The organism is Streptosporangium sp. CA-115845 (genome assembly GCF_050943795.1).
In the GTDB taxonomy this organism is placed as follows: domain Bacteria; phylum Actinomycetota; class Actinomycetes; order Streptosporangiales; family Streptosporangiaceae; genus Streptosporangium.
Genome location: NZ_CP191988.1, coordinates 9,639,094 through 9,694,787, shown reverse-complemented (window position 1 = coordinate 9,694,787; position 55,694 = coordinate 9,639,094). Strand labels below are relative to the sequence as shown.

The 55,694-nt window shown below is 69.4% G+C and carries 57 protein-coding genes (1 of these 57 running past the window's edge); 27 read left to right on the top strand and 30 right to left on the bottom strand.

Going from position 1 to position 55,694, the window contains the following annotated elements; genetic code table 11:
• Positions 1-76 precede the first annotated feature (76 nt).
• Entirely contained in the window at positions 77-700 is a 624-nt protein-coding gene (locus ACQP0P_RS46030; RefSeq protein WP_433369050.1) for a TetR/AcrR family transcriptional regulator, read from the top strand.
• Between the two features lie 29 nt (positions 701-729).
• Here the strand turns inward: ACQP0P_RS46030 and ACQP0P_RS46025 are convergent, their stop codons facing one another.
• Both ACQP0P_RS46025 and ACQP0P_RS46020 read right to left on the bottom strand, forming a co-directional pair.
• The gene (locus tag ACQP0P_RS46025) at positions 730-1,920 is read right to left on the bottom strand and encodes a globin domain-containing protein (protein WP_433369047.1); all 1,191 of its coding nucleotides are present in this window, start codon (positions 1,918-1,920) and stop codon (positions 730-732) included.
• A gap of 66 nt (positions 1,921-1,986) precedes the next feature.
• Entirely contained in the window at positions 1,987-2,415 is a 429-nt protein-coding gene (locus ACQP0P_RS46020; RefSeq protein ID WP_433369044.1) for an RrF2 family transcriptional regulator, read from the bottom strand.
• Between the two features lie 329 nt (positions 2,416-2,744).
• Between ACQP0P_RS46020 and ACQP0P_RS46015 the strand changes: the two genes are divergently transcribed.
• A complete protein-coding gene (locus tag ACQP0P_RS46015) occupies positions 2,745-5,108 on the top strand; it encodes a protein kinase domain-containing protein (protein WP_433369041.1) in 2,364 nt (787 codons plus the stop codon).
• 268 nt (positions 5,109-5,376) lie between these two features.
• Here the strand turns inward: ACQP0P_RS46015 and ACQP0P_RS46010 are convergent, their stop codons facing one another.
• On the bottom strand, positions 5,377-6,621 hold the full coding sequence (locus ACQP0P_RS46010; RefSeq protein WP_433369038.1) for a TolB family protein: 1,245 nt from the start codon (positions 6,619-6,621) through the stop codon (positions 5,377-5,379).
• The gene (locus ACQP0P_RS46005; RefSeq protein ID WP_433369035.1) at positions 6,618-7,118 is read right to left on the bottom strand and encodes a SigE family RNA polymerase sigma factor; all 501 of its coding nucleotides are present in this window, start codon (positions 7,116-7,118) and stop codon (positions 6,618-6,620) included. The genes ACQP0P_RS46010 and ACQP0P_RS46005 overlap by 4 nt, the downstream gene beginning before the upstream one ends.
• Positions 7,119-7,240: 122 nt before the next feature.
• On the opposite strand from ACQP0P_RS46005, the gene ACQP0P_RS46000 reads away from it, so the two are divergent.
• From ACQP0P_RS46000 to ACQP0P_RS45990, 3 genes are all read left to right on the top strand, one after another.
• The gene (locus ACQP0P_RS46000) at positions 7,241-7,927 is read left to right on the top strand and encodes a nucleoside/nucleotide kinase family protein (RefSeq protein WP_433369032.1); all 687 of its coding nucleotides are present in this window, start codon (positions 7,241-7,243) and stop codon (positions 7,925-7,927) included.
• A 244-nt stretch (positions 7,928-8,171) separates the two neighbouring features.
• Positions 8,172-8,417 carry a hypothetical protein gene (locus tag ACQP0P_RS45995; RefSeq protein ID WP_433369029.1) on the top strand — a complete coding sequence of 82 codons (246 nt, stop codon included), beginning with the start codon at positions 8,172-8,174 and terminating at the stop codon, positions 8,415-8,417.
• 188 nt (positions 8,418-8,605) lie between these two features.
• The gene (locus ACQP0P_RS45990; RefSeq protein ID WP_433369026.1) at positions 8,606-9,364 is read left to right on the top strand and encodes an SAM-dependent methyltransferase; all 759 of its coding nucleotides are present in this window, start codon (positions 8,606-8,608) and stop codon (positions 9,362-9,364) included.
• 93 nt (positions 9,365-9,457) lie between these two features.
• Here ACQP0P_RS45990 and ACQP0P_RS45985 read toward each other — a convergent pair whose 3' ends face one another.
• Positions 9,458-10,228, bottom strand: a complete 771-nt coding sequence (locus ACQP0P_RS45985) for a (2Fe-2S)-binding protein (protein WP_433369023.1) — start codon at positions 10,226-10,228, stop codon at positions 9,458-9,460.
• 110 nt (positions 10,229-10,338) lie between these two features.
• Here ACQP0P_RS45985 and ACQP0P_RS45980 point away from each other — a divergent pair, with 110 nt between their 5' ends.
• Complete coding sequence (locus ACQP0P_RS45980) at positions 10,339-11,283, top strand: leucine-rich repeat domain-containing protein (RefSeq protein ID WP_433369020.1); 945 nt, start codon at positions 10,339-10,341, stop codon at positions 11,281-11,283.
• Positions 11,284-11,464: 181 nt separating this feature from the next.
• Here ACQP0P_RS45980 and ACQP0P_RS45975 read toward each other — a convergent pair whose 3' ends face one another.
• Entirely contained in the window at positions 11,465-12,001 is a 537-nt protein-coding gene (locus ACQP0P_RS45975; RefSeq protein ID WP_433369017.1) for an NUDIX hydrolase family protein, read from the bottom strand.
• Between the two features lie 205 nt (positions 12,002-12,206).
• On the opposite strand from ACQP0P_RS45975, the gene ACQP0P_RS45970 reads away from it, so the two are divergent.
• The gene (locus ACQP0P_RS45970) at positions 12,207-12,896 is read left to right on the top strand and encodes a PadR family transcriptional regulator (protein ID WP_433369014.1); all 690 of its coding nucleotides are present in this window, start codon (positions 12,207-12,209) and stop codon (positions 12,894-12,896) included.
• Between the two features lie 144 nt (positions 12,897-13,040).
• Here ACQP0P_RS45970 and ACQP0P_RS45965 read toward each other — a convergent pair whose 3' ends face one another.
• The 7 genes from ACQP0P_RS45965 to ACQP0P_RS45935 all read right to left on the bottom strand — a co-directional run bounded on the left by ACQP0P_RS45965 (position 13,041) and on the right by ACQP0P_RS45935 (position 20,626).
• Complete coding sequence (locus tag ACQP0P_RS45965; RefSeq protein WP_433369011.1) at positions 13,041-13,367, bottom strand: hypothetical protein; 327 nt, start codon at positions 13,365-13,367, stop codon at positions 13,041-13,043.
• The gene (locus ACQP0P_RS45960) at positions 13,367-14,305 is read right to left on the bottom strand and encodes an alpha/beta fold hydrolase (protein WP_433369009.1); all 939 of its coding nucleotides are present in this window, start codon (positions 14,303-14,305) and stop codon (positions 13,367-13,369) included. The genes ACQP0P_RS45965 and ACQP0P_RS45960 overlap by 1 nt, the downstream gene beginning before the upstream one ends.
• Before the next feature lie 44 nt (positions 14,306-14,349).
• Positions 14,350-16,725, bottom strand: coding sequence for a CoA transferase (locus tag ACQP0P_RS45955; RefSeq protein ID WP_433369006.1), 2,376 nt, complete (start codon positions 16,723-16,725; stop codon positions 14,350-14,352).
• A 76-nt stretch (positions 16,726-16,801) separates the two neighbouring features.
• The gene (locus ACQP0P_RS45950; protein ID WP_433369003.1) at positions 16,802-18,100 is read right to left on the bottom strand and encodes an amidohydrolase family protein; all 1,299 of its coding nucleotides are present in this window, start codon (positions 18,098-18,100) and stop codon (positions 16,802-16,804) included.
• Between the two features lie 88 nt (positions 18,101-18,188).
• A complete protein-coding gene (locus ACQP0P_RS45945; RefSeq protein WP_433369000.1) occupies positions 18,189-18,695 on the bottom strand; it encodes a DoxX family protein in 507 nt (168 codons plus the stop codon).
• Positions 18,695-19,021 carry a hypothetical protein gene (locus tag ACQP0P_RS45940; protein ID WP_433368997.1) on the bottom strand — a complete coding sequence of 109 codons (327 nt, stop codon included), beginning with the start codon at positions 19,019-19,021 and terminating at the stop codon, positions 18,695-18,697. The genes ACQP0P_RS45945 and ACQP0P_RS45940 overlap by 1 nt, the downstream gene beginning before the upstream one ends.
• A 105-nt stretch (positions 19,022-19,126) precedes the next feature.
• Positions 19,127-20,626 carry an AMP-binding protein gene (locus ACQP0P_RS45935; protein WP_433368994.1) on the bottom strand — a complete coding sequence of 500 codons (1,500 nt, stop codon included), beginning with the start codon at positions 20,624-20,626 and terminating at the stop codon, positions 19,127-19,129.
• Positions 20,627-20,955: 329 nt separating this feature from the next.
• On the opposite strand from ACQP0P_RS45935, the gene ACQP0P_RS45930 reads away from it, so the two are divergent.
• The 6 genes from ACQP0P_RS45930 (at position 20,956) to ACQP0P_RS45905 (ending at position 25,940) form a co-directional block, all read left to right on the top strand.
• Entirely contained in the window at positions 20,956-22,113 is a 1,158-nt protein-coding gene (locus ACQP0P_RS45930) for a thiolase family protein (RefSeq protein WP_433368991.1), read from the top strand.
• Entirely contained in the window at positions 22,110-22,535 is a 426-nt protein-coding gene (locus ACQP0P_RS45925) for a Zn-ribbon domain-containing OB-fold protein (protein WP_433368988.1), read from the top strand. Before ACQP0P_RS45930 ends, ACQP0P_RS45925 begins: the two co-directional genes overlap by 4 nt.
• 403 nt (positions 22,536-22,938) lie before the next feature.
• Complete coding sequence (locus ACQP0P_RS45920; protein ID WP_433368985.1) at positions 22,939-24,402, top strand: MFS transporter; 1,464 nt, start codon at positions 22,939-22,941, stop codon at positions 24,400-24,402.
• Positions 24,403-24,539: 137 nt separating this feature from the next.
• Positions 24,540-25,010: a GNAT family N-acetyltransferase gene (locus ACQP0P_RS45915; protein WP_433368982.1), complete on the top strand. Its 471-nt coding sequence runs from the start codon at positions 24,540-24,542 to the stop codon at positions 25,008-25,010.
• A 119-nt stretch (positions 25,011-25,129) separates the two neighbouring features.
• A complete protein-coding gene (locus ACQP0P_RS45910; protein ID WP_433368979.1) occupies positions 25,130-25,432 on the top strand; it encodes an ArsR/SmtB family transcription factor in 303 nt (100 codons plus the stop codon).
• Between the two features lie 70 nt (positions 25,433-25,502).
• Complete coding sequence (locus tag ACQP0P_RS45905; protein ID WP_433368976.1) at positions 25,503-25,940, top strand: SRPBCC domain-containing protein; 438 nt, start codon at positions 25,503-25,505, stop codon at positions 25,938-25,940.
• Position 25,941: 1 nt separating this feature from the next.
• On the opposite strand, the gene ACQP0P_RS45900 is transcribed toward ACQP0P_RS45905, so the two are convergent.
• Both ACQP0P_RS45900 and ACQP0P_RS45895 read right to left on the bottom strand, forming a co-directional pair.
• Entirely contained in the window at positions 25,942-26,565 is a 624-nt protein-coding gene (locus ACQP0P_RS45900; RefSeq protein WP_433368973.1) for a hypothetical protein, read from the bottom strand.
• Between the two features lie 5 nt (positions 26,566-26,570).
• On the bottom strand, positions 26,571-26,948 hold the full coding sequence (locus ACQP0P_RS45895; protein ID WP_433368971.1) for a DUF4267 domain-containing protein: 378 nt from the start codon (positions 26,946-26,948) through the stop codon (positions 26,571-26,573).
• Positions 26,949-27,051: 103 nt separating this feature from the next.
• Here ACQP0P_RS45895 and ACQP0P_RS45890 point away from each other — a divergent pair, with 103 nt between their 5' ends.
• Positions 27,052-27,645 carry a TetR/AcrR family transcriptional regulator gene (locus ACQP0P_RS45890; RefSeq protein WP_433368968.1) on the top strand — a complete coding sequence of 198 codons (594 nt, stop codon included), beginning with the start codon at positions 27,052-27,054 and terminating at the stop codon, positions 27,643-27,645.
• Positions 27,646-27,847: 202 nt separating this feature from the next.
• Here ACQP0P_RS45890 and ACQP0P_RS45885 read toward each other — a convergent pair whose 3' ends face one another.
• A complete protein-coding gene (locus tag ACQP0P_RS45885; protein WP_433368965.1) occupies positions 27,848-29,590 on the bottom strand; it encodes a hypothetical protein in 1,743 nt (580 codons plus the stop codon).
• A gap of 354 nt (positions 29,591-29,944) precedes the next feature.
• On the opposite strand from ACQP0P_RS45885, the gene ACQP0P_RS45880 reads away from it, so the two are divergent.
• Positions 29,945-30,424, top strand: coding sequence for a hypothetical protein (locus ACQP0P_RS45880; RefSeq protein ID WP_433368963.1), 480 nt, complete (start codon positions 29,945-29,947; stop codon positions 30,422-30,424).
• 283 nt (positions 30,425-30,707) lie between these two features.
• On the opposite strand, the gene ACQP0P_RS45875 is transcribed toward ACQP0P_RS45880, so the two are convergent.
• The 5 genes from ACQP0P_RS45875 to ACQP0P_RS45855 form a co-directional block, all read right to left on the bottom strand.
• Positions 30,708-31,319 carry a fascin domain-containing protein gene (locus ACQP0P_RS45875; protein WP_433368960.1) on the bottom strand — a complete coding sequence of 204 codons (612 nt, stop codon included), beginning with the start codon at positions 31,317-31,319 and terminating at the stop codon, positions 30,708-30,710.
• A 168-nt stretch (positions 31,320-31,487) separates the two neighbouring features.
• Positions 31,488-32,288 carry a hypothetical protein gene (locus ACQP0P_RS45870; RefSeq protein WP_433368958.1) on the bottom strand — a complete coding sequence of 267 codons (801 nt, stop codon included), beginning with the start codon at positions 32,286-32,288 and terminating at the stop codon, positions 31,488-31,490.
• Between the two features lie 622 nt (positions 32,289-32,910).
• The gene (locus ACQP0P_RS45865) at positions 32,911-33,111 is read right to left on the bottom strand and encodes a DUF397 domain-containing protein (protein ID WP_433368955.1); all 201 of its coding nucleotides are present in this window, start codon (positions 33,109-33,111) and stop codon (positions 32,911-32,913) included.
• 11 nt (positions 33,112-33,122) lie between these two features.
• Positions 33,123-33,686: a DUF5753 domain-containing protein gene (locus ACQP0P_RS45860; protein ID WP_433368953.1), complete on the bottom strand. Its 564-nt coding sequence runs from the start codon at positions 33,684-33,686 to the stop codon at positions 33,123-33,125.
• Between the two features lie 589 nt (positions 33,687-34,275).
• Positions 34,276-34,470 carry a hypothetical protein gene (locus tag ACQP0P_RS45855; RefSeq protein WP_433368950.1) on the bottom strand — a complete coding sequence of 65 codons (195 nt, stop codon included), beginning with the start codon at positions 34,468-34,470 and terminating at the stop codon, positions 34,276-34,278.
• A 127-nt stretch (positions 34,471-34,597) separates the two neighbouring features.
• Between ACQP0P_RS45855 and ACQP0P_RS45850 the strand changes: the two genes are divergently transcribed.
• Positions 34,598-35,185, top strand: coding sequence for a hypothetical protein (locus ACQP0P_RS45850; protein ID WP_433368948.1), 588 nt, complete (start codon positions 34,598-34,600; stop codon positions 35,183-35,185).
• Entirely contained in the window at positions 35,182-35,505 is a 324-nt protein-coding gene (locus ACQP0P_RS45845) for a hypothetical protein (protein ID WP_433368946.1), read from the top strand. The genes ACQP0P_RS45850 and ACQP0P_RS45845 overlap by 4 nt, the downstream gene beginning before the upstream one ends.
• A 211-nt stretch (positions 35,506-35,716) precedes the next feature.
• Here ACQP0P_RS45845 and ACQP0P_RS45840 read toward each other — a convergent pair whose 3' ends face one another.
• On the bottom strand, positions 35,717-37,423 hold the full coding sequence (locus ACQP0P_RS45840) for an ATP-binding protein (protein WP_433368944.1): 1,707 nt from the start codon (positions 37,421-37,423) through the stop codon (positions 35,717-35,719).
• Positions 37,424-37,674: 251 nt separating this feature from the next.
• Complete coding sequence (locus ACQP0P_RS45835) at positions 37,675-37,833, bottom strand: hypothetical protein (protein WP_433382524.1); 159 nt, start codon at positions 37,831-37,833, stop codon at positions 37,675-37,677.
• On the opposite strand from ACQP0P_RS45835, the gene ACQP0P_RS45830 reads away from it, so the two are divergent.
• From ACQP0P_RS45830 to rfbB, 4 genes are all read left to right on the top strand, one after another.
• On the top strand, positions 37,759-38,271 hold the full coding sequence (locus tag ACQP0P_RS45830; RefSeq protein WP_433382434.1) for a LuxR C-terminal-related transcriptional regulator: 513 nt from the start codon (positions 37,759-37,761) through the stop codon (positions 38,269-38,271). The two genes, ACQP0P_RS45835 and ACQP0P_RS45830, sit on opposite strands and share 75 nt — an antisense overlap.
• A gap of 89 nt (positions 38,272-38,360) precedes the next feature.
• Positions 38,361-39,059 (top strand): 4'-phosphopantetheinyl transferase family protein, encoded by a 699-nt coding sequence (locus tag ACQP0P_RS45825; RefSeq protein ID WP_433368941.1) that lies wholly within the window; start codon positions 38,361-38,363, stop codon positions 39,057-39,059.
• A gap of 45 nt (positions 39,060-39,104) precedes the next feature.
• Positions 39,105-40,847, top strand: coding sequence for an acetyl/propionyl/methylcrotonyl-CoA carboxylase subunit alpha (locus ACQP0P_RS45820; protein WP_433368938.1), 1,743 nt, complete (start codon positions 39,105-39,107; stop codon positions 40,845-40,847).
• Positions 40,848-41,179: 332 nt separating this feature from the next.
• Positions 41,180-42,118 (top strand): dTDP-glucose 4,6-dehydratase, encoded by a 939-nt coding sequence (gene rfbB / locus ACQP0P_RS45815; RefSeq protein WP_433368935.1) that lies wholly within the window; start codon positions 41,180-41,182, stop codon positions 42,116-42,118.
• A 1-nt stretch (position 42,119) separates the two neighbouring features.
• On the opposite strand, the gene ACQP0P_RS45810 is transcribed toward rfbB, so the two are convergent.
• The 4 genes from ACQP0P_RS45810 to ACQP0P_RS45795 all read right to left on the bottom strand — a co-directional run bounded on the left by ACQP0P_RS45810 (position 42,120) and on the right by ACQP0P_RS45795 (position 45,393).
• Positions 42,120-42,803: a response regulator gene (locus tag ACQP0P_RS45810; RefSeq protein WP_433368932.1), complete on the bottom strand. Its 684-nt coding sequence runs from the start codon at positions 42,801-42,803 to the stop codon at positions 42,120-42,122.
• Entirely contained in the window at positions 42,800-43,954 is a 1,155-nt protein-coding gene (locus ACQP0P_RS45805) for a histidine kinase (RefSeq protein WP_433368929.1), read from the bottom strand. Before ACQP0P_RS45805 ends, ACQP0P_RS45810 begins: the two co-directional genes overlap by 4 nt.
• Before the next feature lie 36 nt (positions 43,955-43,990).
• The gene (locus ACQP0P_RS45800; protein ID WP_433368926.1) at positions 43,991-44,875 is read right to left on the bottom strand and encodes a DUF4429 domain-containing protein; all 885 of its coding nucleotides are present in this window, start codon (positions 44,873-44,875) and stop codon (positions 43,991-43,993) included.
• 287 nt (positions 44,876-45,162) lie between these two features.
• Positions 45,163-45,393: a hypothetical protein gene (locus ACQP0P_RS45795; protein WP_433368923.1), complete on the bottom strand. Its 231-nt coding sequence runs from the start codon at positions 45,391-45,393 to the stop codon at positions 45,163-45,165.
• Positions 45,394-45,634: 241 nt separating this feature from the next.
• On the opposite strand from ACQP0P_RS45795, the gene ACQP0P_RS45790 reads away from it, so the two are divergent.
• The gene (locus ACQP0P_RS45790; protein ID WP_433368921.1) at positions 45,635-46,231 is read left to right on the top strand and encodes a dTDP-4-dehydrorhamnose 3,5-epimerase family protein; all 597 of its coding nucleotides are present in this window, start codon (positions 45,635-45,637) and stop codon (positions 46,229-46,231) included.
• An 83-nt stretch (positions 46,232-46,314) separates the two neighbouring features.
• On the opposite strand, the gene rfbD is transcribed toward ACQP0P_RS45790, so the two are convergent.
• Positions 46,315-47,175 (bottom strand): dTDP-4-dehydrorhamnose reductase, encoded by an 861-nt coding sequence (gene rfbD, locus ACQP0P_RS45785; RefSeq protein WP_433368918.1) that lies wholly within the window; start codon positions 47,173-47,175, stop codon positions 46,315-46,317.
• A 630-nt stretch (positions 47,176-47,805) separates the two neighbouring features.
• Between rfbD and ACQP0P_RS45780 the strand changes: the two genes are divergently transcribed.
• Positions 47,806-50,550 (top strand): AAA family ATPase, encoded by a 2,745-nt coding sequence (locus ACQP0P_RS45780; protein WP_433368916.1) that lies wholly within the window; start codon positions 47,806-47,808, stop codon positions 50,548-50,550.
• On the opposite strand, the gene ACQP0P_RS45775 is transcribed toward ACQP0P_RS45780, so the two are convergent.
• Positions 50,525-51,100 (bottom strand): ferritin-like domain-containing protein, encoded by a 576-nt coding sequence (locus ACQP0P_RS45775; protein WP_433368914.1) that lies wholly within the window; start codon positions 51,098-51,100, stop codon positions 50,525-50,527. The genes ACQP0P_RS45780 and ACQP0P_RS45775 overlap by 26 nt on opposite strands.
• Positions 51,101-51,340: 240 nt before the next feature.
• On the opposite strand from ACQP0P_RS45775, the gene ACQP0P_RS45770 reads away from it, so the two are divergent.
• The 4 genes from ACQP0P_RS45770 (at position 51,341) to ACQP0P_RS45755 (ending at position 55,639) form a co-directional block, all read left to right on the top strand.
• The gene (locus tag ACQP0P_RS45770; protein ID WP_433368911.1) at positions 51,341-51,646 is read left to right on the top strand and encodes a putative quinol monooxygenase; all 306 of its coding nucleotides are present in this window, start codon (positions 51,341-51,343) and stop codon (positions 51,644-51,646) included.
• A gap of 413 nt (positions 51,647-52,059) precedes the next feature.
• The gene (locus ACQP0P_RS45765; protein ID WP_433368908.1) at positions 52,060-52,602 is read left to right on the top strand and encodes a (2Fe-2S)-binding protein; all 543 of its coding nucleotides are present in this window, start codon (positions 52,060-52,062) and stop codon (positions 52,600-52,602) included.
• Positions 52,599-53,579 carry an FAD binding domain-containing protein gene (locus tag ACQP0P_RS45760; RefSeq protein WP_433368906.1) on the top strand — a complete coding sequence of 327 codons (981 nt, stop codon included), beginning with the start codon at positions 52,599-52,601 and terminating at the stop codon, positions 53,577-53,579. Before ACQP0P_RS45765 ends, ACQP0P_RS45760 begins: the two co-directional genes overlap by 4 nt.
• The gene (locus tag ACQP0P_RS45755) at positions 53,576-55,639 is read left to right on the top strand and encodes a xanthine dehydrogenase family protein molybdopterin-binding subunit (RefSeq protein ID WP_433368903.1); all 2,064 of its coding nucleotides are present in this window, start codon (positions 53,576-53,578) and stop codon (positions 55,637-55,639) included. The genes ACQP0P_RS45760 and ACQP0P_RS45755 overlap by 4 nt, the downstream gene beginning before the upstream one ends.
• 20 nt (positions 55,640-55,659) lie before the next feature.
• On the opposite strand, the gene ACQP0P_RS45750 is transcribed toward ACQP0P_RS45755, so the two are convergent.
• Positions 55,660-55,694, bottom strand: partial view of an AraC family transcriptional regulator N-terminal domain-containing protein gene (locus ACQP0P_RS45750; protein ID WP_433368900.1) — the final stretch only. Its footprint extends 862 nt past the window's final position; only the last 35 of its 897 coding nucleotides appear in the window; the start codon falls outside the window, past its right edge; it ends in the stop codon at positions 55,660-55,662.

The window sequence follows — 55,694 nt, the reverse complement described above, 5'->3', positions numbered from 1 at the left end:
TCTCCATTCAGAAAACTACATCAAATGCAAAATTACAATAGGTGCAGAGTATGGTGCTGTGCATTAAGATGTCCGCATGAGTGAGGTTCTGGGGCTGCGTGAGCGCAAGAAGCTGCGCACCCGGCACGCTCTCATCGCCGCGGCGATAGAGCTCTTCGTCGAGAAGGGCTACGAGCAGACGACCGTCTCGGAGATCGCCACGGCAGCCGACGTCTCGACCCGCACCTTCTTCAGCTACTTCGCGAGCAAGGAGGACGTGGTCTTCCACAACTCGCGAGACGGCGTCGACCGCGCCCTGCGGGTGATCGCCGAGCGCGGCCCCGGGGACCGGGCGGTCGACCTGCTGAGCCGCGCCATCACCTCGGGGGTCGCCGCGCTCGCCGTCGACAGCCGGCTCACCCGTGAGATAGCGCCCATCAACCACCTCATCATGACCGTCCCCTCGCTCAGGGCGCGCGGCCTGCTGCTTCTCTTCGACAGCCAGCAGGAGCTCGCCGAGGCCCTGCACCGGGCCTGTCCCGACGAGCTGAACCTGGCCGAGGCGTCGGCGGCCGTGGGCGCGGTGATCGGCGGGGCCAAGCTCGCCGCCTTCGTCAGCATGCGGCACGGCGCCTCCCCCGAGGAGATGCTGGAAGCCGGCCGCCAGGCCACCGAGTTCACCCTGAACGGCCTCCGCGCCGCCTCCCCACCCGTCTCCTGACGGCTCCCGCGGGCGGGGCCGGAGCGCGTTCAGTCCTGGCCGAGCCAGAGGTCGGGGCCGAAGACCTCGTAGTGCACGTCACGGGCGGGGACCCCGTGGCGGAGCAGGTCCGCGCGCACGCCGCGCATGAACGGCAGCGGGCCGCACAGGTAGGCCACCAGGCCGTCGGGCAGGTCGATCGCGCCGAGGTCGGCGTACCCGACGCGGGGCGCGGGGTCGCAGGAGCACGCGCCCGCCTCCTCGTACCAGCGGTGCAGGGTCGCGCCGGGCAGCTCCGCGACCAGCCGGACGAGCTCCTCGCGGTGCACGTGGTCGGCGGGGCTCCGGTCGGCGTGGACGACGATCACCTGGCGGGTGGAGCCGGTGGCCGCGAGGTGATCGAGCATCGACAGCATGGGGGTGATCCCGATCCCGGCGGAGGCGAGCAGCAGCGGGGCGTCGCCCGGGGCCAGGGTCAGGTCGCCGTACGGCGCCGAGATGGTGAGCTCGTCCCCGGCCTGGACGTTGGCGTGCAGCCACCCGGAGACCTCGCCGTCGGGTCCTGAGCCGCGGACCCACCTGACGGTGATCCGCCAGTCGCCGCGCTCGGGGGCGCACGACAGGCTGTACTGCCGGATCTGCCGTGCCCCGTCGGGCAGGGTGACCCCGACGCTGACGTACTGCCCGGGGGTGAAGGCGAGCGGGATCGACGGGGCGAGGGTGAAGGAGACGGTGTCCGGTGTCTGGCGTCGCCGCTCCAGGACCGTGGCGCGCAGCCAGGGATCGCCGGGCTCGCGCAGCAGTCGCGCCTCCAGTGCGATCAGCGCGTTGGCCATCAGCCAGTAGACCTCGTCCCAGGCCGCCGCGACCTCGGCGGTGACGGCGTCGCCGAGCACGTCGGCGATGGCGGCGAGGAGGTACTTGTGCACGATCTGGTACTGGTCGGGGGTGACCCCGAGCGAGGCGTGCTTGTGCGCGATGCGGGAGAGCATGCGGGCGAGCATCGCGTCGGGCCGCTCGTCCGGCCGGTCGAGCAGCAGGGTGGCGAAGGCGGCGATCGACCCGGCCAGTGCCTGGCGCTGTGCTCCGCTGGCCTGGTTGCCCCGGTTGAAGAGGTTCCTCAGCAGGTCCGGGTTGTCGGCGAACATCGTCGCGTAGAACCGCCCGGTGATCTCCTCCAGGGCCTGCTGGACGGTGGGCAGGGTGGCCCGGACCGTCGCCGCCGATTCAACAGAGAGCATGTCTTCTCCTTTAATTGGTAAGTGATCTTCATATTAAAATGCGTGACGAAAGGAGCGGGGCGGGTCTCAGGAGAGAGTGATCAGCATCGGGCCGCTCGGCGAGGTGACCAGATCGTCCACGGTGAGCGGGTCGAGTGCCGCGTAGAAGGCCCGCTGGGCCTCGCGCAGCGCGCCGCGCAGGCGGCAGGCCGCCCGCAGCGGACACGGCGTGTCGCCCTCACAGGTGACCACCTCCTCCTCGCCCTCCAGCTCGCGGACCAGCCATCCCAGCGAGGCCTTCCGGCCGAAGCCGGTCACCTCCAGCCCGCCGCCGCGCCCCCGGCGGGCGTCCACCACGCCCAGATACCGCAGGCGCGTGATGGCCTTGGCCGTGTGCGTGTAGGGGATGGCCATGGCGTCGGCCACCTGCCTGGTGGTGAGGACCGTGCCGGGTTCGGCGACCGCCAGCCGCATGGTCACCCGCAGTGCCAGATCCGTGAACTTCGTCAATCGCACGCCAGAACCGTAACAAATATGAATCTCGGTTACCGATTCAGGGGGCGTCTTGGAGGAAGAGGCGGGCACGGCCCGCGCTGGGGAAGGCGGGGGCCGGGTGGGAGGGAGAGGTCAGGGATCTCAGGAGTTGGGGACGGTGTCCGCCCAGGAGGTGGAGGCGGTCCGGTAGCCGTGCGGTCCGTGCCCTGCCGGTCGGCATTCCCCTCGTGGCCAGGTGTTCCCGCCGGCTTCCAAGTGAGACACAAGTGGGCCCTGTGATCCTGAACTTTTGGCGCTGAGCCCGTACGAGGTCTCACGTGGGTGCTCATGACGTGAAGGAGGATGTCGTCATGCCGGACCTTGCGCCTCTGCGGCCCGGGGACCCCGAGAAGGTGCGGGAGTACCGGCTCACCGCGCGCCTGGGCGAGGGCGGTCAGGGAACCGTGTATCTGGGCGTCGCCCCCACCGGGGCTCAGGTCGCGGTCAAGCTGCTGCGTGGTGATCTGGCCCAGGACAGGGAGGCACTGGAGCGTTTCGTGCGTGAGGTCGACACGGCCCGGCGGGTGGCGACGTTCTGTACCGCCGCGGTGATCGAGACCGGGATGGACGCGCGGCGGCCGTACATCGTCAGTGAGTACATCGAGGGGCCGACGCTCGGCCATATCGTCGGTGCCGAGGGTCCCCGCGAGGGTGCGGCCTTGCACCGGCTGGCGATCGGTACGGTGACCGCGCTGGTGGCGATCCATCAGGCCGAGATCGTGCATCGTGACTTCAAGCCGGCCAACGTGCTGCTGGCCGCCGACGGCCCCCGGGTGATCGACTTCGGCATCGCCAAGGCTCTGGATCGCACCTCGTCCCTGACCTCGACGGCGATCGGCACACCCGCCTACATGACTCCCGAGCAGCTCGCGGGGCAGGCCGCGGGTCCGGCCGCCGACATGTTCGCCTGGGCGGGCACGATGGTCTTCGCGGCCACCGGGCAGCCGCCGTTCGGTGCCGACAGCCTGCCCGCGATCTTCAACCGGATTCTCAACGCCGAGCCGGATCTGTCGGGGATCGCCGATCCGGCGCTGCGTGACCTGGTGGCGCGGTGTCTGGCCAAGGACGAGAGCCTGCGTCCGACGGCGGGTGAGGCGCTGATGCGCCTGCTGGGCCACGCCGGTCCGGGCGCGCAGGACGGTCCGGCCGCGCAGGACGGTCTGGGTGGTCAGGGCGCGTCGCCTTTCGCCTCGGCCCGGGGCATGCTCGCCGAGGGGGTGGCCGCCGCGGCCCAGCGGATCGATCCCGAGTATCACCCCTACCCGGGTGATCCACAGACCGGGGCGCCGTACCGGACAGGCCCCGAAGGACACCCGCCCCACCAGGCCGGACCGGGCGGGTACGCGCCGCACTGGACCAGTCCGGGTGGGTATCCGCATCAGGCCGGACCGGGCGGCTATCCGCCGCACCAGGCCGGGCCGGGCGGATACCCGCATCAGGCCGATCCGGGCGGCTATCCGCCGCACCAAACCGGGCCAGGAAGGTATGCGGCTCACCAAACCGGGCCGGGCGGATACCCGCCGCCGTACGGGGGCATGCCTCAGGGCGCGGTCTTTCCGGCCACGCCGGGGGCGCAGCCGCCCCCCGGCCGGAAAAGGCGCGTGCGCCGGGCCTGGGCCGTGGCCGGCGCCGGGCTCGCGCTCACGCTCGTCGCGGTGACGATCACAGTGGTGGTCCAGAACGGAACCATCCCCGGATCGGGCACCGGCTCGCGGGCGGCCACCACTCCCACCACCACTCCCAGCGCCACTCCCACCCAGGCCGTCTCCTCGATCCCGCCCGCGGACCAGGAAATCAAACTGCCGGCCACCTCCATCACGATCCACGAGAGCGACAAGGACCCGATCAAGCTCACCTCCTACAACGTGTGGAAGGGAGACGTCCGCCACTCCTACATCCGCAAGGCCGGTACCAACGGGTTCGTCAAGGACGAATCGCACGCCTACTACCGGCTGAACCCCGCCGGCACCCAGGCTCTCGCCGTGAACCGCTACTACGACTCGGACAACTACGAGGTCGTCTCGATCGTCGACCACAAGACGGGGACGAAGAGCGAAATAAAGATCGCCAAGAAGCCGACCGTCTCGCTCTACCCGCGTTGGTCGCCGGACGGCACCAAGGGGCTGGTCACCCTGTACGAGACGATCAAGGAGGACACCCGCGTCTACGGTTACGCGATCATCGACATCGCCACGGAGAAGGCCTCGGTCGTCCGGGTGAAGGAGAAGGACATCGGGGACTGGAGCTACTTCTGGCGGAATGACAGCCGGGCGGTCGGCGCCTGGGCGGTCACCAAGGACACCAAGCACATCCGCTTCTACGACCTTCGGGGCACCGTACTGCAGACCCTGCTGGACGTGGGCGATCCGATCTGGGTCGAGGGCGACCATGTCAGCCCGTCCGGCACGCTGATGGTCACGTACTGCGAGGAGACCGCGGAGATCTGCCTCCGGTCCACCGACGCCGACGCGAAGCTGAAGGTCCGGATCCCGTTCGCGACCGATCGGGTCCTCGGCTGGTACGACGACCGGCACATCGTGGCCTGGCGGAGGAAGAGCATCGGCCACGAGGCGTTGGTGGTCGACTTCAAGGGCAAGGTGAAGCGGGTGCTCGCCGCCAGTACCGACGACAAGGAGTATGAGGGCCAGATACTGAGCTACACCAGGGTCGGCTGAGCGGACGGACGCCGCGCCTCGACGCTCGCCGGGCGCGGCCGGTCGCCCGGTCCGAAGGTCCATGGAAGCGTCGGCATCTGGGAAAGAGAAAGGGGCACCACCCGCGACGTCGGCGGCCGGATCGTCGAGTTCACCCGCTCGATCTACCGGGGCGACCGCTACCGGGTGACCTCCGAACTCTCCTTCAACGCCGACTCCGGCTGACCTCGGCCTCCCCGAGGCGTGGCAGGAGCAGGTCCCGGGGCCGCCCCCGCGCGCCCCGGGACCGCTACTTGATCGCGGCCAGGTCCACGACGTACATCCTGTCCCCGATCCGGTAGGTGATCAGCCGGTCGGGGCCGCCGTCTGGAATTCCATCCTTGTCCGGTCGCATGCCCAGGTCGGCGGACCTGCCGGTGGCCATGTCGTACAGGACGACACTCTTCGGGCTGACCAGCTTGAAAAACCTTTCCAGTCCGGGAGCATCGCCTAGCTGGACGTTCCTGGGCAGTGCGCGCTCCCGTGAACCGTCGCGGTCGCGGACGAAGTTGCGCGGGAGCTCCCCCTCCGGCGGCATCGTGCCGGAGCACAGGTTGACGCCGCACCTGACGAGACTCTCGCCGGGCCTGACCACGGCGTCACGCCGTTTCCGCGTCTCGACGTTGAACAGCTCGCTGAAGGCGACCTGCTTGCTGAGATCGGCGTGTTTGGTGTGCCGGCCCACCCACGGCCACCGCAGGAGGTGTTGCCCCTCGGTACCCGGTACCGCTCTCGGCTCGCCGCCGCGCAGCGGCACCCGGTAGATCCCGCCGCTCTCCCGGGAGAAGATCACGTCGGAGCCGACCAACTCCAGCGCGCGGATGTGCCCCTTCTTCATGACGTTATCCAGCGGGACGTCGGTCACCTGCCGGGGCCGGCCGCCGCCGGCGGGCACCGTCCAGATCCGGGCGACCCGCTGTTTGCCCGGATCCTTGTACGACGCCCACCAGACGATGTTCCCGCCGCCCGCGGCGACGCCATCGGCGAAGATCGCGGACCCTCGGGTGGGGGGGATCTCGGCGATCCGTGTGGGTCTGCCGCTTGCGAGGTCGTAGGTCCACAGGAACTGCCTCATCCCGTCGGACCTCCCCGTCATGACCAGCAGCGTGCGATCGTCGAGGAGCAGCTGCGGGTGGTACTCCCGGCCGTCGGGCAGCTCGGCGGGGATCTTGTGCAGGGCCCGCGGCCATACCCGCTCGATACGCGGGGGCAGCTTCTCCGCCGGTTCGGGCTCCGGCCGCGCCGTCGGTCCCGGTGTGCCCGTGGCGCTCACCGCGGGTTCCGGCACGGCCCGCGCGCTCAGGGCTCTCACCGCCGCACCCGCCCCGCCGGCCACCGCGAGCACGGCCACGGCGGCGAGCAGTGCGGTGGGCCGTGCCCGCCTGCGGCGATATCGCGCGCCGACCACCTCGGACAGCTCGTACGGGGCCTGCCGGGGCACCTGGTCCGCCGCCGTGGCCAGGACCCGGGTCAGTTTCTCTTCGAGGTCGGTCATCGCTTGCTCCCGTAGGCCGCCGGTGAGTGGGAGAGGGAGGAACGCAGCGTGGCCAGCGCCCGGGAGGCCTGGCTGCGCACGGTACCCGTGGAGATGCCGAGCACCTCGGCGATCTCCGCGTCGGTCAGCTGCTCGTAGTAGCGCAGCACCAGCACCGCGCGCTGTCTGCGGGGCAGCGCGGCCAGTTCCTGCCAGAGCCCCTGCTCCTCGTCGGAGGGGAAGACCACCTGCCAGCTCCGCTCGGGCGGCTCCCCGGTGAGGTGTTCACGTCTGTGCCGCCGCCAGATGCTGATGTGCAACCGCGCCATCGTGGTCCGCGCGTAACTGTGCGCATCGGACTTGCGCCGCACCCGAGACCACGCGTCGCGCAGCCGGGTCAGCGCCTCCTGGGTGAGGTCGGCGGCATCGTGGGAGTTGCCGGTCAGGACGTACGCGTAGCGGAGCAGCGCTTCCCTGTGCTCGGCCACGAAGTCGTCAAAGCCGGGCTCGTCTTCCAAATCTCGTCCCTTCCCGATCGTCACGACCTAGACGGCGAAGGGGGTGAAAGTGTTGCATCGTGGTCCGGCAGGCGTACGACCCGCGCTGGAGATCGGGGGCCGGCTCGGCTACGTTCGGGGAGATGACCTCCCTCGACGACCTCGCCGCTCGGGCCCGCTCTCTCGTACGGGAGGGGCACCGCGCGCTGCTGGGCATCACCGGCGGTCCGGGGGCCGGCAAGACCACCCTCGCCGAGCACCTGGTCGAGACGCTGCGCCCGGCGCCTCCCGAGGGGCTGCCGGCGCGGGAGTGGGTGGCGTACGTGCCGATGGACGGCTTCCACCTCGCCGACGTCGAGCTCGACAGGCTCGGGCGCCGCGACCGCAAGGGGGCGCCCGACACCTTCGACGCGGCCGGCTACGCGGCACTCCTCCGCCGGCTGCGCGAGGACGAGGACGACGTGGTCTACGCGCCGGCCTTCGAGCGTGACCTGGAGCAGCCGGTCGCCGGCAGCATCCCGGTCTTCCGGGCTGCCAGGCTCGTCGTCACCGAGGGGAACTACCTGCTGCTCGACCAGGGCGACTGGTCACGCGTACGGCCGCGGCTCCACGAGGTCTGGTACTGCGACCTCGGCTCCGACGAGCGGGTGCGCCGCCTCGTCTCCCGCCACGAGCACTTCGGCAAGGACCGCGACGACGCGGTCGCCTGGGTGCTGGGCACCGACCAGCGCAACGCGGACCTCGTCGCCACCACCCGCTCCCGCGCCGACCTCGTCGTCCCCGACGCCGTCCTCCGCTCGATCGGCTCCCCCGAGAGGACGGCCGGCTGACCGTACGCCCTTCCGCGGGCGTCCCGGCTCCGGAACGCCCGCGGGCCGGTGCGGGGATCCCCAGCCCGGCGAACTCCAGGACGTCCTTGAACTCGCCGGTTCTCGCCGGGATGAGCGGTCTCGCACCGGAGCGGGCGGCCGTGCCGAAGGTGAATCAGTCAGAGTATTGATCATCGGCATGGTTCTCTTTGCCTTTTATGAGGAAATATCCCCGCCGTACCGTTTATGCCTTCTGGGGGAACAAATGTTCATTGTCCGTTATCTCGTCACCGCCGTTCTCGCCGTCTCGGCGGTGGCGCTCGCCGCGCCGGTCGCGTACGCCGACCCTGAACCCCTGCCGCCCTGGTCCCCCCTGTCGCCGGACTACGAGCCCTCGGGCACGCTGACGATCAGGAAGGGTGACCGCACGGAGACCTGGACCTGGGTGCCCGGTCACCAGAGCTACCAGAGCACCGAGAGCAACTCCAGTTCGGTGCAGCAGGAAGAGTAGACCCCGGGACTCCGGAGCGCGCGGGGGCTGCGCTCGCCCCGGCATGTGGTCGCACATGATGTGTCGGCAAAGATCCATGATCTTGTGGATTTCCCATATCCTCTCCGAAGTCGGAGAAGGGTGAGGGCATGTCCGAGCAAGAGGTTGTTCCAGCGGGTATAGACCCGAATATCCCAAGCGTCGCTCGAATGTATGACTACTACCTCGGAGGCAAGGACAACTTCGCCTCCGACCGGGCGGCCGCGGAACAGTTCATGCAGGTGGTGCCCGGTATCCGCGAGATGACTCGGGCGAACCGGGCGTTCCTCTCGCGAGTCGTCGAGTTGCTCGTGCGCCAGGGCGTGCGGCAGTTCCTCGACATCGGGTCGGGGCTGCCGACGCAGGACAACGTGCACCAGGTCGCCCATCGCATCGCGCCCGACACCCGGGTGGTCTATGTCGACAACGACCCCATCGTCCTGGCGCACGGCCGTGCGCTCCTGGCGGACAACCACCTCACCTCTGTCGTCCACGGCGACATGCGGGAACCCGAGAAGCTCCTGACGGACCCGCAGATCGAGGGTGCCATCGACTTCACCCAGCCCGTCGCGGTGCTGCTGATCTCGATGCTGCACTTCATCCCCGACGACGCCCTGGTCGCCCACATCATCGCCGCGATCCGCGAACGGCTGACCCCGGGTAGCCATCTGATCGTCACGCACGCCTTCGAGGCCAACGTCAGCGCCGAGGTGCACGAGGCAGGGCAGCAGGTCTACCGCTCGACCAGCGCGGGGGCGCTCACCTCGCGCGGCCCGGAACAGCTGGCCGAGCTGCTGAGCGGAATGGAGCTGCTGGAGCCGGGGATCGTCCCGGTCGAGGCGTGGCGCTCCGAGTACAACGAGTACGGAGAGAAGATCACCGCCGACTTCACCAGGCCGGGCATCCTCGGCGCCGTCGGACGCAGCTGACCGCTCCCGGGTGCTTGAAGCCCTTGCCGGTGCGACGCCCCTCGACGACGGTGTGGCCCATCGCTCCCCCCGGGATTCTCGTACGGCGCGAGCTCACCGCGCGCGGCGGGCTCCGGCCGGCAGCAGGGCGCAGTCACCGCACATGTCGCCGCCTGGCAGGCGGTAGTACAGGCAGCAGCTGCGACGGACGAAGGAGGGACGGCCGGGTGCGGGCTCGGTCAGTTCGCCGGTGCCGCGCAGGAGATCCCGGTTCAGCAGTTCGTGGCCCAGCCTCATGGCCTTCGCGGTGAGGTCGGGCCGCCGGTGGGTGAAGGCGCCGATGGTTCCGGCCAGCGCGGAGGCCGCATTGCCCCGCAACAGCCCCGGCGCGATCTTCACGATCCGCCGGACCGCCTCCGCGAGCGGTTCCAGCATCCCGGCCATGATGTCGCGGTAGACCGGTTCGGCGATCCGCGCGGGGTCGCGGACGTCCCAGCCGGACAGCCGGGTGGCTCGCAGCGGCAGCGGGTCGGGGGCCGGCCGCCAGTACAGGTGCTCGGGGGCCAGGTCGATGAGCAGATCGTGCGCGACCACGGCGCCGATGGACGGTGACCACAGGCGGGCGGCCAGGCCCTGGAACAGGATCGAGGCGGCCACCCGGTGCTCGGTGGTGCCCAGCCGTCCGGCCATGTCGTCGATCCTGGCCTCCAGGACGTCCGGATCCGTCCACAGGTCGGTGAGCGGTCGCCAGCCGGCCTCGGCCTCGCCTGTCTCGATCCCGAAGTAGCCGCCGATGGTGCGGACGTCGGAGACCGCGCCGGAGACCGCGGCCGGGGTGGCGGGCAGCAGTCCGGGCGGAGCACCGGCGGGTGAGTCGCACGGCATGGCGACCGCCTTCCTCTTCAATGATCCACAACCGGATCGCAAGCCCTCGTCGCTACCGTGATCGCCGATCACATCTTGGTGACGGCAAGGAGAAAATCAGGGTGACAGCGGTGGATTCCGTGCTTCGGACCGCTCGGCGGCGGATGAACACGTACCTGCGCGAGGGATCTGACACGTTGGACCTGTCGAGTCTCGGCCTGGTCCAGGTGCCCGAGGAGGTGGCCGAGCTGCCCGGTCTGCGAGTGCTGCACCTGAGATCCAACTGGTTGACCGAGCTTCCCCGGTTTCTGACCGACCTGCCCGCGCTGACCGAACTCGACCTCGGGGGCAACCGTACGCTGACCGCCCTGCCCGAGTGGATCGGCGAGCTGACCGGACTGACCTGCCTCAATGTCACGGCGACCGGACTGCACCGCCTCCCCGACTCGATGCGCGAGCTCACCGGCCTCACGGAACTCCGCCTGAGCAACCTCCATGACCTGGAGGAGGTGCCCGAGTGGATCGGCGACTTCACCCGGCTCGCCAGGCTCCACATGTGGTACGCCAGGCCGGCCTGCTTCCCGGCGTCGATGGCCCGTCTCGCCGCCCTCACCTGGTTGGAACTGAAATACAGCCGGCCCGCCGACCTCTCTCCGTGGCTGGGCGAGCTGACCGCTCTGGAGCATCTCGATCTCGATATGGGATCCGTCCCACCGACCGGCCTGCCGGAGTCGATCGGGAACCTCACCGCCCTCACCTCTCTCAGCCTGTGGAACACCGGGCTGACCGAGCTGCCGGAGTCGATCGGCAGGCTCACCGCCCTCAGGTCCCTCAGCCTGGGCAAGAACAAGCTGACCGCCCTTCCCGAGTCGATGCGGACCCTCACCTCCCTGACCAAGCTCAATCTGCAGGAAAACCGGCTGGCCGAGCTGCCGGAGTGGCTGGGCGAGCTGACCGCGCTCACCGACCTGCGCCTGGACCGCAACGACCCCAGGCCCCGGGTCCCGGCCTCGCTGCGAGCACTCGCGCGAACCCGTCCGGAATGGCGCCGCTTTCTGGCCGGCCGCACCCGCTGAGCCTCTTCGAATCGGAGACGTCTTGGAGGTGGCCGCAACCGGCTTGGGACCAGCGTCTGCTGTACCGGGACGCGGTCCGCACCGCGACAATGCCGCCGGGGCAGGCATCGGCGAACCTGGTTCCACGAGGGCACGGCAGCCCGCTCTCCTCGCACCGGCGGGGATTTCCAGCGTCGGAAGGTCAGGAGAGGCAGCCGACGTAGGCGAGGGCCTGCTTCAGCAGGACGCCCTGGCCGCCGAGCATCTCCTGCTGCACCAGCGGTGACGCGGCCTCCTCGGGAGTGAACCAGACGAGGTCGAGGGCGTCCTGCCGGGGGCGGCAGTCACCCGCGACCGGGACGACGTAGGCGAGGGAGACCGCGTGCTGCCGGGGGTCGTGGTAGGGCGTGACGCCCTGCGTCGGGAAGTACTCGGCGATGGTGAACGGCTGCGGAGAGGCAGGGACGTTGGGCAGCGCGGTCGGGCCGAGGTCCTTCTCCAGATGGCGGATGAGCGCGTCGCGGACCCGCTCGTGGTGCAGCACCCGGCCGGAGACGAGGGCGCGGCTGACCGTCCCGTCCGCGCCGATGCGCAGCAGCAGGCCGACACGCGTGACCACGCCGGCCTCGTCGACGCGCACCGGCACGGCGTCGACGTAGAGGATCGGCATTCGTGCGCGGGTCGACTCCAGCTCTTCGGGAGAGAGCCAGCCGGGCGTGGTTTCGGTCATTTCGGTCATTGATCGATCGTACTTCGCGGTGGGCTCGGAAACACGTTTTCCCCCGGCGACCTGCCAGAAGTCAGTGCCGGTGGACGTCGATCAGCAGGTGTGTGCCCGGGGCCGGTGAACAGCTTGCCGCCGGACGATGAGGACGTGCCGGGGAGGCTTCATGATCACGCTTGAGGCGTGTCGTCAGTGCCGCGCCCGCCACTAGACTTGATCTGTGGACGACGAGCCCGAGGTAGAGATCGGTGCACCGCTCCCCGCCACCGCCTACACGGTTCTGGGCGTTCTGTCGGTCCTCGACGAGGAGCTGTCCGCCGCCGAGATCAAGGTCCGGTGCGACTACACGCTGCGCTGGTTCTACTGGTCCCCCGCCATCAGCCACATCCGCCGGGAACTGCGCAGACTGGGGGACCTGGGGCTGGTGACCGAGCGCGAGGTGACGATCGGCAGGGTCAGGCGGAGCACCCTGTACCAGACCACGGAGCGTGGTGAGGAGGTGCTCCGGCAGTGGGTCGCCAGCCCGCCGGTCGACGAGCCGGTGATGCTGAAGAACCCCGCGCTGCTCCGGGTCTACCTCGGCAGGTTCACCGAGCCCTACGAGCTCGTCAAGATCCTCGATGACCGGCTGGAGCAGCTGGAGGAGCAGATCAAGGACATCGTCTGGGGCAAGCGGCGCAGCCACGAGCTCGGCCTCGACGAGGAGGAGCGGGTCCAGTACGGGACCGCGATCGGCGACTACCTGCTGCGCGCCGCCCACTTCGAGTACGGCAACGTGCGCCAGCTGCGCGACCGCATCGCCGACTACGACCCCGACCATCCGGAGCTGAAGGTCACCCGCCCGAAGGGCCTGCTCCGGCGCCGCCTGCGCCAGCACGACGCGCCACCGGAGGACCTGCCCGACGAGTGACGCGGCGGATATGACGGCGGGCACACCGAAGACCGATGCTCCGGTCGCCCGCACGGGTATGACGCGCGACCGGAGGAGACGCCGGTGGGCATGCCATGGCCACCGATCTCGCCGAGGCGGTCGGTGGCCCGGTGCGGCGGACGGTCAGTTCTCCTCCGAGACCACCCCCAGGTACGTCCCGTAGACACCGAGCCGCTCGCCGTCACGCTCGATCTCCCCGAGCAGCCGGCTGCGCGGGGAGACCGCGGCGTCCAGCGGGAGCACGCTGAATCGGACGTGGACGGGCCGGGAGGTCTCGGGGTCGGTGATGTCGACCCAGACCGCGACGGCGCCCTTCACCTCGTCCTGCTCGACCTTCGTCACGCGGTGCCGCGAGGTCAGTTCGAGGAAGGTGTGCTCGCCGGTCAGGTCGAACCGGACGGGCGCGCACAGCTCCCCCTGCCGCGGCGGAATGCAGAGACTGATCGCCATCACTCGGCTCCTTCATCATCTTGATCGCGCAGGAAACGGGTCACCGCGTCGGCGAGGCCGCGGGGGTTGCTGGTCTGGATGGTGTGCCCGGCGTTGGGAATCCGTTCCCAGCGGGCTCCGGGGATGAGCGCGGCGAGTTCCGCCGCCCCTTCGTCGCCGAACACCCGGCTGCGCTCGCCGCGCAGCACCAGGGTGGGGCAGGTGATCCGCGCGGCGGCCTGTCGCAGTTCGTCCGGAGCGGCGATCCTGCCCATCTCCGGCTGGAACTGTGCCGTGTCGTGCTTCCAGGTGAGCAGGCCGTCGTCGGTCCAGGTCAGGTTCTGGGCCACCCCTGAGGTGGCCGCCTCCCGGGTACGCGGCAGCACGCCGGAGAGGAAGGCGTCGGCCTCGTCGAGGTCGGCGAAGAGCGGGCGCCGGGAGATCAGCTCGTTGACGGACCGGCCCGCCGCGGCGTCGATGTCGGGGCCGACGTCGACCACGACCAGCCCGGTCAGCACCGCCGGGCGCCGGGCGGCCCAGACCAGGGCTGCCATGCCGCCCATCGAGTGCCCGACCAGGACGACCCGCCGGGCGCCGAAGCTCGCGATCACCGTGTCGAGGTCCGCGGCGATGGCGTCGGTGCCGTAGCCGCCCGGCCCCGCCCAGTCACTCTCCCCGTGCCCGCGCAGGTCGAGCGCGACGCAGCGGCCGAGCCGCCGCAGCAGCAGCCCGACAGCGTCGAAGGAGTGCGCGTGCAACCCGCCCCCGTGCAGGAACAGCAGCAACGGTTCGGTGACCGGGCCGGGCCACTCCAGGTAGTGCAGTCGCACCCCGTCATCGGCCCGTACGATGCCCTCGGCGGGGAGCACCACGTCGGCGGGGTCGATCCCGGCGGCCGAGGCGAGCGCGGTGAGCCGTCTGAACTCGCTGGTGAAGGAGTGCATCCGCAGCGTGCGCACCGAGGGCCGCCCTTGTGGGACGGCTGTCGTGTCGGGCGTCCCGCTCACAGGCCCGCCGGCCGGGTACCGATCACCTTCTCCTCGGCCAGGACCCGGATCTCGTCCTCGCTCATCCCGAGGATGCCGGTGAGGATCTCCTCGTTGTGCTGGCCCAGCAGGGGCGCCGGGGTGTGGAACCACGGCTCGGTGACACTGGCGAGGCGGAACGGCAGCCCGGCGGTCAGGAACTCCCCGGTCGTCGGATGTGCCGACGGCTCCCAGAACCCGCGGGCGGTGAGCTGCGCGTCGGTCAGCAGGTCGGCGGCGGGGCTCACCCGCGCGGCGGCGACCCCGGCCGCCCGGAGCCGGTCCACCGCGTCGCCCACGTCGACGCGCGCGCTCCACGAGCCGATCGCCTCGTCCAGTTCGTCGCCCGCCGCCTGACGGCCCGGCTCGTGGGCGAGGTCGGCGCGGTCGGCCAGGTCGTCCCGGCCCAGCAGCCGCGCGAGCGCGGGCCAGGCGTCGTCGTCGAGCAGGGCCAGGGCCACCCACTCGTCGTCCCCGGCGCAGCGGTAGACCCCCTGCGGGCCGGCGCCCGGACCGCGGTTGCCGTCGCGCCGCAGCTCCCGGCCGTTGACGCTCGCCTCCAGGAGTGCCTCGGCCGCGACGTTGAGCGCGGCCTCGACCATCGTCGACTCGACCTGCATGCCGGCCCCCGTGGCATCGCGGACCTCGAAGGCGGCGATCGAGGCGAACGCGGCGTGCAGCCCGGCGAGGGGGTCGCACACGCCGCGGGGGATCAGCGGCGGACCATCGGCCGGACCGGTCATCCACGCCATGCCGCCGGCCTGCTCCATCGTCTGGGCGAAGCCCACCCGGTCGCGCCACGGCCCGTCGAGGCCGAAGGCCGGCATCCGGATCATCGTGGCGCGCGGGTTGGCCGCCCTGATCGCGTCCCACTCCAGGCCGAGATTGCTCATCACCCGGGGGGAGAAGTTCTCGATGACCATGTCGGCGGTGGCGATCAGGCGCAGCGCCACCTCGCGGGCCCGGGGCAGGCTCAGCTCCAGGGTGAGGTCGAGCTTGTCGCTGTTGTTGCAGAGGAAGAACAGGCCCCACTCCCACCACTGGTCGACGGTCGGGGGCCGGCCGCCGGAGAAACGCATCCCGTCGGGGCGGCGCAGACCCTCCACCTTGATGACCTCGGCGCCCAGCGCGGCGAGGGTCTGGGTGGCCGAAGGACCGGCCCAGAAGGCGGTGAAGTCCACGATCCGCAGCCCCGCGAGCGGACGGGCCGCCGGGTCGGCCGCGTCCCCGGCCGCCGGGACCCGGTCTCGTACCGGCCAGCTCACCAGGCCGTCGTGCGTACCGAGGTCCGGCACCTCGCCGGGGTCGACGGTGCCGAACGCCTCGCTGCGGTAGGGAACCCGTGGCTGCGGGTGACCGCTCGCGTTCTTGACGAAGACGCCGCGCTCGCGGAAGTGGTCGATCTCGGTGACCGTGGTCGGGGTGCCGATGGGCGCGACGGGGATGCGCAGCGCGGCGGCGAACTCCACGATCTCGGCCGTGGTACGGGTGGCCGCCCAGTTCTCCACCATCTCGGCGAACTCCTCCCGCCGCCGCAGGCGGCCGGCGAAGGAGGCCAGGTCGGCGTCCTCGACCAGGTCGGGCCGGTCGATCAGCACCAGGAAGTCGGCGAACTGCTGGGCGGTGATGGTGCAGAACCCGACCAGGCCGTCGGCGGTGGGGACGATCGAGGGCAGTTCGAGGTTCCTCGGCGGCAGGCCCTGCCCCCCGTCGGGGAGGCCGGCCGCGACCGCGGACAGGCCGCCCATCGTGATGACCATGGCTTCGAACGTCGACACGTCGACGACGTCACCCTGCCCGGTACGCCTGCCTCGGCGCAGCGCCGCGGCGGCGGCGACGGCGCCGTAGGAGCCGGCCACCCACTCGCCGATCCGTCCTCCGGCCTGCAGCGGCATCTCGCCGGGCCAGCCGCGGCCGCCGATGGACCCGCACATCGCCTGCAGGACGAACTCGTTGACCGGCAGGTCGGTCTCGGCATAGGGCCCGTCGAGGCCGAAGGGGGTGATCGAGACGACCACCGTCGCGGAGCCGGGTGGCAGCAGCCGGCGTACGGCGTCGACGTCCCAGCCCGCCGAGCCGTCGGTGACGACGAGATCGACGTCGGAGCACAGTTCCGCGGTGCCGGACAGCACGGACTTCTTGCCCGCGTTGAGATAGCCGAACAGCGCGCCGCTCCGGCCGGCGGCGGGCTGGAAGCCCGACGCGCTCCACCGGCGCATCGGATCACCTTCCGGTGGCTCGATCTTGACCACTTCGGCGCCGGCGTCGGCGAACATCTTGCCGCAGTAGGAGGCGGCGATGCCCGCCGAGATCTCCAGGACTCTGAGTCCGGCGTAGGGGGTGCGCTGCGTCATCTCTACCTCGCGTGGTGAAGTGGGGGGATACGGCGCCCGCCCGAGGAGGGACGGGCGGGCGGCCGATCACTGGGGGTCAGGCGTCCTGGCGGGTACGGGCCTGGCCGAACTGGGTCATCCGGGCCCAGGCGTCGCGGTCGCGCTGGCTGGCCTCGCGGCCGACATGGGTGACCACGTCGACGTCGGTGGCCAGCGACCGGAGGTATCCGGCGGTCGCCTGCTCCCTGGGGATGTGCTTGAACGGGTCGAAGGAGTAGGCCTTCATCGCGTTCTCATGGGTGATCTTGTTGATCACCGAGTCGGGCAGGTGGCCCATCGTCTCGATGACGTCCTCGGGCGCGAAGGGCCAGTTGCTGTCCGAGTGCGGGTAGTCCGACTCCCAGAACACGTGGTTCTCGTTGAAGTGGTCGATCAGTTGGGGGCCGACCTTGTCGGTGATGAAGCAGGTGTAGAGGTGCTTCTTGAACACGTCGGTCGGCCCGGTGTAGCCCTCGGGGAAGGTGGCGTTGGTCCAGCCGGAGTGACGGTTGAGCACGTGCTCGGAGCGCCAGAGGAAGTAGGGGATCCAGCCGATGTCACCCTCGGTGAGGGAGAACTTCAGGTTGGGGAACTTGCCCCAGAACTCCGCCCAGATCAGCTCAAGCAGGGTGTACGTGCTCATCATCGAGGAGATGGACATCGCCACGCTCGGCGGCGCGTCGGAGGAGATCATCGGCATCCGCGAGGACGAGCCGACGTGGCAGCAGAGCACCGTGTTGTTGTCCGAGGCGGCCTTGAACAGCGGGTACCAGTAGTCGGTGTGGATGCTGGGCATGTTCAGCGCCTCGGGGTTCTCCGAGAACGTGACGGCGTGGCAGCCCTTGTCGGCCAGCCGCCTGATCTCCTTGGCGGCCTCCTCCACGTCGAACAGCGGCAGGATGCCGCACGGGATGAACCGGCCGGGGTGGGCGCCGCACCACTCGTCGACGTGCCAGTCGTTGTACGCCTTGATCATGATCAGGTTGAGGTCGCGGTCCGGCCCCTGGTTGAGCACCTGCCCGGAGAATCCGGTCCAGTTCGGGAAGTTCAGGCCCGCGAGCTGGCCGCCCGCGTTCATGTCCCGGACCCGCTCGTCGACGTTGAAGCAGCCCGGCCGCATCTCGTCGTAGCTGCTGGCGTCGATGTTGTACATCTCGCGCGGCTTGCCGGCCACCGCGTTGAGGCCCATGTTCCGGCCGCGCAGGTCGCCGTAGTACCACTGCTGGACCCCGTTGTCCTCAAGAATCACCCGAGGGGCCTGGTCCTTGTACCGCTCGGGGACGTGGGCGTGGAACATGTCCGCGGGTTCGGCGATGTGGTCATCGACGCTGATCAGGATCAGGTCGTCCTTGTTCATGTCAACCTCCGTTGGCTGGTCTTGCCTGGCGTGATGGATGGGGGATGCGGCTCAGCGGCGCGAGCGGACGGGGACGTATCGGCGGGGGTCAAGCCCGGTCCGGTACCGGTCGCCAGGTGGCGAGGAGCAGGGCGGCCGAGCCACCCACGCCGACGAGCAGGGCGACCGCCAGCCGGATCCACCCGTCGGCGAGGGCGTCGATTCCCAGCGCCGCGTCGAGCGAGGCTCCGCCCGGACCGGCGAGGGCGATTGCGAGACAGGTCACCGCGAGCAGCAGTACGTACTCGTAGCCGTCCTTGAACACGAAGAAGCCGTTGCGGGCGTGGGCGGTGAGTCCGGCGACGACCGAGACACCGACCAGCGCGCCCGCCGCCACCGGGGTCAGCAGTCCCAGCGCGAGTGCCGTGCCCGCCGCCACCTCCACCACGACCGACATGACGGCCTGCAGCCTGGGATGGCGCATGCCCAGGCCCGCGAACCAGCGGGCCGTCCCGGTGAGCTTTCCGCCGCCGAAGGCGTGGTTGAGACCGTGCACGATGAAGATCACTCCGACCGCGGCACGGACGAGGAGGACGGCGCCGTCCGTCGGCCCCATCAGTCGCTGGCCGGGAGCGGCTTGGCCTCTTTGAGGACGAGGTCGGTCTCGCCGTCCGACAGCGAGCCCTCGCCGCCCACGGTCACCAGCACCTCGACGGCGTCGTCGTCGGGGTGGGTGTAGCGCTTGCCGAGCAGTGACCCGCGCATCCGTTCCGCGGCGGGTGTCACCTCCGCCGAGCCGGACGCGTCACGTCCGAGCATCGGAGCGCCGCCGCAGCGGAGCGACAGCGGGCGCGTTCCCGGCCGGATGACGATGACCTCGGTGGCGCACACCTGACTCTTCAGGCGTAGCCCGGCGCGGAGGCCGACGGCCTCGGTACTCATGATCGACTCCTTCGTTGAACGGGTACCCGCGCGGCTCTTCGCGGGTTCGGGGACCGGTACGCGGCACACGTCCGCGGCATCGGCCCTCGTTGGATGGGCACTGGCTCAGCTCTCCGCGGGTGGGCCGAGCTGGGCGACGAGATGGCGGCGGATGATCTTTCCGGTCGGCGTGTAGGGAAGCTCGGCGCGGAAGACGACCTCGTCGGGTGTCCGGGAGCCGCGCAGCAGGCCGCGGACGTGCGCGCGCAGCTCCGCGACATCGGCCTCTGCGTTCTCGCGCCGGACGACGACCGCGACGAGCCGCTGGCCCCACTCGTCGTCGGGCACCCCGACGACCGCGACCTCCGCCACCGCGGGGTGGGTCAGCAGCGCGTCCTCCACCTCCGCGGGCGCGATGTTCTCCCCGCCGCGGATGATGGTGTCGTCGTTGCGGCCGCCCAGGAACAGGTAGCCGTCCTCGTCGAGACAGGCGAGGTCGCGGGTGGGGAACCAGCCGTCGGCGTCCAGCACCGAGCCCGCTCCCTGGTACTCCCCGGACACCTGCTCGCCGCGGACCCACAGCTCGCCGGTCAGTCCCGGGCCGAGGACCGATCCGTCGTCCGCCCGGATCTGTGCCTCGATGCCGGGTACGACCTGACCGGCCGAACCGAGCCGGGCCCGCATGACCGGATCGTCGGACTCGACCGCCTTGCGGTGATCCTCGGGCCCGAGCACGGCGATGGTGGAGCTGGTCTCGGTCAGGCCGTAGGCGTTGGCGAATCCGGTCTCCGGAAAGGCGCGCAGGGCCTGCTCCAGCACCGGCAGCGGCATGCGCGCGCCACCGTAGGCGAGCGAGGCGAGCGCCGGGCAGTCCGCGTCCGCTCCGCCGAGATGCTCGACGACGCGCGCCAGCATGGTGGGCACGACCATCGCGCCGGTCACCCCCTCCGAACGCACCAGCTCCAGCCAGCGGGCGGGGTCGAAGTCCGGCAGGTAGACCATCCTGCGGCCCGCGTACACGTTGGTCAGGGCTGAGCCGATCCCGGCCACGTGGTACGGCGGGACACTGACCAGGGCGCAGTCGCGCTCGTCCGCCGTGGCGAACTCCACCGTGCCCAGGACGTAGGAGAGCAGGTGGGAGTGGCGCAGCACGACGCACTTGGGGTCGGCGGTGGTACCGCTGGTGAACAGCAGGACCGCGGCGGAGCCGGGATCGGCCTCGGGGCCGGGCACCGGCTCGGTCGCTCTGGCGGCCGACAGCCACTCCTCGGCCGCGATGACGCGGTGACCGGTGCTCCTGGCGATCTCGACGTACCGGGAGTCCGCGATGACCACCGGTGCGTCCAGCCGATCGAGCAGGCCGCGCAGCACATCGCGAGGCAGCCGATAGTTCAGCGGGGCCAGCGGGAGTCCGGCGGCGGCGCCGGCGAACAGCAGGGTGGGCAGCAGCGGTGAGTTCTGGCCGATGAACGCGACCGAACCCGCGGCGCCCTCCCGAAGCAGGGTGGCCCCGGCGTTCGCGTCCCGCTCAAGGTCGGCGAAGGTGATGCCGTCCGCTCTGCGCCCGAGGGCGACGCGGTCCGCGAACGCGGCCGCCGCCATGGAGAGAAGCATGGAGATGCTCACAGGGCCTCCGTGGTCCGTGGCGAATTGCGACCAGTAGAACTCGGACCTTTAGTCCTGTCAACCCTCAAGATTGGAACCGTTTGTCGGGAGAAAATTAGGGCTGCCTAACTTGATCTTCTTTGCAATATGACCGGTTCTGTCGGGTTTTTGGGCGGAGGTATCGGACTATCGGTGCAACATCACTTGGATTTCGCACAGTCGCACCCCTTGACGTAGTGAGGAACGCTGAATCTAATAGGTCCATAGTTCTGTGATGGGAATCACTTCCTGGGGTGGTTGTACATGCATGTGAGACAACGAGTCGGAACCCTGGCGCGAAGGATGAGCCGGTGACCGCCGGCCGCGCGGCGATCGCCGGGGTGTTCAACACCCCGCAGGCGCGACGCCTGGAGGGCTGGACGACCCGGAAGCTGATCGCGTCGGCCGCCCTGGGTGCCCTGCGCGACGCCGGGCTCACGCTCGCCGCCGTCGACGGGGTGATCACGGAGGGGGACTCCTCCGCGCTCATCTACGACCTGCGACTCGGACCCGCCTGGCAGGGACGGGGCTTCGGCCTCGACGCCGTCGTCGAGGCGGCCAACGCGATCGAGGGAGGTCAGGCCGACGTCGTCCTCATCGTCGCGGCCGCGGCCGGGGTGTACGTCGACCGGGACGCGACCGCGCCGTGGACCCGGCCGGAGAACGAGTTCGTGGCGCCCTGGGGCCTCTTCACCGCCGCGGAGTTCGCCCTGATCGCCCGGCGGCACATGACGACCTACGGGACGACCCCCGAGCAACTGGCCATGGTCGCCGCGACCATCCGCAACAACGGTCACCACAATCCCGAGGCGGTGTACTCCGGGCGCGGCCCGTTCAAGCCCGAGGACATCCTCGCCTCCCGGATGATCGCCGACCCGTTCCACCTGCTGGACTGCTCGATGACCTCCGAGGGCGGGTGCGCGCTGGTCCTGGTCGCCGCCGACCGGCTGGCCGACCTCCCGGCCAAGCCCGTCCACGTGCTGGGCGGCGGCGCGGACTACTACGGCCCCGCCTACCAGTTCCCGCCCAGCTGGGATCTGGCCGGCCGTCGCGGCGGCCCGGTCAACGGCCGGATCGGCGGGCGGGCGGCGGACCGGGCGTTCCGGCACGCCGGCCTGGAACGCTCCGACGTCGACGTCCTCGAACTGTACGACCCGTTCTCATTCGAGATCATCCGCCAGCTGGAGGCGTTCGGCTTCTGCGAGCCGGGCGAGGGCGGCCCGTTCGTCGAGGACGGGCACATCGCCATCACCGGCAGCCACCCGGTCACCACGGACGGAGGAACGATGTCGTTCAGCCACGCGGGCGGGTCACCGCAGATGTTCCAGCGGGTCATCCGCGGCGTCCAGCAACTCCGCGGCGAGGCGGGACCGCTGCAGGTACCCGGAGCCGAGGTGGCGCTGTGCAGCGGCGCCGGAGCCGGAGCCCTGTTCAACTCGGTCGTTCTGCTCGGTACGGAGGCGTCATGAGCACACCCCTCGCCCCCCAGCACGGTGAGCTGCCGCACGCCGAGCCCACCGAGCTGAGCGCCCCGTTCTGGGCCCGCTGTGCGGAGGGAACGCTGACCTTTCAGCGCTGCGCGGCCTGCCGGTCGATCAACTTCCCGCCGGTCGAGGTCTGCCGCGAGTGCCTGGGAACCGACCTCGGCTGGGAGGAGAGCTCGGGCCGCGGCACCCTCTACAGCTGGACGGTCGTGCACCGGCCGGTCACCGCCGCCTTCACCCCGCCCTACGCGCCCGCCATCGTCGACCTGGACGAGGGCTACCAGATGGTCACGGATCTGATCGGAATCGCACCCGAGGAGATCATCGCCGGGATGCCGGTCGAGGTCGACTTCCACGAGGTGAGCCCCGGACTGCACCTGCCCTACTTCCGGCCGAGCCCGAGCTAGGAGGCTGGTGTTTTTCGCGCGAAGTAATCTTGGTCCCTCCACCAAGCCGTCAAAAACGGTGAGGATCGGGAGCACACACTCCACTTGGAGGCCGAATCTGCCTCCGGAACGGACGCTCTGTGGGTGTGACGCTCCACCATGATCGCTAAGCGGCCGTTTAACACCAGCCTCCTAGCCCCTGTCTCGTGAGCCTCGCCGTGGCGAGGACACCGGTCGGCCGGTGTCTCGCTCGGCACCCCGCGAGCCTTCCTCCCTATGGCATCGCGTACCGGCACGCATGGAACGGCCGTACGCGACGTGAGCCGGAACGCCCCGCTCCGCCGGGCGCCGGTGTTCCCGTTCACCTTCGTCTCCGCACTCCCACCCCCCGACGCAGTGCTCCCGGATGCGAGGAGAAACACGAATGTCATCACCCTCCGGTACGTCAGCCGCCAACCTGCCACCTCGGTCGATTCCGGTTGTCATCACGGTGCTGCTCATCGCCGAGATCGTCAGCGCCTTCGAGACGACCATGGTCTACAACGCCCTGCCCCGGTTCATCACGGCCTTTCAGAGCAATGCCGCGGACGTCAGCTGGAGCGTGACGGCGTTCCTCCTCGTCGCGGCCGCGTCCGCCGCGCTGTGCGGCCGTCTCGGTGACGTCTACGGGCGGCGGAAGCTCCTGATCATCGTGCTGCTGCTCTCGGCGGTGGGGTCGCTGATCAGCCTCTCCACCGGCACGCTGACCGGCGTGATCATCGGTCGGGCGATCCAGGGAGCCGCCGGGGCGATCCTGCCGCTCTGCTTCGGCCTCGCCCGCGAGATGCTGCCGGCCAAGCGGGTACCGGTCGCGGTCGCGGTCATCGCGGGTGCGGCGCTCATCGCCGGAGCGTCGGGCAACCTCGTCTCCGGCCTGCTGCTCGACCTGGCGGACTGGCATCTCATCTTCGTCTTCGCCGCCGCCCTGGCGCTCGTCGCCGCCGCGGCCTGTCTGGCCCTGCGACCCTCGACCGTCGTCGCACGAGTACAGAAGATCGACTATGTGGGTGGTGTGCTCTTCGCCCCCGCCATCGCGCTGGTGCTGTTCGGGGTCACCCAGTCCCGTAGCTGGAGCTGGGGAGACGCCAGGACGCTCGGTTTCATCCTGGTCGGGCTGGCGATGCTCGCGGTCTGGGCGTGGTGGGAGCTCAGGGTCGACGACCCCATGATCAATATCCGGCTGTTCTTCCAGCACAAGCTCGCCCTGACGATGCTCGCCACCGCGGTCCTCGCGCTCGGTCCGCTCGGTATCAGCGGATTCCTCTTCCCGCTGATGATGCAGACGCCGGAGGCGGCACCGGTGGGTCTCGGGCTGAGCCCGAGCGTCGCGGGAATGCTGGCCTTCTCCACCTCCATCATCGGCTTCGTGCTCACCCCGGTCAGCGGGCGCGTCTCGGCGGCCGCGGGGGCCCGGCTCTCACTGATGATCGGCGCGGCCGTCGGTGTGGCGGGTGTCGTGATGCTCGCGGTGCTGCACAAGAGCGTCGTCGGCCTGGTCGCGAGCACCCTCGTCATCGGCATCTCGACGGCGTTCGTCTACACCGCGCTGCCCAACCTGGTGGTCGAGGCGGTTCCCGCGGAGAACACCAGCGAGGCGACCGGCGTCAACGTCGTCACCCGCACCGCGTTCCAGGGCGTCGCCACCTCGGTCGGGGCCGTGCTGCTCGCCTCCGCCACCGTGCCGGGGACGACGTTCGGCACCGAGGCGGCCTACTTCAAGGTGTTCGCCCTGATGGGGGTCTGCTGCCTGATCACGTTCGTGATCGGCATGGCCATCAAGCCCGGACGGGAAACGGCGCAACCCGCGGCGCCCGGGGTCGTGACCCCCGTGGCGGCGCAGGCCGACTGACGGCCAACACCGGTTCGGAGGCCCCGGGACGACGACGTCCCGGGGCCCCTGCCCGATCCGTCTTGGCCTCGGGGTTTTCGGCGGTACGGTCCCCGGTGCGCCGGAATTGTCGCCCCTCGGTGCCAGACTCGCTCGGCATGAGCGACGATGTGCGGCTGAGGGATGTCGAAGAGGCCGATCTGGAGCTGTTCTTCGAGCACGAGCACGACCCCGAGACGGTCCGGCGGTCGAAGTTCGTCCCCCGGGAGCGGGAACGCTTCATGACCCACTGGACCACCAGGGTCCTGGGAGACCCCACGAACCTGGTGCGGACGGTCACCGTGGACGGCGAGGTGGCCGGCAATGTCGTGTCCTGGTGGGAGGGGGACATGCGCTTCATCGGATACGTGTTCGGCCGGCGGTACTGGGGCCGGGGCATCGGCACCCGGGCACTGAGGCTCCACCTGCGGCAGGAGCGGACCCGCCCGCTCTACGCCGACCCCTTCGGCGGGAACATCGGCTCGGTGCGAGTGCTGGAGAAATGTGGCTTCCGGCACGTCGAGGCGGTCCAGTACGGCGAACACGAGCACCTCATGTTCGTACTGGACGGGCATCCCTTCCCCGCCTGATCCGAGAATCCGGAGCACTCCGGGGGCTGCGGTCAGATCGCGGCCCAGCGCAGAGGTCGGCTGGCCCCGGATTCGACCCTGGCTTGCAGAATCATATTTCCATATGGAAATATGAGCGCGTGAGCGCCTACGCAGCCCTGGCCGAGCCGCATCGCAGGCAGATTCTCGACCTGCTCCGTGAGGGCGAGCGGCCCGCCGGAGAGCTGGTGAAACACTTTGACCTCAGCCAGCCCGGCGTGTCCAAACACCTCAAGGTATTGCGCGAGGCCGGACTCGTCGTGGTTCGCATCGAGGGCAAGCAGCGTGTGTACGCGCTGTGCCCAGAACCCCTTGCCGAGGTCGACCAGTGGCTGGAGCCCTATCGCGTGTTCTGGTCGAGGCGCCTCGACGCCCTGGAACAACACCTGGAGGAGAACCCGTGATTCACGGAACCCTGGAGACGATCGCCCAGCGCTGCGCTTCGAGCGCACGCTCGCCCACCCGATCGAGCGCGTGTGGCGAGCTGTCAGCGTGCCCGCGGAGCTGGAGCGCTGGTTCCCCGCAGCCGTCGACTGGACGCCGGCGAAGGGTGAGACCTTCGAGGCCGCCGGCCAGACCCTGGAGGTGACCGAGGTCGACGCACCCCGCCGCCTGGCGTGGACCTACGCCGGCCAGCTGCACAGCTTCGAGCTGGTGGCCGAGGGAGACGGCTGCCGTTTGATCTTTACCCACGTCATCGGCGACCTCGACTCCGCGGCGCAGACCGCCACCGGCTGGGAGACCTACTTCTGGCGGCTCGGGCCGCATCTCGCCGGCCAGTTCATCTCAGAAGAGGTGGCGCACGAGCCGTGGGAGGAGCTCCACGAACACTACGCCCAGCGCTTCGGGGTGGACCCGGGCCCAGGCCGGCGCTTCGCGGCGGCTCTGCGTGGAAACAACGGCGACGCCTGAGTTACCGCACTACGGCATCGAGAAGGCGCAGGAACAGGTCGGCGTTCATCTTGCTTTCCTCGACGCTGTGATGATCGCCTGCTGCTCGTCCCGGGTCAAGATCGTTCGTCCTCGGCTTCGCCTGCGGGCGCTGCATCTTGACCCGGCTCCTCCCGCCGACGGCAGCGGCCGGGTATCGGGCGGCAGCTGAGGCGGAGCACGTCTTCACCGGAACCGTCCTGGAAAAGCTGCCCACTCCCTGGTGGTACGGCTTGCATCTCCTGACGGCGCTGGCCGTGATCACCGTACTGGTGCTCTCCTCTCGCCGCGAGGCCGCCCGAAGCCCGAGAACGCTCCGCTTGATCTCCCGCAGCCGCGCGAGCGCGCTGCCGGAGAAGGACTTCGCCGCCGTGTCACCGGGGGACAGCAAGGTGTACGGCTTGCGGCCGCTGATGTAGGCATCCAGGTCGGCCACGACCTCGGCCTGCTTGGCGCGCGTCGCATCGGCCGCGTGCGGCAGGCCGAGACCCAGCAGGCCGAGCAGGTACGGCTCAGCCACCGCGCCGCTCGCACCGGCCCCGCCGACTGCTGGATCACTGGTGCGGCGATTGCGGGACGCGTCGAAGAGCTCCGGCCGCCGGACCACGTGGTTTACGCGACCAGCAGAAGTGCGCCGATCGTCAGCATCACCGCAGCGGTGGCGCCGTGGATGCCGTAGGCGGCCGCCTTGGGCCCGTTGCTGCGCAGCACGATCACCGCGTCGCCGACGGGTATGGCGCCGGCGGCCAGCATGAACCAGCCCAGCAGCTGGGTTGTCCCGCCGACCAGCACGATGAGAATGAAAAGCCCTGAGGCGATGTCGCGCACGCCCTTGACGGACAGCCAGGCATGGAAGCTCCGGTCCTCGGTCGGCGTGTCGGGGATGCCGAAACCGGCCGCCCCCTGCGGCGCCCAGAAGGCGCGGGCGCCCATGAAGATGACGCCCGCGCCGATCAGTCCGGCAAGCACAGTGGCGATGGTGCTGAGCATGAGATGTCCCCCTTGATAGCAGCGCCGTCTCTAGCGGCGCTAGATATAGTAGCGACGATATTCCTATCGTAGACATCTTGTCTAGCGTTGCTATGATGCTGCTATGTCCGCCACCACCAAACGCCGCGAACGTGAACGCGCCCAACGCCATCAGCTGATCATCACAACCGCCCGCGAACTGGCCGAGGCCGAAGGGTGGGAGGCAGTGACAACGCGAAGGCTGGCGGAGCGCGTCGAGTACAGCCAGCCCGTGCTCTACAGCCACTTCAACGGGAAGGACGCCATCCTGCGCGCCGTTGCCATCGAAGGCTTCGCTGAACTCGCGGCCCGACTGCGCCATGCCCGGCTGGCCACCCCCGAGCCGCCTCAGGCACTGCACGCCGTCTGCCGCGCCTACCTGGAGTTCGCGACCGAGCAGCCCGCCCTCTACCAGGCCATGTTCGTTCTGCCGACCGATGTGAAGTTCGCGCACGCCGAGACGCCGCCCCCACTGCGCGCCGCCTTCGACGAGTTCGTGAGCTGCTTCCGCTCGGACAACCTGCGACGCGAACTGTTCGCCGAAGTCACCTGGAGCGCGTTGCACGGCATAGCCGCCCTGTCGGACAGCGGCCGCATCCCCCCGAACGGCCAAACGGAGCGGCTCGACTTCCTCGTCACCCAGATCGCCGGCACGCCAAGTGGACCGGCCACGCCGTGAGGGGCACAGGACCCGCTCGCCGTACCGCGCCAGACCTTCCCCGGCTGGTACATCGACCACGACACCCCCACCCCCACGAGCAGTGGTCAGGTTCGTTCGGGGACGCCTGGTCCATCTCGCGTCCCCGATGAGATCGCCGCCACGCGCCTGACACGCAGGTGCGCGTGTTCGCGCACGGTCCGCACGCAGGGCGGCCGACCGGTTACCGCCACGGGCGGTGGACGACCTTCTTCGCGGAACGGCCGGGGTAGACGACGATCAGATGCTCCTCGACGGGCGCGTTGTAGTCGTCCTCGTCCAACTCAAGCGCGCGGGCGTAGACACGCATCCGGTAGCGGCCGGGGCCGTCGACGGCCAGGTTGGGCAGCGGCTTGATCGCCCCGCTGTCGCCGCCCTCGGGGTACGGCGGTACGACCAGGCGGCCGCTGCGGCTGAGGAGGCCCACCTCGACCACCCGCTCCCAGCCCTTGAGCCGGAGCGGCGGGGCGGCGCCGAACGCCTTGACCGTCAGGCACATCGGCGCGTTCTCGCCGTCGGTCGTGATGGCGGCGCTGCTGCCGGCGGCGTCGATGAACCCGTCGTCGATGGCCTTGAAGATGTCACCGCCCGCGCCCTCGGTGCTGTCCCGATCGTCGAAGACGGCATAGCCGCCCCCGTCGAAGAGCAGGTACGCGGCCGTGCCCTGCCGCCTGGCCCGCAGCTTCGGCCAGGGGTCGGCGCATCGGGCGTTCATCTCACTCTCCCAAGCGGCCAGCTCCCGCTCCCGCTCGGCCTGTTCACGCGCCTCGTCCGCCCGCTGCCGGGCGACGACGTCGGGGCACAGGAACTCCAGGGCGTCGCCGAGGTCGCCCGCGCCCGCCGACCCGCCCGCCCGCCGGAGCAGCGCCTGCCGCTGCTCGACGCCGGGCACCGCACACAGTTTCTCGCCGCGGGCCAGGATGCGCTGGTCCGGCAGGTCCTCGGGGAACATCGGCGTCCCCGTGTGGGTGCCGTTCCTGGCCAGGCACAGAAATGCCCGCCGCCGGTCCTGCGGCAGGGTGTCGGCGTAGGACCGGATCCGCTCGCGGCAACCCTCGTCCGCGCCGGTGAAGCTGAACCGGGCGCCTTCCTCGGCGCCGACCACGACGAGCGGCAGCACGAGCGCCACGGCGACGATCGGCCGCGGCCCGCGGCCGGTGGCGGGCCGCGTGCTGGTTTCAGCGGTGGGCATGCCGACGGGCCCGGCGAGCTCATGCGCGGTGCGCGCCAGCCACACCGTGTGGAACACGCCGAGCGCGCTCACCACGAGCCCCAGGCCGTCGAACAGCAGCCACTGGAAGGCGAGGTTGAGCACGGGGAAGGCCAGCAGGACGACGAGCGCGATCCGCCCGATGTCGATCGTGGCGCTGCTCCACCGCCCGTCGCGGCGCTGCCCGACGAGGATCATCACCGTCCAGCCGAAGCTCGCCAGTCCCAGCAGGCTGATCACCTGGAGGCCGGGGCCGTCGAGGAAGCGCAGCAGCGCCGGGGTCAGCACGCCGATCAGGCCGAGCGCGAGGGCGATCGCCCGGAACCGGGCCGAGACTCCGGAGACGACCCGCACCAGCAGGATCACCGTGGCGGCCCACACGACCAGGCTCGCGACGTACTCCACGGTGTCGGACAGCGCGTCAACGAGTTCCCAGAGCACCAGGTCGCCGGCGACGTTCGCATAGAGCAGGCGCCGCAGCCAGACCACGCTGCGCGGCAACCCCTCGGCGCGCGGCAGTGCGGGACCGCGCAGCACCTGCCACAGCATCCACGCGTTGAGCCCGCAGATCCCGGCGAGCAGGGGACCCAGCCAGTCTTCCTCCGCGGAGATGCCCCACATCGAGGCCATCGCGGCCACCGACAACGCCGACAGGCCGCCGGACACGGCGGTTACCGCCGCGGCGGCCAGGTAGAGCGCGACGACGACGACGGCCACGCGCCCGAAGCGGTATCGCCCGATGGCGGCCCAGATTCGAGTGACGATGCGGATGATCTTAGCGGCACATCCGAGATGCCCGTTCCGTCACGCTTTCCAGGAACGCCGCGTGCGGCGCGGGGCCGCCGCCCTTGATCCCCGCGAAGGTGATCACTCGTTCACAAATGGGTTGCAAGCGCTCTGGTCCAGGCTGCGGTCATGAGCCGTTCGCGTCGTACCAGGACGACCCGCAGTAAACGCCGCCCCACCTCTCCACCGGTCAACCGAGTGGCGGCTCGCCGCGGCCATAGGAGTTCCGGGCCCTCTCGCTGGAGTCGCACGTCCGTTCGGTCACTCCTGGAGAAGATCTTCGTTGTGGTCGCCTTGCTCATCCCGGGCGGGGGATGGGCCACGGCGGCCACCGTCCAGGCGATGCCCGACGTCCGGCTGGCGATCAGCGAGAGCGCCGCGCCTGGAACCGTGACCGTGCGGGGGTGTGAGTACAGGAACTACTCCAACAGTTCCAGGCGAACGCGGTTCTGCTATGGAACCTTCGTCTACGACGCCACCGGCGAGGCGGTCCAGGTCAGCGCCCACAGGAAAGCGGATCCGGGCGATGTCTACGCCGCCCGGATCACCCCCGAAGGAGACAAGGCCGGACTGCGGGACGTGCGGGGCGTGCTGGCCCACCTCGTCACGGCGTTCGGGGGCCTGATCATGCTGGGATTGGCGCTGATGGTCTTGGTGTTCTTCGCACGGGTGAACACGCTGTGGCCGTTCATGTCCGCCGCCGGCGCGGTAGCCGTGGTGGGGGTGGTAGGGATGGTCGTCGGCTCCATCGCGTCCAATACCTGACCGGTCGACCGCACCGAGACGGTCCGGTACGGCGAACACGAGCACCTCATGTTCGTACTGGACGGGCATCCCTTCCCTGCCTGATCTGAGAAACCGGAACACTTCAGCGGGGCATAGGGCACGACCAACCGGCCTCGGTCCCGGCATGATGGCTCCGCAGCCCCGACCGATCAGACGGAACTCACCTGCCCATTGCCCCCGGCGAGCCGGCTGTCGTCCACGTCGTGGATGCCTTCAAACCGGTCGCCAGGGGCCGGGGCCACGGCGATGCTGGAAAAGCCGCCTACCGGATCCTGAACTTCTCCCAGGGGCCGACCCCTGCGCCGCGGGCACGCAGCATCCCGTACTTGTCACCCTTGTTGCCGAGTTCCGCAGAAACATAGCGGTTGGATGAGACGGCGAGGTTCTGGATCGACACGCAGCCCGTTCCGCAGGAGGCGATATGGAACCTTTCCCAGGTACCGGGCTTGGACGTGCGGGCGCGCAGCATCCCACGGTTGGCGCCTGACCAGCCGAACTCCGCGGACACGTACTTACCGTTGGCCAGGGACTGGATTGTGTGGTTTCGACCGTTGTAGCAGATCGAGAACTTCTCCCAGGGGCCGACCTTTGTGCCGCGGGCGCGCAGCATCCCGTAATTGTCGCCCGACCAGCCGAACTCCGCGGACACGTACTTGTCGTTGGCCAGGGACTGGATGCTGCGGGTCTGACAACCTATGACGGACGCCTCCCGTCCCGCGGCTTCCGAGGTCACCGATTGGGCCAGCACGGGCGAGGCCGTGACCATCGTGCCGGCACTGGTCAGGATGAGACATGCAGCGACTACGAGCTTCTTCATGGAATCCCCCGTTGATTCAAAATGCCGCTGAACATTCTGCGGCATCGCCAACGGCACCAAACGATCTTGCCGTGTCTGTTTTCCAACCGTTATCCAGGCTGCCGGCGGGACCTCGGCTTGCGTCCCGGCCGTCGCTCGCGCCCGCCACCGGGGACCATCGACGGCGCGGTCCGTGCCGGCGTTCCCGAATATCTGCCCGCCAATCGGGCCACTTCATCGGTCTGGCTATGCCGGGGGCAGGAGCGAGATCACATTGGCATCGGCATGCACACGTTCTGCGTACTCCGTGGCCAGCGCCACGCTTGATGCGTAGTTGAGTCGTTCCTGAGTTTTACGCACGCGCTCTTCGCACATGTCGAGGATCTGTCCCCAGCGGAAGACCCACAGGCCAACTCGTCCATCGTCCTGGACGCAGTTGGATGGAAGTCCGGAGCCCTTGATCTGCCATTCCAAGGCATCGTCGATTGTGTTGCCGATCAACCAGAAGTCCCACCGGGTCTTCTCGTCGTGCTTGTATCGGTCATCGGATACCACCGCAAACGCATAACTGCGCAGCTGGGCAAGCTCTTTTTCGGTGAGGGTAAGGCTTGGTCGCTTCAATTCCACAATGAGATGGCGTTTGTTTTTGTCCGCACCGGTGACTCCGGACAGCATGAGGTCCAACCGTCCCGATCTTCCATCGGCACGACGAACCGGTCGCCTGGAGTTTCGGCGAGGGGCTATCCCTTCGAGAATCGCCAGATGCCGCTCCAGGGCTTCGGTGAGTCCCGTTTCCGAAACAGCGCTGGAGAACTCATCGCCAAAAACCCACAGCTCTTTTTCCAGCATTCGATGGAGTTGGTCCCGCTCGCGTAGCTCCCACTTCGCCTCCGGCCCGTAGATCAGGTTGCGCAGCAACATCAGGAAATCGACTCGATCGACGGTCTGCGCGTTTGCTGCGACTATGTTCCCCAGACTGGCCCGACTTACCAGGCTTTCGATCTGCTCCTTCTGTGCCACCGAAAGACTGAACAGATCTTCGAGCACCTTGGATATGGAAGCGGGCTGCCTGCGAAGCGCCTCACTGAGCAAGACCAACTGGGTGCGTCAAGCTTGCTTCCCACCCTTAAAATGACGGCTCAAAAACACTGCGACATCATCGAACGTGGCTCGCTCGGCAACTTCGACATCCGACCTAGGTAGGCCACTGTAGGGATACACTCCCTCTTCTATCCAGTGTTCGACCTGCTCTTTCGTCTGCTCGCTTTCTCGCGTACTAAAGTGCACTCGTATTTGAGCGCGAGCTGTCTTTTCGGCACCCCTTGTCGGATCATCTTGCCGGGCTGCATGCTCAATGAAGTCTGGCTTGACTTCGACTGGGGTGTGCATGTGGTCATCATTGCCAATCACTGTGCGTAGCGCAACAGTGATCCGGGTAATGGGCTACGAAGTTGGGCTGGCTATTGAGGTTGAAGTCCGGAAATTATGCCGTCGACGATGATATGCGATTGTTTGGAAACTTCGTATTTGATATTCCGGAATTATGGGGTATCCGGAAGGCGGTGGATTGACCGCCCAAGACCGGGTGCGACGTGAGGACGAGGTCCTGCGCTTGCCGCACGGCTGGGCGCACCCGAGGCAACCTCGGCCGTGCGGCACTCGCGTCCGGTTAGATTTCTCCGTTGCGGATGCCGGTCAGGAAGTTGTTCCAGGCTGCGGGGGAGAAGGTCAGCGCGGGTCCGGATGGGTCCTTGCTGTCGCGGACGGCGACGATGCCTGGCAGGTTGATGGCTACCTCCACGCAGTCGTCTCCGTTGGGGCCGCTGTAGCTACTTTTGATCCAGATGAGGTCGGGATGGATGGATTCCATGATGCTCGCCTCTACTTAAGATGATCAATGACTTTGGTCAGGTACGCGGCGGAAACCTCCGCGCTGAGTGCCGACGCACGCGCATGGTCGAATATGAGCGTATAACCACGTAACTCTTCTTTGGTCTCCAAGTACAGGTCGCTCATGGCCGTCTCTACGTAGACGATCGAGCCGTCTCCCTCTTTGAAGTCGAGAATCATGAACGAGCCCTCCATGGCGGCGTGTGCGCCGGCGGCATCAGGGAGAACTTGGACGGTGATGTGATCTCGCGCTGATAGCTCGATCACATGCTCCAACTGCTGCACCATGATCTCTGGGCTGCCGACCACCTTGCGCAACGCCGCCTCGTCGAGGATGACCCACAGGTTGGGCGGATTGTCCTGTCGGAGGATCTCTTGCCGGGCAAGGCGTGCCTCAACGCGCCGGGCAATGAGGGTTTCGTCCATGACCCGACCTCTCCGAAAGATGGCGGTCATGTAGTCCGGCACCTGCAACAGTCCAGGGATGGACAATGCGTGGTAGGCGCGGATGTCGATGGCCGCTGCCTCGAACCCCGCGAGTGAACCTCTGAACACATCGCTGTACTTCGACCACCAGCCCTATCGGCCGATCGCGCTCAAACTCGATCATGCGAAGAAGATAGACGGCCATGCTCATAGGCACTCATACGGATACGAGCATGAACGAGCACATGCAGAGAAGAGCTGTAGAGGCTCGAAATCCGCCCCAAGACTCATAAAGCGGACCCGCCCGGTGCTGGAACACCGTGACGGGCCCTTGATCAGGAAGTAGGTCCTGACCCGTGAGCAACCCTAGGGCTCCAGTTCTCGACAGACAGGCGATCGGCGGCTGTGGCTGTTTCGTCGAGGTGCCGCCGATGCCGATGGGGTGTGCCGTCTGTGGGCATGCCCCGTACGCGCACGGTTGTCCCGATCGGCCCGCCGATCACGAGTACGCCCAGCCCTCCGGCGACCTGTTGGACATCCGGCTGCGGGTCCGTCGTACCGGAGACCGTTCCCTGCCGTGCTTCGAGCCCGCTCCCGTGGCCCCGGCCGAGACGATTCCGTCGATTCCCGCTCAGCGGTCCGCCGAGGTGGTCGCGCCGGTATCCGTTCAGCGGCGTGCCGGGTCGGCCCCGGCCGAGGGGATTTCGCCGATCCTCGCTCAGCGTCGTGCCGAGCGGAGCCCGGCCGTCGAGCCGTCCGTACCGGCGTCGCCTCGGCGGGTGCTCTGTCGTTCGCGTCCGGCGTCGCCGTCCAGGTCCGCTCGCACCGGGCCGCTCCGGCTCGGATGTGGGCGCCGCCTGGTGCCCCGCTCCGGGCGAAGAACCACCTGCGCACCGAACCGCTCGGCGGTCATTTCGGCTTCGTATCGGCCGCCCGGCCGGTACGGCGAACCCCTCCAGATCCTGCCCCGCTTCATGAAGCGGGCCCGTCCCACGCTGGAAACGACCGGACGGGCCCTTGATCGGATCGAGGTCCAATCAGTGAGAGATGGTAGTTCCCCCCACCCAGAGCCCACCAGTCCCGAGAAGGCGATTCCCGAGACGGCGATTCCCGAGACGGCGATTCCCGAGACGGCGATTCCCGAGACGGCGATTCCCGAGACGGCGATTCCCGAGACGGCGATTCCCGAGACGGCGGCTCCCCAGAGCACGATCCCCGGCTGGCGGTTGATCCTCAGCGATGCCGGACGGTTGTGGGCCAGCAGGGAGCGGCCCTTCTCCACGGTCGCGCTCTACGCCGGGGCCGAGCGGACCGTCGACGGCGACAGTCTGGAGGCGTTGCGGGCCGAGACCGACCGGCAGGAGACCTTCGCCCGCGAGGCGGAGGAACAGGCGGCGGCGCGGGCGGCACGCGAACAGCGGACGCAGGCGATCCCTGCCTCGGAGGAGCGGGAGACGCGAGAGCGGGAAACTTCGGAGCGGGAGCGGGAGACGCGAGAGCGGGAAACTCCGGAGCAGGAGCAGGAGCAGGAGATACGAGAGCGGGAAACTCCGGAGCAGGAGCAGGAGCGGGAGATACGAGAGCGGGAAACTCCGGAGCGGGAGCGGGCCGGGCGGGTGGTCTCATGATTCGCCGTTGTCTGGCCCGTGCCCGAGGTCGCCACCGCGACGGCCACGCCGACACCGCCTCCGTACCCCAGTACACCTGGGACCACGAGGCCCGCGCCGAGGCCGCGATGCTGGAGATCACCTGGCCCGGCTGGTCCGTCCTCTACGGCACCGGCAGCCGCCTCTTCCACGCCATCGCCACCTGGCCCACCCCCGAACCGCTGATCATCTGTGACCGGACCATCGACGGGCTCAAGGCCCAGATGCGCGAGGCCGAGACGACCGCGCTCCTGCACCGCTGGGCACTCACCTCCGGCTCGGCCACCATCGGCCACTTCTGATGAGCGGGCACGGCGGCCCCCTCCCTTCCCCGGTCCCGGGGCCGCCGTGCCGTCCACGACGTACCGCGCGAAAGCGAAACGCGGTGCGTGACCCGGGCGGGCCGCCCACCCGGCCCGCCCTCGTACCACCCCCTGAACCGGCACGACGGGTATGGTCCGCCCCCGTGACGTACCCGCCGCGCCACCTCATCCCCGTGGGCGGCGGTCAGGTTTATCGGGGAAATTTTGGTCCTGGGCCGTAGCGGACTCCGGTTCCTCCCTGGGCGTCTCCGATCTTTTCAAGAAGTTCTCGTTCGCGGAGACTGGTCAGGATGTCCCGTGCGGCGAAGACATGGATGTCGAACAGTCGTTGAAGCGTCCGGTTGGTGACGAACCCGTACTCCCGGATGTGGTCGATGATCTTCTGGTCTGTCTCGTCGAGTTTTCGGCGGCGGTAAGTGATCGCACGGCCCATCATGGCCACGGCCTCCGACCGCAGGCGATAGGCCGGAAACGCCTTGGCGGCCGTCCGGCGTGTCGGCTCCAGTAGGTGGTATTCGTCCGCCATCACCTGAAGCACACCCTGGGCCTCGCCAGGAGAGCGTTGGATCATGACGGCGAGCTGAAGTGCGTCTATGGTCACGCTATGCCGCAGGTGGGACAGGGCCAGGAGTACGTTGACATCACGTGCCGCCCTGGCGGGGAGGCCGCCGACGAGGCGGGCGAAGGAGTCGTTGCCGATCCCGCCGGTCAGGGTTGCCCGTACGAGGGTGCCGCTGTCCTCGAACAAGGGGGGTTCCTTGCCGACCCGCAGCATCTCGCGATAGGCCCGGTCCACCCCCTGTCCGGTTCGTTCGGCGAGTTGCAGGCTGGAGACCGTCTCGGTGAGTAGGCGATTGCGGGGCGTCGACGGGTGGGTGAGGATGTTCTGCGCGGTCACCCCACTTACCAGGCCGCCAGGACTGATGATCGCCAGCCGTTCCGGCGAGTGCTCGACGTCCACGGTCCCACCGGTCTCGTACGACCTGTGGATGAAGGCGTTGACGACCAGTTCTCGTACGGCCTGATCGGGATAGTCGGTGAGCTGGAGTTGAACTCCGCCGCTCAGGTTCAGCGGGTGTATCTCGCGCCGGGCGTCGATGGTGTCCACCAGGGCCTGGATCGCGGCGAGCAGCGGCCGAGCGGAGCGCGTCCGGCCGGTGGCCTCTGATCCCAGAGTTGGCCGGAACTGGTACGAGTATCCGTAACTTGGCACGATCTGCTGAAGTACCTGTTCCTCAGCGAGGATGAGCACTCCCGCGTTGGTAACGCCCCCGTCGGGGGTGACCAACCGCAGGGCCTCCAGCAGGGGGCGGTCGTCGAGGGCGGCAAGGTGGTCTTGGCCGCTGGACGTCAACAGCTGACGGAGCCTGTCGAGCTCCACCGCACTGAGGTCGGCCAGGCCGGCGCTGGAGATGTCCGCGGACCAGTCGACCTGGCCGCGGGCGATCATGACCTCGCGCTGCTGGTCAGGTGGGAACGGTAGGCACTCCTTAGCCAGACGGCGAGTGGCGAGGCCGGCCGCGTTGCTGTGCGGAAGCACCCCCGGCGGAACGGTCACCAGGATCAACCGGGCGTTGTCCACCATGAGTTCATTGACAAAAGGTGTGATGTGCGGTCTTGTTCGGTCAAATACTCCTTTGCGGATCTGGTCAACGGTGTATGTCGATGGCACCCCACGCAGGGCATCGGCACGCTCACGGGCCCTGTCGTCGACCCCCAGCACCACGGTGCCGCCCTGAGCGTTGACGAAGCAGACCAGGGCGTCGGCCAGCAGCCCCAGCGTCGCCTTGGGGGAATCCGCCACGAGCTTGAAATCGAGGGTGTCCGTCTCCAGGTCATCGGCGGTGACGCCACGGCCGAGTGCCTGGAGCGCTGCTTCCACCTCGTCGTGCTTCATACCACTGAGGTTAACTGAGAAGTGGTATCCAGACCACGTTTCTCAGTTATGGAGCCGCTCCCGGAGCCCTCTTGGCCTCGTCAGGAGAGGCCGTGCCGTCAACGACGGTTGCAGCCACTCGTCGCACGCATCGAGCGACTGGAGCAACACCTCGATCCCAGCTCTGGGAACAGCACAACGGCGGCCACCCCGTGAGGGGTGGCCGCCGTTCGCGTACCACTGGCCCTACGCCGTCTTCATGGACTCGGGGCTCAGGGGAGGGCGTTCAGTTCTTCGCCGGGGAAGACTGTCAGCTGCGAGGACGACAGAATCTCACCGGCACCTCGGTCACCGCCCTGGAACTGGTCTCGCAGAAGCGCCCTGACGTCCTCCTGCTCGATGTCGAGATCCCCGGTGACGGGGTCGCGCACACCGTCTCCCGAGCACGTACGATCTCGCCGGCCACCCAGATCATCATCCTGAGCATGTATGACGGGCCGCACCTTCTGCGGCAGCTGCTGTCCGCCGGCATCCGGGGCTACCTGCTCAAGACCGTACACCGCTACGAACTCGTGGCGGCGATCAGGAGCGTGCACTACGAACCCGATCGCCTCATCCTGGTCGTCTCCCCGGAGAGCCTCGCCCATATGGAGAGAGCGCGCACCGAGGTCCTGACGAGCAAGGAGCGAGAGGTGCTCGAACTGGTCGCCCAGGCGTTCAGCAACAGGCAGATCGCTTCCCGGCTGAACACCACGGAAGCCACGGTCAAGCGCCACCTACGCAACATCTTCGTGAAACTCGGGGCGGCTTCGCGCATCGACGCCGTCAACCGGGCGATCGACGCCTCGCTGATCACACCGACGAGGTGACCCCGCCTGCCCCCTGATTGAGCTCTGCGCGACCCCAGAAGGGCGTCGTGACGATTTTCCCGCGTTCAGGGCCTGCCTACAGTGAAATCGTGAACTCTGAGGCTTTGATCGCGAATATCCTGCCGCCATGGGCAATGGCCGTCGATACCTTCGAAGACCACGCCGACGCCATGCTCTTTCCCGCGGAAGCAGAGGTGGTCAGCCGGTCCGTTGAGCAGAAGCGCGCGGAGTTCGCGACGGCGCGGATGTGCGCCAGGAAGGCCATGGGCGCGCTCGGCCTGCCCCCGCAGCAGGTGCTGCCCGGCGTGTGCGGCGAGCCCCAGTGGGCCAAGGGCGTGGTCGGCAGCATCACCCACTGCACGGGCTATCGCGCGGCCGTGGTCGGCGCGAGCAGCGAGGGGCTCACGATCGGCATCGACGCCGAACCTGACAAGGCCATCTCCAGCGGAGTTCTGGAGGCCATCTCCAAGCCCGAGGAGCGCGAGGCCATCCGGGTCCTGGCCCGGGAGCACCCAGGCCCGTCCTGGGACCGCCTGCTCTTCAGCGCCAAGGAGTCCGTCTACAAGGCGTGGTTCCCGCTGACCAAACGCTGGCTGGACTTCGAGAGCGCGACGGTGACGTTCGATCCGGTGCGCGGCATCTTCTTCGCCCGCCTGCTGGTGACCGGGCCCAGCGTGCTCGGCCGGCCGCTGACCGGGTTCCGCGGACGCTGGATGGCCAGAGAAGGGCTGGTCCTCACCGCTATCGCCATATCGGCGCGCTCCGACCGAGCGCTGCACAGGGTTTGAGCCACTCCCGGGTTGTCGGTCACCACGTTCACGGAGGAACGCGTGATGAGAAAGGTCCTGATCGCCAATCGCGGTGAGATCGCCGTTCGGGTGGCGCGTGCGTGCAAGGATGCCGGGCTGCGCAGCGTGGTGGTTTACGCCGAACAGGATCTGGACGCGCTGCACGTCAGAATGGCGGACGAGGCACACGCGCTGGCCGGCCAGTCGCCGGCGGAGACGTACCTGAACATCGCCAAGCTGCTGCGGATCGCCGAGCACTCCGGCGCCGACGCGGTGCATCCCGGTTACGGCTTCCTGGCGGAGAACGCCGACTTCGCCCGCGCCGTCATCGACGCGGGGCTCACCTGGATCGGGCCGTCCCCCGAGGCGATCGCGGCGCTGGGCGACAAGGTCCAGGCCAGGCACATCGCAGCCAGGGTGGGCGCGCCGCTGGTGGCGGGCACCAAGGAGCCCGTACGGGGCGCTGCGGAGGTCGTCGCCTTCGCGCGCGAGCACGGGCTGCCCATCGCGATCAAGGCCGCGTACGGCGGTGGCGGGCGCGGGCTGAAGGTCGCCAGGACGCTCGAAGAGATCCTGGACCTGTACGACAGTGCCGTCCGGGAGGCGACGACGGCGTTCGGACGGGGCGAATGCTTCGTTGAGCGCTACCTGGACCGGCCGCGGCATGTGGAGACCCAGTGCCTGGCCGACAGGTACGGCGACGTGGTCGTGGTCAGCACCCGTGACTGCTCGCTGCAGCGCCGCCACCAGAAGGTGGTGGAGGAGGCGCCCGCGCCGTTCCTCAGCGCCGAGCAGACCGAGATCCTCTACCGCAGCTCCAAGGCGATCCTGAAGGAGGCGGGCTACGTCGGGGCGGGCACGTGCGAGTTCCTGGTCGCCAGGGACGGCACGATCTCCTTCCTGGAGGTCAACACCCGCCTGCAGGTCGAGCACCCGGTCTCCGAGGAGGTGACGGGCCTCGACCTGGTGCGAGAGATGTTCCGCATCGCCGACGGGCAGCCGCTGGGCTACACCGACCCGGTGGTGCGCGGCCACTCGATCGAGTTCCGTATCAACGCGGAGGACGCCGGCCGTGACTTCCTGCCCATGCCCGGCACGCTCACCGCCATGCGCATCCCGTCGGGGCCTGGAGTCCGACTCGACTCGGGCTACGAGGCGGGGGAGACGGTGCCGCAGGCCTTCGACTCACTCGTGGCCAAGCTCATCGTGACCGGGCAGAGCCGTACGGAGGCCTTGGAAAGGTCGCGGCGGGCGCTGGCAGAGCTGGAGATCGAGGGGGTGCCGACCGTGCTGCCCTTTCATCGCGCGATCGTGGCGGATCCGGCGTTCACCTCCACGCCCTTCACCGTCCACACGCGCTGGATCGAGACCGAGTTCGACAACACCATCCCGCCCTACGCCGGACCCGGCGACATCGATGTGCCGCGACTTCGGGAAAGGGTGATCGTCGAGGTCGGCGGCAGGCGGCTGGAGGTGGTGCTGCCCGCGGGCTTCGGCCCTGCCGTACCGGCTCCGGCGCCCAGGACGCCGCGACGCGGCGTCGACATGGCCAAGCAGCTGCCGGTTGGGGGAAACGCACTGGTCAACTCCATGCAGGCCACCGTCGTGATGGTCGCCAGGACCGACGGGGACCTGGTCGACACCGGCGACCTCGTGGTGGTCATCGAGGCCATGAAAATGGAGCAGGCCATCACCGCCCACAAACCAGGCATGATCACCAGCCTCAGCGTCGCCGGAGGCCAGACCATCGCGACCGGCGCCGTCATCTGCGAAATCATCGACATCTGAGCCCGGCGCCGAGATCGAGGGCTCACCCACGGAGTGGGGCGCTGGTCGAGACCAGGTGTACGGGAACCTGGAAGCTTCCAGGGGCGACGAAAACGACTGGGGCGGATGCCGGATTCGTCGCGACGGCGGAGCGCGAGCGGCCGAATCGATTTCAGCGCGGCCGGGCTGTGATCACCACTGCAGCCGTCACGCACCGTCGCGGCGGACCCGATGGGCCCATTCGAGCAGGCGCGTAACAGGCCCCAAGGGACCCCGGCTGTGCTGGAATGGTGCCCGGCCCGGTAGTACGTGCCGCCTGCGGTCCCATCCAGACGGAAAGGTGCGTCTCGCTCATGAGAATCCTCGTCACCGGCGGTGCCGGATTCATCGGTTCGCACTTCGTCCGCACCACCCGGGACGCCCGGATCACCGTGCTCGACCGGCTCACGTACGCCGCGGACCCGGCCAATCTGGAGGGGGTGCCGCACGAGCTCGTGCAGGGCGACATCTGCGACGCCGAACTGCTCGGCCGGGTGGTCCCCGGCCATGACATCGTGATCAACTTCGCGGCCGAGTCACACGTCGACCGGTCGATCGAGGGGGCCGGCGAGTTCGTCCGCACCAACGTGCTCGGCACCCAGACGCTGATGCAGGCCTGCCTGGACGCGGGCACGCCGAGGGTGGTCCAGGTCTCGACGGACGAGGTGTACGGGTCGATCGAGACGGGCTCCTGGGACGAGGACGCCCCGCTTTGCCCGCGCTCGCCGTACGCGGCGGCCAAGGCGGGCGGCGACATGATCGCCCGCGCCTATGCGATCACGCACGGGCTGCCGGTGTCGATCACCCGGTGCGGCAACAACTACGGGCCGTACCAGTTCCCGGAGAAGGTCATCCCGCTCTTCGTCACCAACCTGCTGGAGGGCAGGAAGGTTCCGCTGTACGGCGACGGCGGCAACATCCGCGACTGGATCCACGTCGACGACCACTGCCGGGGCATCCGGCTGGTCGCCGAACAGGGCGAGCCCGGCGAGGTCTACCACATCGCGGGCACCGCCGAGCTGACCAACCTGGAACTCACCCAGCGGCTGCTGGACGCGCTGGAGGCCGACTGGACCATGGTCGAGCGGGTGACCGACCGCAAGGGTCACGACCGCCGCTACTCGCTCGACGACACGAAGCTGCGCGCTCTCGGCTACCGGCCGCTGACCGCGTTCGAGGACGGCCTGGCGGAGACCGTCCGCTGGTACGCCGACAACCCCTCCTGGTGGAAGTCCAAGCGCGCCGCCGGCTGAGTCAGCGCGGGTCGTCGAGCAGGCCCGCGTCGTGGACGAGCAGCGCGATCTGGACCCGGTTGTTGAGGCCGAACTTGGTGAGGACGCTGGACACGTGCGTCTTCACCGTGGCCAGGCTGAGGTGGAGCATGGCGCCGATCTCGGCGTTGGACCTGCCCTGCCCGACCGCGATGGCCACCTCGCGTTCCCGGCCGGCCAGCCGGGCCAGCCGCTCCCGCGCCCGGGTGCGGCGCTCGTTCTCGCCGTCGTCGGCGACCCGGGCGATGAGGCGCCGCGTCACGGCGGGGGAGAGCACCGGGTTGCCCAGGGTGACCTGGCGCACCGCGGCCACGATCTCCGCGGGCGGGGTGTCCTTGAGCAGGTAGCCGGCCGCTCCCGCGCGCAGCGCGCGCAGGACGTGGTCGTCGGCGTCGAAGGTGGTCATCACGATGACCTCCGGGGCACCGGGGCGGGCGCGGAGCTCCCTGGTCGCGGTCAGCCCGTCCATGACGGGCATCCGGATGTCCATCAGGACGACGTCGGGACGATGCCGGGCGGCCAGCGAGAGCGCCTCGCTCCCGTCGCCCGCCTCCGCGACGATGCTGAGATCGGGCGTGCCGCCCAGCATCATCACCAGCCCGGCGCGTACCAGGGGGTCGTCGTCGACGATGAGCACGCCGACCTGCCGTGGCTGCTGGGAGGTCATACCGGCCAGGGTAGCCAGGCCGACAGGCGCCAGCCACCTTCGGCGGTGGGCCCGTGCTCCAGCCGCCCGCCGATCAGGGTGACACGTTCGGCCAGCCCGACCAGCCCCTGCCCGGAGCCCTCGCCGGGTGCGGGTGCGGGGGCGGCCGAGGGAGGGGCGGCGGGCGCGGAGTTGCGCACCTCGATCGAGAGCCACTGGCCGGGCGTCCCCGTCGTGTGCACCCACACCTGTGCCCCGTGGGCGTGCTTGCGGGCGTTGGTGAGGGCCTCCTGCACGATCCGGTAGGCGGTGCCGGCGCTCCGGCCGGGAACGCTCCCGGGAACCTCCTGGGTGAGGTTCACCCGCATCCCGGCCCGCCGGGACTCGGCGGCGAGCTCCTCGATGTCGGTCAGGGACGGCTGCGACAGCTCGCCGACCGGGGCCCGCAGCACGCCGATGGCCTCCCGCAGATCCTGCAGCGCCTGATGGGCGCTCTGCCTGATCACCTTGGCCGCGCGGGCGATGTCCTCGGCGGGGGCGTCCGGCCGGAATTCCAGCGCGCCCGCGTGCACGCTCAGCAGGGACAGCCGGTGCCCGAGGACGTCGTGGATCTCCCTGGCGATCGCCTCGCGGGCGCGCTGCTGGGCCTCGGCCTCGGCCCTGGCGGCGCTCTCCCGCAGCGACAGCAGGAGCCGGCGCCGGTGGTGCACGAAGAGGCCCCAGCCGATGGCGGAGCCCTGGGTCGCGACCCCCAGCAGGAACAGCAGCTCGCGCGGCGCGCCGACCTCCTGCCTGACCACGGCGTAGACCAGCGCGGCGAGCAGGCTCAGCGTGAAGACGACGAACGTGGTCCGCGCCGCCCGGTGCACCGCCACCGTGAACAGCGCCACCAGCATGGCGCCCCCGACCAGCTCGGAGAAGGCCGACAGGACGACGAGGGCCAGGGCCAGCTCGACCGGATGGCGCCGCCGCAGCCACAGCGCGGCACAGCCCAGCACGCCGATCACCTGGTCGAGCTGGAACACCCAGGGCAACACGTCCTGGGTGGGCATCTGGATGCGCTCGGCGGCCGTCATGATTCCGAAGGCCGCCGCGAAGAGGAACAGGCCGATGTCCACGAGCCAGTCGCGTACGCTGCGCCGGGACGCGGGTGGCGCGGCGAATTCATCCATCCCGGGTAAGTCTAGGACGCGGCACGGGGGCCCTGGCTAGAGCTTCATCCGGCGCAGCAGCGACCGTTTGGCCGAGCTGAACTCCTCGTCGGTGAGCACACCGGAGCGGTGCAGATCGCCGAGTTCGGCCAGGCGGCGCACTAGGGCGTCGTGATCCTCCAGTTCGGCCAGGCGCTGCCGCCGATCGTCCGGCCGGCTCGGCGGCAGCGCGGGCGGCTCCTCGGCACGGGGCGACAGCCGGGCCAGCACGGCGGCGGCGACCAGGACGGTCGAGCCGCCGTACCGCTGAATGCTCCAGGCCAGGCAGTGCAGGTCCTTCTCCGGTGCCGCGGCGGGGGCGGCGCCCCTGAGACGGAAGCGGAGGCGGCCGTAGCCGACACCGGTCTGCGGGGCCCACTCCACGCCCTCCACATCCCGCAGCGGGAACGTCTGCGGACCCGCCGCCTCCTTGACCGATTTGGCGAACAGGCTCCACTCCAGGCGAATCAGCTCACCGTCGAAGTTCACCGTGCCGTCACCCGCCGAGGCCGAGACCGGTACGGCGGGGCCGGGCAGCAGGAACGACTCGCAGGGACCGCTCGGCACCTGCTCCAGCATCAGGTGGGTGCGCATCTCGTCGGCGAAGTACTCGGCGGCTCCGGTGCGCCCCTTGGGGATGGCCAGCCGGTACGGGTCGGCGGACCCCGACAGCCGCCCGGTGACCACGTCGGTCAGCGGATCGGCTCCGGGCCGCAGGCGGAGCTGCAGGTTGCCGCCCTTGCGCGAGGGTTCGAACGACGCTCCGGCGATCGCCGCGAGGGGAATCTCCAGCTCGCCGAGCGTCTTGCGTAGTTCGTGGACGTCACTGTCCCCGCCTGGCACGATCCTGAGGATTTCGCTGTCGAACATCCATGATCCGTCCGGAACGGAGATCTCGGCCATGTCGTCACCCTAGGACATTCGGGGGCGCCGGAGCGCGCCCCCGGCGGACGTCGGTCGTGTCACACATCGACGGCTCACCGGTGCTGGACGGCCCGCAGGATGTTCATCCGCGAGGCCCGCCGGGGCGGCCGGCTCGCCGCCACGACACCGATCAGGACGGTGCCGAGCAGGCAGAGCCCAAGCCGGCCGTACGGGATGTCGGACAGGTGGGTAATGGTCGTGACAGTTCGTTCACGGCCTCCGCTGATATCCCGGCATTGAATAGGTGGGGCGGAGAACGCGGGAGGCTAAGACGCCGGAGCCCTTTCCGCGGAGATGATCACGACAATCCCGAGGATCGCCAGGATCAGGTTCGCGTAGATCTCGTAACCTTCGAGGAAGGCCACGTTATTGACGACGACACGGTTGAAGAAGTTGAGCACCACGCCGAGGATGGGCTGGACGGCTATCTGGTCGATGGTCCCGCTTACGCCTTCGAGGATCATGATGAACCCGATGAGCTGTAAGGATTTACGCACGATTCAACATTAGGGCCGATCGGGGCGGCGGGAATCGGTCGTCGGCATCTCCCGTCTCAACCGAAGTCGCCGATACGGAGCCTGCTTTCCGACTAAAGTATGAGCCGCGTCGACTTTGGTATCACGACCGTCGGCGGGACACCCGAATCGGACCATCTGCGGTCAGCATTGGATCGTGGCGGGAAAGGCCACAGTACGTTCTACACGATCCGGTAAACGGCCGGGATCAGGAGCAGTCGAGATGCAGCCACTGAAAATCGAAGGCGCATGGATTGACGACCCGAAAATCCACGTCGACGATCGGGGAGGTCTCCACGAATGGTTCCGCGAGGAGGAGTTCCACGCGGTCACCGGACGGCGGCTGCGGCTCTCCCAGGCCAACTGCTCCGTTTCGCGCCGGGGCACCCTGCGCGGGATTCACGTCGCCGATGTGCCACCGGGCCAGGCGAAGTACGTCAAGTGCGTGCGAGGAGCGATGCTGGACGTGATCGTGGACATCCGGGTCGGCTCACCGAGGTTCGGCCAGTGGGAGATGGTGCGCCTGGACGACGAGGACCACCGGGGAGTGTTCCTGTCCGAGGGACTGGGGCACGGCCTGCTCGCGCTGACGGACGACGCGACCGTGATCTACCTGTGTTCGGAGGGCTACAACCCGACCAGGGAGCGCGGCATCCACCCACTCGATCCCGAACTGGGCATCACCTGGCCGGCGGACATCGAACCGCTCCTGTCGCCCAAGGACGCCGCGGCGCCCACCCTCGCCGAGACGCGCGCGGGCGGTCTCCTGCCCTCCTATGAGGAGTGCCTGGCCTTCTACGCCTCGCACGCCCGCGGGTAGGAACTCGCCGGCCCGCCGGTGACGGTTCGCGGTCATCGCGTCGCGCGCCGACCGCGAACCGTCACCGGCGGGCGTACGCCCTCTCAGCGGAAGGGCTTCGCCAGCTCGGGGTGGGCCGCGCACAGCGCGTCCCGCCAGGGGCGGAGCGGCTCCAGGCCCAGCTCCCGCCACCGCGCGTGGTCCAGGATGCTGAAAGCCGGTCGCTTCGCCGGGCGGACGAAGGCCTCGGAGGTCGTCCGGCGCACCCGCTCGGGATCGGTGCCGGACAGCCGGAAAACCTCCTGGGCGAGCTCGAACCAGGAGGCCTTCCCGGAGTTGACGGTGTGGAACACTCCCGCCGCGGAGCCGAGCCCGCCGAGCGTGACCAGCCGGTCCGCGAGGTCCGCGGCCCAGGTCGGCTGCCCGAACTGGTCGTCGACCACCTCGACGGTCTCCCGTTCCGTCATGAGACGGAGCATGGTGCTCACGAAGTTCGGTCCGTGGGCGCCGTACAGCCAGGCCGTCCGGACGACGGCGGCGGAAGGCAGCGTATCGAGGACCGCCTTCTCCCCGGCCAGCTTGGTCCGCCCGTACGCGGTCCGCGGCTCGGCCGGGTCGTCCTCGCGGTATGGGACGCCTGCGTCACCGGAGAAGACGTAGTCGGTGGAGACATGGACCAGCCGGGCGCCGTGCCGCGCGCAGGCCTCGGCGAGCAGCCGGGGGCCGTCGGCGTTGACCCGGTAGGCCTCTCGCTCCCGTTCCTCGGCGTCGTCCACCGCCGTCCAGGCGGCGCAGTTGACCACCACCCGCGGGGCGAGCGTCCGGAAGGCCGACTCGACCTGGTCCCGGTGGCAGATGTCCAGGTCCCGACGGGTTCGCGCGGCGACGTCGTACCCTCGCCCGCGCGCCAGCGCGACCACCTCGTGCCCGAGCATGCCTGCCGCCCCGGTGACGAGCCACGTCATGGCGTCCTCTCCCTGAGCGATCGACCGCGCACGTGTCCTCCGCTATCGCGGCTCTGGTCACTCCGAATGTTGATGTGATCAATGATGTTCACTGTCGCGACGTGCCGTCTTCCGCCGTTGTAATCGCCGCGATGCCGGGGGATGACGGTGCGCCGCACGAGCAAACATAGAGCCCCTGACCATTATTCACCATCGCCTGGCACGGGTTCCTGATCCGGCGAATCACTGGATCAGGCCTCGTGAGAGGGGTTCCGAAGTGGCACAGGCGGGAGAGCCACCTGAAGGGGGGCGAGATCACCTACCGGACGTCGCGCACCTGTGGCGGCGAGACCCGCGGGGTGACCGTCACCCTCTGACGCTCACCACAGGAGCGACCGCATCGGACGCTCGCGGCGAATGCCGGTGAGGACAGGACGCCTGTGGCGAGGTGGTCACCCTCGCCGAGCACGTGTCAGGGGCATGGGCGCTGCTTGCTCGATTGTCGCGACTTTTTGCCCAATACCGCCTTTTGTGGAGAAGAGGGGAAAGCATCCTTTGAGGTCGATCGTGTGATGGCTATGCTCGCAGCAGCTTGTAGCCGGGCGGCACGCCGGGTGGCTGGTGGGCACTAACCGACGCCGTGAGGTACCTGTGGCCAGCATTGAACTTTTCGGCCGCCACGCTGAGCTCGAACAGCTGTCGGGCTTTCTCGACAGCGCCCGGCGGCATGGCGACGCGCGGCTGATGCGGGGCGAACCCGGTGTGGGCAAGTCCGCTCTCATGGCCGCCGCGGCCGAACTCGCCATCACTGCGGACATGCGGGTGCTGCGCGCGTCCGGGTCCGAGTTCGAGGCCGACGTCGGCTACTCCTGCCTCAATCAGCTGCTCCTGCCGGTGAGCGCGGACATCGAGCGGCTGCCACCAGGTCTGAGGGAGGCGCTGTCGGTGGCGCTCGGGTTCGGTGTCGGCGCGCCCACGGACGCCCTCCTGGTCTGCAACGCGGCCCTCCTGCTCGTCAAGACGGTCGCCGCCGAGGTTCCGCTCGTCCTACTGGTGGATGACGTCCAATGGATCGACCGGGCCAGCGCCGTGGTGCTCGGATTCGTCGCGCGCCGTCTGGAGGGGGTCCGGGCCGGTCTGCTGGTCTCCGCGCGGACCGGGTCGGTGAGCTTCCTGGACCCGCGGGGATTGGCGGAGATCGTGGTTCAGCCGCTGGATCACGAGGCGGCCGGGCGGCTGGTCGATGCCAACCATCCGGAGATGCCCGCGCGGATCCGGCAACGGCTGCTCGATCTCGCGCAGGGCAACCCGCTGGCGTTGACGGAGCTGCCGTCCACGTTGCTCGGCGCGGCGCATCAGGCGGTGGCGCAACCCGAGATGGTGCCGCTCAGCGACCGGCTCCAGGCGATGTTCGCCGTGCGGATCGCTGATCTGCCGGAATCGACCCGCAGGATGCTCCTGCTGGCCACGTTCGAGGGCACCGGCGACGTTCGCGTGCTCAGGGCCGCCCTTGAGGATGGGGCCGGGCTGGCCGACCTCGCCCCGGCTGAGCGGGCGCAGCTGGTGCGCGTGGACGACGCCACGGCGCGGATCGCCTTCCGCCACCCGCTGATCCGGTCGGCGATCGTGGCAGGCTCCACGCACGAGGAGCGCCGGAGCGCGCACCTCGCCCTCGCCGGTGCCCTGATGGGTGACCGGGAACGCCGTGCGTGGCACCTTGCCGCGGCCGCCGTCGGCCCGGACGAAACGGTCGCCGCGCTGCTTGAGGATTCGGCGCATCGCGTCATGCTCCGCGGGGACGCGTTCGCCGCGATCGCGGCGCTGATCCGCGCCGCCGAGCTGAGCGCGACGAGCGCCGACCGGGGCCGCCGGCTCTCCGAGGCCGCCTACATCGGCGCCGAGGCCGGCGGGGCCATCGACGACGCGAGGACGCTCCTGACCGATGCGCGGCGGGCGGCCCCGGATTCCTCCGGCTCGCTCCACGCGGCGAACGCGGCCGCCTTCCTGATGCTCAACGGGGACGGCGACGTGGCCACCGCCCACCGGCTCCTGGTCGGCGCCATCGAGACCGCGGACCACGGCTACCAGGCCGGAGATCCCGCGCTCATCGAGGCCATGCACACGTTGATGCTGCTCTGCTGGTACGGCGGCGCCCCGGAGTACTGGGAACCCTTCGATCGAGCGCTGCGGCGGCTGGAGCCGCGACCGCCGGACGTCCTGGCACTGGCGAGCAGGACCTTTCCCGATCCGGTCCGCACGGGGGCGTCGGCGCTGGCGAGAAGCCAGACCATCCTCGACACGCTCGCCGACGAAACCGATCCCACCAGGATCGTGCGGATCGGCACGGCGTCGGTCTACCTGGACCGCCTGGGTGACTGCCGCGAGTCCTCGCGGCGGCTGGTCCAGCAGGGACGCGCCGGGGGAGCGCCGCGCCGGCACCTCGGCGCCCTGATGCACCTGTGCCTGGACGGCTACCTCGTCGGACGGTGGGACGAGGCCGAGCGACTCGCCCTTGAGGGACAGCGGGTCTGCGACACCAGCGGCTTCTCCTTCTTCGCGTGGTACTTCCGGTACAACAGGGCGATCCTCGCCGCCGGACGAGGGCGCTTCGAGGAGGCGTACGCGCTCGCCGGCGAGATCACCCACTGGGCGCTCCCGCGCGGTGTGACGGCCGCGGTTCTGTTCGCCCAGCATCCGCGCGCTCTCGCGGCGATGGGCCGGGGAGACTTCGACGCAGCCTTCCACCACGCTGCCGCGATGAGCCCGCCCGGAGTCCTCGCCTCGCATGTGCCCCACTGCACCTGGGTCATGTTCGACCTGACCGAGGCGGCGATGCGGACCGGGCGCACCGTCGAAGCCAGGGCGCACGTCGAGGCGATGCGAGCCGCCGACGTATCCGCGCTGTCGCCCAGGATGACGCTGATTCAGGCGGCGGCGGAGTTCCTCGTGTTCGAGGACGACGTGACGACGACACGGCTGGAGTCGTTGGTGTCGGGTCTCGCGGCGGAACGCTGGCTGTGGGATGTGTGCCGAATCCGGCTCGTCCTCGGCGAGCGGCTGCGGCGGTCCGGATCCGCCGCGGAGGGCCGCCGCCACCTCCTCGCCGCGCGTGACGGCTTCGCCGCGATGGCTGCCGGACCCTGGCTTGAGCGCACGCGGAGGGAGATCCGCGCCACCGGATACCGGCAGGCCGACGGGTCGGCAGGTGGCCCGGCCTCCCTGACGGCGCAGGAGCTGCAGATCGCGCGGCTGGCGGCGAGCGGACTGACCAACAAACAGATCGCGGAGCGGCTGTACCTGTCTCATCGCACGGTCGGCGCACACCTTTACCGCATCTTCCCCAAGCTGGGCGTCACGACGCGGGCCGGGCTCAGGGATGCGCTGTCGGACCGGTAGCGGCTCTCGCCTGTGACTGCGCGCTGAGTTCGTCGGCCTGCGCCTCCTTGTCCTCCAGCAGCCGCTCCAGCAGGCGCCGGGTGGTGGGATCGTCGGTCCCGACCCAGCGCACCGCCTCCTGCAGCGTCTGAACGAGGATTCGCACCCCGACGAGGTCCTGCGTCACGATGCCGGCGAGGTCTCCATCCGGGAATGTCTGGAAGGTGATACGTGACCAGGCGGGCAGATGCCGCGGGTCGTACTCGGCGACGAATCCGAGCTGCCCGATGCGGGTCGCGAGCAGCCGTGCGCCGGCGCGGTCGAGGTCGGCGCAGGTGTGGAGGAACTCCGCGACCGGCCGATATGACGGCGCGCGGACGAGCGACGCATGCTGCTCGTACTGCAACGAGGACACGACCATGCTGGCCAGCAGCGCGTTCAGCAGGTGTGCGAGCGCGGTCAGCTCGGCGCGGTTCGACGGTGTGACCGGCCCGTCGTCCACATCGAACAGGGCCCGGTCCCGGACCTCGCGCATGCGCAGGACGGCTGGCGGCACTGGAGGACTCGTCACGTGTCGATGGTCGGACAGGCGCGGGAACCACGCATCTGTCAAATGACCTAACGTTCCCGACCTGGCCCGGTGGGTCGTCGCACTGCCCGCCGTACCGGGTCGTTACGTCATGAGCGGTTAGGTCATCGGGTGCCGCCGACGATCAACCGCGGAGTCGGATGACTGATGTGGTGCGGCCGAGCCGCGCCGACAGTGGGCTGCGATGAGCTCCACGAGTCTCCGCGAGTGAGGACAAGTCCCATGACCATCCGCCACGGCTTCCACGCCACGATGACCGCGCAGCCCGGAAAGGGCGACGAGCTGGTCGAAGCCCTGCTCAACGCGCCGTCCCTGCCGAACGATGACTGCGTCGTCTTCCTGGTCGGCCGCTCGGCCGGCAACCCGGACATCGTCCACGTCACCGAGGGCTGGGTCAGCCAGGAGGCCCACACCAGGTTCTTCGCGACCGAGCCGGCCCAGGCGATGGTCGCGGCACTGCGGCCGCTGCTGGCCGACGAGTCGCGGTACACCGACGAGGTCCCGGTCGGCGGCAAGGCCGCCCTGTGAGCTCCGCCGACCTCAGCGAAAAGGAATCCGCCATGGCACGACCTCGCCTCGACCCGTTCGGCCTCTGCCGGAGGCCTCGGGTCCCGGCCTTGGTCTCCGACTAGAGGTCGATCATGACTGTGCGACATGGCAAGGCACTGCCGGCCGTACGCTCGACCGGCGAGGACCATCGGGCGACGCCCTTCGAGCTGTTCTTCGACTCCCGCCGCTTGCCGGGCTGGCCTGCATGGTGGTCATCCTTACGGCGCTGATCGTCGTCGAGACCACCCGGTTCGCGCAGGCCCGGCGCAGCCTCCGGGGCACGTGAAGCCACGGCGGAGCAGGAATGGGCAAGGACGCGCGAGTATTGAGGCTCGTTCTCGCCCTTACGCGGCTGGTCACATGAATCCATGCCTGCCGAGAAAGGAAGGACGATGACGAACGACCATCGCAGCGAGATCTCGCTGCGAGTCAACGACGTGACGTACCGGTCGACCGTCGACAACCGCACGACGCTGCTGGACGCGTTGCGCGAGGACATCGGCCACACCGGGCCGAAGAAGGGCTGCGACCACGGGCAGTGTGGCGCCTGCACCGTGCTGATGGACGGCAGGAGAGTGGTGTCCTGCCTGACGCTGGCGGTCGCCGCCGAGGGTGCCGAGGTCACGACCGTCGAGGGGCTCGCCGGTGACGGCGAACTGCTGCCGATGCAGCAGGCGTTCATCCGGCTCGACGGTTTCCAGTGCGGATACTGCACGTCCGGGCAACTCTGCTCGGCCGTCGGCATGCTGGCCGAACACGCGGCGGGCTGGCCCAGTGCGGTCACCGCCGACGTGTCACCGGATTGCCCGGCGCCGACGTTGGACGCGGCGGAGGTGCGTGAGCGGATGAGCGGCAACCTGTGCCGCTGCGGCGCGTATCCGTCGATCGTGCGTGCCGTCCTTGAGACAGCCGCCCGCGAGGAGGTGGCGGGATGAAGGAGTTCGCCTACCAGCGCGCGGTGGACGTCCCGGACGCGTTGATCGCAGCCGACGGCGGCGCCCGCTACCTGGGCGGTGGCACGAACCTCGTCGACCTGATGAAGCACGGGGTCGAGGCGCCCGCCAGACTGGTCGATGTACGGCACCTGCCGCTCGCCGGGGTGCGCGAGGCGCCGGACGGCGGGCTGATCATCGGCGCCACGACGACCAACAGCGACCTCGCGGCCCATCCCGGGGTACGGCGGAGGTACCCGGCGCTGAGCCAGGCGGTGCTGGCCGGCGCGTCGGGCCAGCTCCGCAACATGGCCACGGTGGCCGGCAACCTGCTGCAGCGGACAAGGTGCGCGTACTTCGCCTCGCAGGTGTGCAACAAGCGGGTTCCCGGCACCGGGTGTCCCGCTGTCGCCGGTGAACACCACAACCACGCCATCCTCGACTGGACTCGAAGCTGCGTGGCCACCCATCCCTCGGACATGGCGGTGGCGATGCTGGCGTTCGACGCGGTCGTACGCTACGAGACACTCGACGGCGCCGGTGAGATCCCGCTGGCGGAGTTCTATCCGCCCGTCGGTGACACGCCGCACCGGGAGACGGCGCTGCCGCCGGGAGCCCTGGTCACGGCGGTCACCCTCCCGGGGGCCGCGGCCTCTCCACGGTCGCGCTACCGGAAGGTCCGCGAGCGTGCGTCGTACGCCTTCGCCACCGTCTCCATCGCGGCGGCTCTGGACCTCGACGGCGGCTCGGTGCGGATCGCCCTCGGCGGTGTCGCCTCTCGGCCATGGCGCGCCCGGACCGCCGAGGCCCTTCTGCTGGGCGCCCCGCTCGCGGCCGAGAGCTTCCGGGCCGCCGCCGATGCCGAACTGTCCGCCGCCGAACCGCTGCCCGGCAACGGCTACAAGGTGACGCTCGCCCGCAACCTCATCGTGGCCGTCCTGACCGAACTGGCCGACCGGGCCAAGGGGGTCCACACATGACAACGGGTGCCATCGGGGTCGCGCGGCCCCGGATCGAGGGGCCGGCCAAGGTCACCGGGACCGCACGCTACGCGGCCGACGTGCCGATCGAGGGACTGGCCTTCGGCGCGGTCGTCCTGTCCACCGTGACCCGGGGACGCATCCGCGACATCGACACGTCGGCTGTCCAGGACATGCCCGGTGTGCTGGGCGTGATTGACCACCGGAACGCGCTCCGCCTCAACCCGAAGGCGGGGGGCTTCTTCGGCCCGGACGGCGGGCTCCAGCTGTTGCAGGACGAGGTGATCCCCTTCGCCGGCCGGCCGGTCGCGCTGGTGGTGGCCGAGACGCTGGAGCAGGCCCAGGCGGCAGCCGAGGCGCTGCCGGTGACCTATGACGAGGAGCCGCACGACACGGAGTTCACCGCCGATCACCCGTCGGGCCGTCCGGCGATGACGCTCTTTGACGAGCCCGTGAACGCCGGTGACGTGGAGGCCGAACTGGCCGCGTCGGCGGTGGTGGTCGAGGAGCGGTATCGCACGCCGGAAGAGCACCACAGCGCCATGGAACCGCACTCGGCGACCGCGTGGTGGGATGGCGAGCGGCTGGAGGCCGTCGACTCCAACCAGGGGCCGTTCGTCGTCGCCGCCGCCCTGGCCACGCTGTTCTCCCTGGGCCTGGATCAGGTGCACATCCGCACCGAGCATGTCGGCGGCGGGTTCGGATCGAAGGGGCTGTGCGGCCCGCAACTGATCCTGGCCGCGATGGCCGCCTTGCGCCTCCAACGGCCGGTGCGGGTCACGCTGACCCGCGCCCAGGTGTTCCTGGCGACCGCGATGCGACCGGCCACCGATCAGCCGATCCGGATCGGCGCCGATGCCGACGGCCGTCTGCGGGCCATCTGGCACGAGCCGGCCTTCGAGATCTCTCCGCTGGCGGAGTACATCGAGGGCTGCACCGAGCTGACCAAGACCCTCTACGCGGCACCCGCGATCCGCACCCGGCTCACCGCGGTTCCGCTCGACATCCTGCCGCCGTACTCGATGCGCGGACCCGGTGCCGCACCTGGGTCGTTCGCCCTCGAATCCGCCATGGACGAGCTGGCGGAGCGGCTGGGCATGGATCCGCTCGAACTCCGGCTGCGCAACGAGCCGGTGGTCGGGCCCGTGTCCGGCCTGCCGTTCAGCAACCGGAATCTCGTCGCATGCCTGCGGGAAGGCGCGCGCCGGTTCGGCTGGGGGACACGTGATCATCGGCCGCGGCTGCGGCGGGAAGGATCGCTGCTGGTCGGCACCGGGCTGGCCGCCACGTCCTTCAGCGCCGGGGCGTTCCCCTCGTCGGCGTCGATCACCGCCGAGCCGGACGGGACCTTCACGGTGGCCATCGGCGCCACCGACCTCGGCACGGGCGCCCGCACCGCGCTGACCGCGGTCGCCGCCGACGCCCTGGCGGTCGGCACCGAGCGGATCCGGCTGCGGATCTCCGACAGCGACCTCGGCCCCGCCTGGAGCGCGGGCGGATCCCGGGGGACCACGTCCTGGGTCTGGGCGATCTCCGAGGCCGGGGCGCAGATGCGCCGCCAGGGATGCCGCGGGACGGTCACGGTCGACACCACCCAGCTGCTCGGCGACCTCCCGTCCAGGGAGCGGCATTCCTACAGTGCGGTCTTCGCCGAAGTGACGGTCGATCCGGCGACCGGCGAGGTGCGGGTGCGCCGGTTGCTCGGGATGTTCGCCGTGGGTCGCGTGGTCAACCCGCTCATGGCCCGCAGCCAGGTCATCGGCGGGATGATCGGCGGGCTGTCCATGGCGCTGCACGAGGAGGGCATCCGCGATCCGGTCTCGGGCCGGCACGTCAACGCGGACTTCGCCGGCTACCACATCGCCGCGCACGCCGACGTGCCCGACATCGAGGCCGATTTCGTGCCCGACTACGAACCCGGCATTCCCCTGGGTGTCAAGGGCGCCGGTGAGATCGGCAACGTCGGTACGGCTGCCGCGATCGCGAACGCCGTCTGGCACGCCACCGGGGTTCGGCAACGATCCCTGCCGATCCGCCTCGACCGCGTACTGGAGGGGTGAGCCCGCCACGGGGACCGCGGTCAGCGGGTGGTCCCCGTGGCGGAGGCGCGCAGGC

Coding starts and splice junctions, on each gene's coding strand:
- ACQP0P_RS45800 (WP_433368926.1), bottom strand. CDS start 44,875: ATGGCCGAGATCTCCGTTCCGGACGGATCATGGATGTTCGACAGCGAA.
- ACQP0P_RS46000 (WP_433369032.1), top strand. CDS start 7,241: ATGACCTCCCTCGACGACCTCGCCGCTCGGGCCCGCTCTCTCGTACGG.
- ACQP0P_RS45890 (WP_433368968.1), top strand. CDS start 27,052: ATGTCCGCCACCACCAAACGCCGCGAACGTGAACGCGCCCAACGCCAT.
- ACQP0P_RS45975 (WP_433369017.1), bottom strand. CDS start 12,001: ATGACCGAAATGACCGAAACCACGCCCGGCTGGCTCTCTCCCGAAGAG.
- ACQP0P_RS45855 (WP_433368950.1), bottom strand. CDS start 34,470: ATGACCGCCGAGCGGTTCGGTGCGCAGGTGGTTCTTCGCCCGGAGCGG.
- ACQP0P_RS45945 (WP_433369000.1), bottom strand. CDS start 18,695: ATGGGGCCGACGGACGGCGCCGTCCTCCTCGTCCGTGCCGCGGTCGGA.
- ACQP0P_RS46015 (WP_433369041.1), top strand. CDS start 2,745: ATGCCGGACCTTGCGCCTCTGCGGCCCGGGGACCCCGAGAAGGTGCGG.
- rfbB (WP_433368935.1), top strand. CDS start 41,180: ATGAGAATCCTCGTCACCGGCGGTGCCGGATTCATCGGTTCGCACTTC.
- ACQP0P_RS45865 (WP_433368955.1), bottom strand. CDS start 33,111: ATGGAATCCATCCATCCCGACCTCATCTGGATCAAAAGTAGCTACAGC.
- ACQP0P_RS45950 (WP_433369003.1), bottom strand. CDS start 18,100: ATGAACAAGGACGACCTGATCCTGATCAGCGTCGATGACCACATCGCC.
- ACQP0P_RS45990 (WP_433369026.1), top strand. CDS start 8,606: ATGTATGACTACTACCTCGGAGGCAAGGACAACTTCGCCTCCGACCGG.
- ACQP0P_RS45955 (WP_433369006.1), bottom strand. CDS start 16,725: ATGACGCAGCGCACCCCCTACGCCGGACTCAGAGTCCTGGAGATCTCG.
- ACQP0P_RS46010 (WP_433369038.1), bottom strand. CDS start 6,621: ATGACCGACCTCGAAGAGAAACTGACCCGGGTCCTGGCCACGGCGGCG.
- ACQP0P_RS45920 (WP_433368985.1), top strand. CDS start 22,939: ATGTCATCACCCTCCGGTACGTCAGCCGCCAACCTGCCACCTCGGTCG.
- ACQP0P_RS45805 (WP_433368929.1), bottom strand. CDS start 43,954: ATGGATGAATTCGCCGCGCCACCCGCGTCCCGGCGCAGCGTACGCGAC.
- ACQP0P_RS45765 (WP_433368908.1), top strand. CDS start 52,060: ATGACGAACGACCATCGCAGCGAGATCTCGCTGCGAGTCAACGACGTG.
- rfbD (WP_433368918.1), bottom strand. CDS start 47,175: ATGACGTGGCTCGTCACCGGGGCGGCAGGCATGCTCGGGCACGAGGTG.
- ACQP0P_RS45755 (WP_433368903.1), top strand. CDS start 53,576: ATGACAACGGGTGCCATCGGGGTCGCGCGGCCCCGGATCGAGGGGCCG.
- ACQP0P_RS46025 (WP_433369047.1), bottom strand. CDS start 1,920: ATGCTCTCTGTTGAATCGGCGGCGACGGTCCGGGCCACCCTGCCCACC.
- ACQP0P_RS45790 (WP_433368921.1), top strand. CDS start 45,635: ATGCAGCCACTGAAAATCGAAGGCGCATGGATTGACGACCCGAAAATC.
- ACQP0P_RS45985 (WP_433369023.1), bottom strand. CDS start 10,228: ATGCCGTGCGACTCACCCGCCGGTGCTCCGCCCGGACTGCTGCCCGCC.
- ACQP0P_RS45760 (WP_433368906.1), top strand. CDS start 52,599: ATGAAGGAGTTCGCCTACCAGCGCGCGGTGGACGTCCCGGACGCGTTG.
- ACQP0P_RS45810 (WP_433368932.1), bottom strand. CDS start 42,803: ATGACCTCCCAGCAGCCACGGCAGGTCGGCGTGCTCATCGTCGACGAC.
- ACQP0P_RS45895 (WP_433368971.1), bottom strand. CDS start 26,948: ATGCTCAGCACCATCGCCACTGTGCTTGCCGGACTGATCGGCGCGGGC.
- ACQP0P_RS45915 (WP_433368982.1), top strand. CDS start 24,540: ATGAGCGACGATGTGCGGCTGAGGGATGTCGAAGAGGCCGATCTGGAG.
- ACQP0P_RS45925 (WP_433368988.1), top strand. CDS start 22,110: ATGAGCACACCCCTCGCCCCCCAGCACGGTGAGCTGCCGCACGCCGAG.
- ACQP0P_RS46030 (WP_433369050.1), top strand. CDS start 77: ATGAGTGAGGTTCTGGGGCTGCGTGAGCGCAAGAAGCTGCGCACCCGG.
- ACQP0P_RS45965 (WP_433369011.1), bottom strand. CDS start 13,367: ATGGCGATCAGTCTCTGCATTCCGCCGCGGCAGGGGGAGCTGTGCGCG.
- ACQP0P_RS45940 (WP_433368997.1), bottom strand. CDS start 19,021: ATGAGTACCGAGGCCGTCGGCCTCCGCGCCGGGCTACGCCTGAAGAGT.
- ACQP0P_RS45820 (WP_433368938.1), top strand. CDS start 39,105: ATGAGAAAGGTCCTGATCGCCAATCGCGGTGAGATCGCCGTTCGGGTG.
- ACQP0P_RS45995 (WP_433369029.1), top strand. CDS start 8,172: ATGTTCATTGTCCGTTATCTCGTCACCGCCGTTCTCGCCGTCTCGGCG.
- ACQP0P_RS45840 (WP_433368944.1), bottom strand. CDS start 37,423: ATGAAGCACGACGAGGTGGAAGCAGCGCTCCAGGCACTCGGCCGTGGC.
- ACQP0P_RS45845 (WP_433368946.1), top strand. CDS start 35,182: ATGATTCGCCGTTGTCTGGCCCGTGCCCGAGGTCGCCACCGCGACGGC.
- ACQP0P_RS45770 (WP_433368911.1), top strand. CDS start 51,341: ATGACCATCCGCCACGGCTTCCACGCCACGATGACCGCGCAGCCCGGA.